Source organism: Streptomonospora salina, assembly GCF_014204715.1.
Classification (GTDB): Bacteria; Actinomycetota; Actinomycetes; order Streptosporangiales; family Streptosporangiaceae; genus Streptomonospora; species Streptomonospora salina.
Map to the genome: position 1 here is coordinate 507,201 of NZ_JACHLY010000001.1, position 57,671 is coordinate 564,871.

51 protein-coding genes (1 of these 51 only partly in view) are annotated in these 57,671 nt (G+C 73.8%); 12 read left to right on the forward strand and 39 right to left on the reverse strand.

Annotated elements, in window-relative coordinates; all coding sequences use genetic code 11:
* Both HNR25_RS02350 and HNR25_RS02355 read right to left on the reverse strand, forming a co-directional pair.
* On the reverse strand, nucleotides 1–603 hold the 5' portion of the coding sequence (locus HNR25_RS02350; protein WP_184633072.1) for a PaaI family thioesterase. 72 nt of this gene lie to the left of the window's left edge; 603 of the gene's 675 nt are visible here — the first part of the coding sequence; the start codon lies at nucleotides 601–603; its stop codon lies off the left edge, out of view.
* A 337-nt stretch (nucleotides 604–940) separates the two neighbouring features.
* Nucleotides 941–1,369, reverse strand: coding sequence for a GNAT family N-acetyltransferase (locus tag HNR25_RS02355; RefSeq protein WP_184633074.1), 429 nt, complete (start codon nucleotides 1,367–1,369; stop codon nucleotides 941–943).
* 65 nt (nucleotides 1,370–1,434) lie between these two features.
* Between HNR25_RS02355 and HNR25_RS02360 the strand changes: the two genes are divergently transcribed.
* From HNR25_RS02360 to HNR25_RS02375, 4 genes are all read left to right on the forward strand, one after another.
* The gene (locus HNR25_RS02360) at nucleotides 1,435–2,274 is read left to right on the forward strand and encodes a helix-turn-helix domain-containing protein (RefSeq protein ID WP_184633076.1); all 840 of its coding nucleotides are present in this window, start codon (nucleotides 1,435–1,437) and stop codon (nucleotides 2,272–2,274) included.
* Between the two features lie 126 nt (nucleotides 2,275–2,400).
* On the forward strand, nucleotides 2,401–3,096 hold the full coding sequence (locus HNR25_RS02365) for an AzlC family ABC transporter permease (protein WP_184638708.1): 696 nt from the start codon (nucleotides 2,401–2,403) through the stop codon (nucleotides 3,094–3,096).
* Entirely contained in the window at nucleotides 3,093–3,404 is a 312-nt protein-coding gene (locus HNR25_RS02370; protein WP_184633078.1) for an AzlD domain-containing protein, read from the forward strand. The genes HNR25_RS02365 and HNR25_RS02370 overlap by 4 nt, the downstream gene beginning before the upstream one ends.
* A gap of 171 nt (nucleotides 3,405–3,575) precedes the next feature.
* Entirely contained in the window at nucleotides 3,576–5,285 is a 1,710-nt protein-coding gene (locus HNR25_RS02375) for a thiamine pyrophosphate-dependent enzyme (protein WP_184638710.1), read from the forward strand.
* A gap of 95 nt (nucleotides 5,286–5,380) precedes the next feature.
* On the opposite strand, the gene HNR25_RS02380 is transcribed toward HNR25_RS02375, so the two are convergent.
* The 4 genes from HNR25_RS02380 to HNR25_RS02395 form a co-directional block, all read right to left on the reverse strand.
* Nucleotides 5,381–6,325 carry an RluA family pseudouridine synthase gene (locus HNR25_RS02380; RefSeq protein ID WP_246463503.1) on the reverse strand — a complete coding sequence of 315 codons (945 nt, stop codon included), beginning with the start codon at nucleotides 6,323–6,325 and terminating at the stop codon, nucleotides 5,381–5,383.
* A complete protein-coding gene (gene lspA / locus HNR25_RS02385) occupies nucleotides 6,322–6,909 on the reverse strand; it encodes a signal peptidase II (protein WP_184633080.1) in 588 nt (195 codons plus the stop codon). Before lspA ends, HNR25_RS02380 begins: the two co-directional genes overlap by 4 nt.
* A gap of 35 nt (nucleotides 6,910–6,944) precedes the next feature.
* Entirely contained in the window at nucleotides 6,945–7,358 is a 414-nt protein-coding gene (locus HNR25_RS02390; protein WP_184633082.1) for a TraR/DksA family transcriptional regulator, read from the reverse strand.
* A gap of 330 nt (nucleotides 7,359–7,688) precedes the next feature.
* Nucleotides 7,689–7,952 (reverse strand): hypothetical protein, encoded by a 264-nt coding sequence (locus tag HNR25_RS02395; RefSeq protein ID WP_184633084.1) that lies wholly within the window; start codon nucleotides 7,950–7,952, stop codon nucleotides 7,689–7,691.
* Nucleotides 7,953–8,454: 502 nt separating this feature from the next.
* Here HNR25_RS02395 and ileS point away from each other — a divergent pair.
* On the forward strand, nucleotides 8,455–11,631 hold the full coding sequence (gene ileS / locus HNR25_RS02400; protein WP_184633085.1) for an isoleucine--tRNA ligase: 3,177 nt from the start codon (nucleotides 8,455–8,457) through the stop codon (nucleotides 11,629–11,631).
* Between the two features lie 174 nt (nucleotides 11,632–11,805).
* Here ileS and HNR25_RS02405 read toward each other — a convergent pair whose 3' ends face one another.
* From HNR25_RS02405 to mraZ, 19 genes are all read right to left on the reverse strand, one after another.
* Complete coding sequence (locus HNR25_RS02405; RefSeq protein ID WP_184633087.1) at nucleotides 11,806–12,936, reverse strand: hypothetical protein; 1,131 nt, start codon at nucleotides 12,934–12,936, stop codon at nucleotides 11,806–11,808.
* A gap of 96 nt (nucleotides 12,937–13,032) precedes the next feature.
* Nucleotides 13,033–14,004 (reverse strand): DivIVA domain-containing protein, encoded by a 972-nt coding sequence (locus HNR25_RS02410; protein ID WP_184633089.1) that lies wholly within the window; start codon nucleotides 14,002–14,004, stop codon nucleotides 13,033–13,035.
* 129 nt (nucleotides 14,005–14,133) lie between these two features.
* Nucleotides 14,134–14,427, reverse strand: a complete 294-nt coding sequence (locus tag HNR25_RS02415) for a YggT family protein (RefSeq protein ID WP_184633091.1) — start codon at nucleotides 14,425–14,427, stop codon at nucleotides 14,134–14,136.
* A gap of 39 nt (nucleotides 14,428–14,466) precedes the next feature.
* On the reverse strand, nucleotides 14,467–14,994 hold the full coding sequence (locus tag HNR25_RS02420) for a cell division protein SepF (protein WP_184633093.1): 528 nt from the start codon (nucleotides 14,992–14,994) through the stop codon (nucleotides 14,467–14,469).
* A gap of 123 nt (nucleotides 14,995–15,117) precedes the next feature.
* Nucleotides 15,118–15,858, reverse strand: a complete 741-nt coding sequence (locus HNR25_RS02425; protein WP_312862306.1) for a YggS family pyridoxal phosphate-dependent enzyme — start codon at nucleotides 15,856–15,858, stop codon at nucleotides 15,118–15,120.
* Nucleotides 15,855–16,580: a peptidoglycan editing factor PgeF gene (gene pgeF / locus HNR25_RS02430; RefSeq protein ID WP_184633097.1), complete on the reverse strand. Its 726-nt coding sequence runs from the start codon at nucleotides 16,578–16,580 to the stop codon at nucleotides 15,855–15,857. Before pgeF ends, HNR25_RS02425 begins: the two co-directional genes overlap by 4 nt.
* Nucleotides 16,581–16,689: 109 nt before the next feature.
* Entirely contained in the window at nucleotides 16,690–18,198 is a 1,509-nt protein-coding gene (gene ftsZ, locus HNR25_RS02435) for a cell division protein FtsZ (RefSeq protein WP_184633099.1), read from the reverse strand.
* A gap of 433 nt (nucleotides 18,199–18,631) precedes the next feature.
* A complete protein-coding gene (locus HNR25_RS02440) occupies nucleotides 18,632–19,384 on the reverse strand; it encodes a cell division protein FtsQ/DivIB (RefSeq protein WP_312862307.1) in 753 nt (250 codons plus the stop codon).
* A gap of 42 nt (nucleotides 19,385–19,426) precedes the next feature.
* Entirely contained in the window at nucleotides 19,427–20,866 is a 1,440-nt protein-coding gene (gene murC, locus HNR25_RS02445; RefSeq protein ID WP_184633101.1) for a UDP-N-acetylmuramate--L-alanine ligase, read from the reverse strand.
* Nucleotides 20,863–22,032 (reverse strand): undecaprenyldiphospho-muramoylpentapeptide beta-N-acetylglucosaminyltransferase, encoded by a 1,170-nt coding sequence (murG, locus tag HNR25_RS02450; RefSeq protein ID WP_184633103.1) that lies wholly within the window; start codon nucleotides 22,030–22,032, stop codon nucleotides 20,863–20,865. Before murG ends, murC begins: the two co-directional genes overlap by 4 nt.
* Complete coding sequence (ftsW, locus tag HNR25_RS02455; protein ID WP_184633105.1) at nucleotides 22,029–23,396, reverse strand: putative lipid II flippase FtsW; 1,368 nt, start codon at nucleotides 23,394–23,396, stop codon at nucleotides 22,029–22,031. Before ftsW ends, murG begins: the two co-directional genes overlap by 4 nt.
* Before the next feature lie 193 nt (nucleotides 23,397–23,589).
* Nucleotides 23,590–25,053: a UDP-N-acetylmuramoyl-L-alanine--D-glutamate ligase gene (gene murD / locus HNR25_RS02460; protein ID WP_184633107.1), complete on the reverse strand. Its 1,464-nt coding sequence runs from the start codon at nucleotides 25,051–25,053 to the stop codon at nucleotides 23,590–23,592.
* Nucleotides 25,038–26,093, reverse strand: coding sequence for a phospho-N-acetylmuramoyl-pentapeptide-transferase (gene mraY, locus HNR25_RS02465; RefSeq protein ID WP_184633109.1), 1,056 nt, complete (start codon nucleotides 26,091–26,093; stop codon nucleotides 25,038–25,040). Before mraY ends, murD begins: the two co-directional genes overlap by 16 nt.
* Entirely contained in the window at nucleotides 26,090–27,547 is a 1,458-nt protein-coding gene (locus HNR25_RS02470; RefSeq protein ID WP_184633111.1) for a UDP-N-acetylmuramoyl-tripeptide--D-alanyl-D-alanine ligase, read from the reverse strand. The genes mraY and HNR25_RS02470 overlap by 4 nt, the downstream gene beginning before the upstream one ends.
* A 367-nt stretch (nucleotides 27,548–27,914) precedes the next feature.
* Nucleotides 27,915–29,486 (reverse strand): UDP-N-acetylmuramoyl-L-alanyl-D-glutamate--2,6-diaminopimelate ligase, encoded by a 1,572-nt coding sequence (locus tag HNR25_RS02475; RefSeq protein ID WP_184633113.1) that lies wholly within the window; start codon nucleotides 29,484–29,486, stop codon nucleotides 27,915–27,917.
* A 91-nt stretch (nucleotides 29,487–29,577) separates the two neighbouring features.
* A complete protein-coding gene (locus HNR25_RS02480) occupies nucleotides 29,578–31,551 on the reverse strand; it encodes a peptidoglycan D,D-transpeptidase FtsI family protein (RefSeq protein ID WP_184633116.1) in 1,974 nt (657 codons plus the stop codon).
* 61 nt (nucleotides 31,552–31,612) lie between these two features.
* Nucleotides 31,613–32,098 carry a cell division protein FtsL gene (gene ftsL, locus HNR25_RS02485; RefSeq protein ID WP_184633118.1) on the reverse strand — a complete coding sequence of 162 codons (486 nt, stop codon included), beginning with the start codon at nucleotides 32,096–32,098 and terminating at the stop codon, nucleotides 31,613–31,615.
* A gap of 67 nt (nucleotides 32,099–32,165) precedes the next feature.
* On the reverse strand, nucleotides 32,166–33,134 hold the full coding sequence (gene rsmH, locus HNR25_RS02490; protein WP_184638717.1) for a 16S rRNA (cytosine(1402)-N(4))-methyltransferase RsmH: 969 nt from the start codon (nucleotides 33,132–33,134) through the stop codon (nucleotides 32,166–32,168).
* A gap of 435 nt (nucleotides 33,135–33,569) precedes the next feature.
* The gene (mraZ, locus tag HNR25_RS02495; protein ID WP_184633120.1) at nucleotides 33,570–34,001 is read right to left on the reverse strand and encodes a division/cell wall cluster transcriptional repressor MraZ; all 432 of its coding nucleotides are present in this window, start codon (nucleotides 33,999–34,001) and stop codon (nucleotides 33,570–33,572) included.
* A gap of 333 nt (nucleotides 34,002–34,334) precedes the next feature.
* Here mraZ and HNR25_RS02500 point away from each other — a divergent pair, with 333 nt between their 5' ends.
* From HNR25_RS02500 to HNR25_RS02510, 3 genes are all read left to right on the forward strand, one after another.
* Nucleotides 34,335–35,327: an AAA family ATPase gene (locus HNR25_RS02500; protein WP_184633122.1), complete on the forward strand. Its 993-nt coding sequence runs from the start codon at nucleotides 34,335–34,337 to the stop codon at nucleotides 35,325–35,327.
* 262 nt (nucleotides 35,328–35,589) lie between these two features.
* Nucleotides 35,590–36,810: a DUF58 domain-containing protein gene (locus HNR25_RS02505; RefSeq protein ID WP_312862309.1), complete on the forward strand. Its 1,221-nt coding sequence runs from the start codon at nucleotides 35,590–35,592 to the stop codon at nucleotides 36,808–36,810.
* 113 nt (nucleotides 36,811–36,923) lie between these two features.
* On the forward strand, nucleotides 36,924–39,275 hold the full coding sequence (locus HNR25_RS02510; protein WP_184633126.1) for a transglutaminase TgpA family protein: 2,352 nt from the start codon (nucleotides 36,924–36,926) through the stop codon (nucleotides 39,273–39,275).
* A gap of 314 nt (nucleotides 39,276–39,589) precedes the next feature.
* On the opposite strand, the gene HNR25_RS02515 is transcribed toward HNR25_RS02510, so the two are convergent.
* The 10 genes from HNR25_RS02515 to HNR25_RS02560 form a co-directional block, all read right to left on the reverse strand.
* On the reverse strand, nucleotides 39,590–39,994 hold the full coding sequence (locus tag HNR25_RS02515; protein ID WP_184633128.1) for an SCO2097 family morphological protein: 405 nt from the start codon (nucleotides 39,992–39,994) through the stop codon (nucleotides 39,590–39,592).
* A 281-nt stretch (nucleotides 39,995–40,275) separates the two neighbouring features.
* Nucleotides 40,276–41,550 carry a DNA polymerase IV gene (gene dinB / locus HNR25_RS02520; protein WP_184633130.1) on the reverse strand — a complete coding sequence of 425 codons (1,275 nt, stop codon included), beginning with the start codon at nucleotides 41,548–41,550 and terminating at the stop codon, nucleotides 40,276–40,278.
* A gap of 58 nt (nucleotides 41,551–41,608) precedes the next feature.
* Entirely contained in the window at nucleotides 41,609–42,412 is an 804-nt protein-coding gene (locus tag HNR25_RS02525) for a methyltransferase (protein WP_184633133.1), read from the reverse strand.
* Nucleotides 42,413–42,467: 55 nt separating this feature from the next.
* A complete protein-coding gene (gene nusB, locus HNR25_RS02530; protein WP_184633135.1) occupies nucleotides 42,468–42,890 on the reverse strand; it encodes a transcription antitermination factor NusB in 423 nt (140 codons plus the stop codon).
* A 46-nt stretch (nucleotides 42,891–42,936) separates the two neighbouring features.
* Nucleotides 42,937–43,500 (reverse strand): elongation factor P, encoded by a 564-nt coding sequence (gene efp, locus HNR25_RS02535; RefSeq protein WP_184633137.1) that lies wholly within the window; start codon nucleotides 43,498–43,500, stop codon nucleotides 42,937–42,939.
* A 142-nt stretch (nucleotides 43,501–43,642) separates the two neighbouring features.
* Nucleotides 43,643–44,722: a 3-dehydroquinate synthase gene (gene aroB / locus HNR25_RS02540; protein WP_184633139.1), complete on the reverse strand. Its 1,080-nt coding sequence runs from the start codon at nucleotides 44,720–44,722 to the stop codon at nucleotides 43,643–43,645.
* On the reverse strand, nucleotides 44,719–45,243 hold the full coding sequence (locus tag HNR25_RS02545) for a shikimate kinase (RefSeq protein WP_184633141.1): 525 nt from the start codon (nucleotides 45,241–45,243) through the stop codon (nucleotides 44,719–44,721). The genes aroB and HNR25_RS02545 overlap by 4 nt, the downstream gene beginning before the upstream one ends.
* A 42-nt stretch (nucleotides 45,244–45,285) precedes the next feature.
* On the reverse strand, nucleotides 45,286–46,464 hold the full coding sequence (aroC, locus tag HNR25_RS02550; protein WP_184633143.1) for a chorismate synthase: 1,179 nt from the start codon (nucleotides 46,462–46,464) through the stop codon (nucleotides 45,286–45,288).
* Nucleotides 46,465–46,520: 56 nt separating this feature from the next.
* Nucleotides 46,521–47,387: an A24 family peptidase gene (locus HNR25_RS02555; protein ID WP_184633145.1), complete on the reverse strand. Its 867-nt coding sequence runs from the start codon at nucleotides 47,385–47,387 to the stop codon at nucleotides 46,521–46,523.
* Nucleotides 47,388–47,469: 82 nt separating this feature from the next.
* Nucleotides 47,470–48,174 (reverse strand): SseB family protein, encoded by a 705-nt coding sequence (locus tag HNR25_RS02560; protein ID WP_184633146.1) that lies wholly within the window; start codon nucleotides 48,172–48,174, stop codon nucleotides 47,470–47,472.
* 242 nt (nucleotides 48,175–48,416) lie between these two features.
* Between HNR25_RS02560 and HNR25_RS02565 the strand changes: the two genes are divergently transcribed.
* From HNR25_RS02565 to HNR25_RS02580, 4 genes are all read left to right on the forward strand, one after another.
* Nucleotides 48,417–48,959: a YceI family protein gene (locus tag HNR25_RS02565; protein ID WP_184633147.1), complete on the forward strand. Its 543-nt coding sequence runs from the start codon at nucleotides 48,417–48,419 to the stop codon at nucleotides 48,957–48,959.
* Between the two features lie 95 nt (nucleotides 48,960–49,054).
* Nucleotides 49,055–49,375 carry a DUF2470 domain-containing protein gene (locus HNR25_RS02570; RefSeq protein ID WP_312862310.1) on the forward strand — a complete coding sequence of 107 codons (321 nt, stop codon included), beginning with the start codon at nucleotides 49,055–49,057 and terminating at the stop codon, nucleotides 49,373–49,375.
* Nucleotides 49,376–49,545: 170 nt separating this feature from the next.
* On the forward strand, nucleotides 49,546–52,245 hold the full coding sequence (locus HNR25_RS02575) for a protein kinase domain-containing protein (protein ID WP_184633148.1): 2,700 nt from the start codon (nucleotides 49,546–49,548) through the stop codon (nucleotides 52,243–52,245).
* Nucleotides 52,246–52,356: 111 nt separating this feature from the next.
* Complete coding sequence (locus HNR25_RS02580) at nucleotides 52,357–53,259, forward strand: aldose 1-epimerase family protein (protein ID WP_184633149.1); 903 nt, start codon at nucleotides 52,357–52,359, stop codon at nucleotides 53,257–53,259.
* 36 nt (nucleotides 53,260–53,295) lie between these two features.
* On the opposite strand, the gene HNR25_RS02585 is transcribed toward HNR25_RS02580, so the two are convergent.
* The 4 genes from HNR25_RS02585 to HNR25_RS02600 form a co-directional block, all read right to left on the reverse strand.
* On the reverse strand, nucleotides 53,296–53,937 hold the full coding sequence (locus HNR25_RS02585) for a nucleotidyltransferase family protein (RefSeq protein ID WP_184633150.1): 642 nt from the start codon (nucleotides 53,935–53,937) through the stop codon (nucleotides 53,296–53,298).
* Between the two features lie 115 nt (nucleotides 53,938–54,052).
* Entirely contained in the window at nucleotides 54,053–55,342 is a 1,290-nt protein-coding gene (locus tag HNR25_RS02590) for an XdhC family protein (RefSeq protein WP_184633151.1), read from the reverse strand.
* Nucleotides 55,335–56,465: a vWA domain-containing protein gene (locus HNR25_RS02595; RefSeq protein ID WP_312862311.1), complete on the reverse strand. Its 1,131-nt coding sequence runs from the start codon at nucleotides 56,463–56,465 to the stop codon at nucleotides 55,335–55,337. Before HNR25_RS02595 ends, HNR25_RS02590 begins: the two co-directional genes overlap by 8 nt.
* A gap of 5 nt (nucleotides 56,466–56,470) precedes the next feature.
* On the reverse strand, nucleotides 56,471–57,412 hold the full coding sequence (locus HNR25_RS02600; RefSeq protein ID WP_184633152.1) for an AAA family ATPase: 942 nt from the start codon (nucleotides 57,410–57,412) through the stop codon (nucleotides 56,471–56,473).
* Nucleotides 57,413–57,671: the final 259 nt, after the last annotated feature.

Sequence of the window (57,671 nt, forward strand, 5' to 3'; positions counted from 1 at the left end):
GTGCCGGATCTCGCCGGACACGAAGACCTTGCGCCGCTCGGTTCCGCTGACACGGGCGGTGATCTCCAGGGGCGCGTCCAGCGGCGTGGGGTTGCGGTAGTTCACGTCCAGGTTGGCCGTGAGGCCGGGCATGCCCGCGGCGCTCGCCGCCGAGCCCAGTGCCTGGTCGAGCAGAGCGGCGACCCAGCCGCCGTGCACCAGCCCCGGCGGTCCCTGGTACGTGCCGTTCAGCACGGCCTCGCCGCGCAGCCCGCCTTCGGGCGCCGCCTCCATCCGCAGCGGGGGCGCCGCGGCGTTGGTCGGTCCGGCGACGATGTTGGTGAGGGTGCCGTATTCGACCCGGCCGTCGGGCCAGGACTGCTGGATCATGGTGCCGACGCCGTGCCGCTCGCCCTTCAGGCGGTCGCTCGCTGCGGCGACGGCCTCGCGGGCCGCGGTGAGTTCTTCGGCGCCGGCTTTGGTGTGGGCGACGGCGTCGACCAGGGAGCGCACCTCCTCGACGAGGGACACCAGCTCCGCGGGGATCTCCTCCTCGGGCACCACCGAGAACCCGAAGTCGCGAGGGTCGGGGAGTTCGGCAACCGGCTTCGCGTCGACCGTCATGGCTTCCTTTGCTGTGCTGGGTGTTCTCTGCCCGGCGGGGCGGCCGCGCCGCCGGGGCGGCCGGCCGGCGGCCCGACCGCGCGCCTGCATGCTCCGCGCCCGCCCTGATCGCCCGCGGCGGCCGGCGCGGCGCCGACCGACCGACCGACAAGGTTACTGGCAAGTAGCTTCATGATCACCGACGACGGCGCACGAAAGCAACGCGACAACCGTCACAGCCGCGACGAATGGAGCATCCACCCGGTCGACGCGCACGGCGGACGATCCCGTTCCGTGAGAACCGCCACCGGGCACGGACCTGACCGCACCGGCGCCCGGCGCCCCGCGGCGGAACCGCTCAGTCCAGCCGCCTGCGCATGTCCCGGTGCCGGATCCCGGCGTCCAGGAACTCCTCGCCCCGGGCGGTGTAGCCGAGGCGCTCGTAGAGACCCAGGGCGCGGGTCTGGGCGTGCAGCTCCATCTCGACCGATCCCAGCTTGCGCGCCCGCTCCTCCACGGCGCCGACCAGGGCGGCGCCCGTCCCCGTTCCGCGGGCCTCGGGCAGCACGGCCAAACGCCCCAGGACGCCCCGACCGCCCTCGACGACGAGCCGGCCGGTACCCGCGGGCACACCGTCGATCCGGGCCAGCAGATGGTCGGCGCCGAGGTCGCGGGAATCCCACTCCTCGGCGACGGGGACCTGCTGCTCGGCGACGAAGACGGCGCCGCGGATCACGAACACGGCGGCGCGGTCTTCACGGCTCTCCGCGAGATCGATCGTGCGCACGGCGGGAAGTCTAGACGATCGGGACCGGCTCCCGCCCCGGCTGCGGCGCCGCCTACCCTGGCGGTATGAGTGAGGAGTCCGGGGAGCGCGCGCGGTTCTGGCGGCATCCGGGAGTACCCGGCGTGGAACTGCTCAAAGCCCATTACGTCCGCCACACCTTCCCCCGCCACACCCACGACACGTACACGTTCGCCCTCATCGAGACGGGCGTGGAAGTCACCTATTACCAGGGCACCGACGTCAGCATCAGCGCGGGCGGACTGATCGTGGTCGAGCCCCACGAGGTCCACACCGGCCACGCGGGCGTGGCCGAGGGCTGGCGCTACCGCGTGCTCTACCCCGAAGTCGACGTGGTCGCCGCCGCGGCACGCGACCTCGGGATGGACACCGTCCCGCCCTTCACCTCCGAGGAGATCCGCGACCCCGCATCAGCACGCCTCGCGCGCGCAGCCCACCGGGCCACCGAGCAGGGCGACCGGCTCAGCGCCTCGACCCTGACCCGCCAGGCGCTGCACCGGCTGCTCGCCCGGCACACCCGCACCCGTCCGGCCCGGCCGCAGCCGTCGGGGTCGGCCCGGGCCGTGGAGCGGGCCCGCGAACTGCTGCACACCCGGCTGGCCGATCCGCCCGGGCTGGAGGAACTGGCCGCGGCCGTGGACACGCCGCCCTATGCGCTGCTGCGCGCCTTCCGCTCGATCCACGGGCTGCCGCCGCACGCCTACGTCAACGACGTCCGCGTGCACCGTGCCCGCCGAATGCTGGGCGCGGGCACCCCTCCGGCCGATGTGGCCGCCGGTCTGGGCTTCGCCGACCAGCCGCACCTGACCCGGCACTTCAAGCGCAGCACCGGGGTTCCGCCCGGCGCCTTCCAGCGGGGTGTGCTCGGCGCGCCGGACGCGGCGTAAGCGCGGCTCGGCCGCGCCGGCCCGCAACCGGCGGCCCCGCCGCGCAATTTCGTTCAAGACCGCGCCGGGCCGGTGCCCCTAGCGTCGCCGGACGTGAACACCTCGACTGCACCCCTGCCGCCCCCGGTGCGCGACGGACTGGGGCTGGGTATCGCCGTGGGCCTGTCCGGCACCGCCTTCGGAGCCGCCGCCGTCACCGCCGGGCTGTCGGTTCCACAGGCGTGCGTGCTCAGCCTGCTCGCCTTCACCGGCGCATCGCAGTTCGCACTGGTGGGCGTGATCGCCGGCGGCGGAGGACTGGCCGCCGGGGCCGCCGGCGCCCTGCTGCTGGGCTCCCGCAACACCCTCTACGGCCTGCGGATGGCCGACCTGCTTCCCTGGCGCGGGCCCCGGCGGCTGCTGGCCGCGCACGGCATCATCGACGAGACCGCCGCCGGCGCGCTCGCCCAGCCCAGCGCTGCCTGGGCGCGCACGTCCTTCGTCACGGTCTTCGCCACGCTCTATCTGACCTGGAACCTGACCACGCTCGTCGGCGCGCTGGCGACCGAGCGGATCGGCGACACCGACGCCTTCGGGCTGGACGCGATGGGCGCGGCCGTGTTCCTGGCGCTGATCGCCCCGCGGCTGCGCGACAACCCCCGGGAGCGCCTGGTCGCGGCGCTGGCCGCGGCGATCGCGCTCGCCGCACTGCCGTTCGCGCCGCCCGGCGTCCCGGTGCTGCTGGCCGCCGCCGCGGCGCTGGCGGTGCCCGGCGGCGGCCCGGACGGTGCTTCCGGCAACGGCGGGGATGCCGGCGCCGCGGGCGGGGAGGTGCGCACGTGACGCTCTGGCTCGTGATCATCGGGACCTGCGCGGGCTGCTACCTGCTGAAGCTGGCCGGGCTCTCGGCGCCGCGGCGCCTGCTGGACCATCCGCTCGTGCGTCGCTTCGCGACGACGGTGCCCGTGGCGCTGCTGGCCGCACTGATCGCGGTGCAGACCGCCGGCGGCGGTCAGGAACCGGTCTTCGATCCGGCGCGCGCCGGCGGGGTCGCCGCCGCGGCGGTCGCGCTCCTGCTGCGCGCCCCGTTCCTGGTGGTCCTGATCGCGGCTGCGGCCACGGCCGCGGGCCTGCGCCTGCTGGGACTGTGACCGCCCCTGCGCCCGCGGGCGGATCCCCGCAGGCGCGGCACGCGCTCGCCGCCCGCCGAGGTGACGGAACCGCCTCGAACGGGCAGGAGCACGTGGTGACCGATCCGCGAGCCGGAGGACGCGTTGACCGACGAGACCGGGCCCCGATCAGCAACCGAAGCCGCCGACGAGATCACGCGCCCGGACGCCCCGGGCCGGGCTCGGCAACGGCACCGGCGCACCGCCGCGGAGGAGGTCGCCGACGTGCTGGCCGCCGCCGGGGTCCGCCGCTGCTACACCGTTCCCGGGGAGAGCTTCCTGGAGCTGGCCGACTCCGTCGAGCAGCACGAGGACCTGCGGCTGGTATCGACACGCCATGAGAACGGCGCCGCGTTCATGGCCGAAGCCGAAGCCAAGATCACCGGTGTGCCCGCCGTCGCGGCGGCCACCCGCGGGCCGGGGGCCGCGAACCTGGCCGTAGGCGTGCACACCGCACGCCAGGACTCCACCCCCATGGTCGTGTTCCTCGGCCAGGTCACCAGCGACTTCCTCGGCCGTGAAGCTTTCCAGGAGGTCGACCTCACCGCTTTCTACTCCCCCATCACCAAGTGGGCCACCACCGTCACCCGCGCCGATCGGCTCGCCGAGATCACGGCGCAGGCCCTGCGCGTCGCCACCACCGGCCGTCCCGGACCGGTGGCCGTGGCGGTGCCGGGCGATCTGTTCGGGCGGCGCGTCCCGCCGGCCGCGAAACTGCCCGGGGCCCAACCGCCGCGCCCCCCGCTGGGCGAGGACGAGCGCGACCGGCTCGCCGAGTGGCTGGCCGCCGCACGGCGCCCGGTGATCATCGCGGGCGGGGGCACCCGCGATGCGCGCGAAGAACTGGTCGCCTGCGCCGAGCGCTACAACGTCGGCGTCTACACCTCCTGGCGGCGCCAGGACGTGTTCCCCAACGACCATCCCCTCTACCTCGGACACCTGGGACTGGGCTGCCCGGCGCCGGTGCTGCGCACCGTGGAGGACGCCGACGCGGTCCTGGTCGTCGGATCGCGGCTGAGCGAGATCACCAGCCAGTCCTACCGCCTGCCCGCCGCCGCGGGTCCGGGGCCGGACTCGCCGATCGCCCAGATCGACATCGACCCCGGCCAGATCGGCGCGGTCACCGGGGTGTGGCTGGGGGCGGCGGCCGACGCGCGCCTGGCGCTGGACGCTCTGGCCTCGCTGCCGGTGGCCGCCCCCGACCGCGACTACCGCGAGGCGCACCGCGTGTGGGAGCGCACCGCCGCCGCCCCCGCCGACGCCGCCGCGCACCCCGGCGGCCTGATGCATCCGTGGGCGGTGGTGGAAGGGATGCGCCGGGCGCTGCCCGACGACGCCGTCATCACCAACGACGCAGGGAACTTCGCCGCGTTCCTGCACCGCGGCTGGTTCTACCGGCACCCCCGGACCCAGCTCGCCCCCACCAGCGGGGCCATGGGCTATGCGGTTCCGGCGGCGGTGGCGGCCAAGCTCGCCGCGCCGCACCGCACCGTCGTGGCCGCGGTGGGCGACGGCGGCCTCCTGATGACCGGTCAGGAGCTGGAGACCGCCGTGCGGTTGGGGCTGCCGCTGACCGTGGTCGTCTTCCAGAACGGCCTCTACGGCACCATCGCGATGCACCAGGCGCGGGAGCTGGGGCGCAGGGCGGGAACCGACATCAGCGGTCCGCTGGACCTGGCCTCCTACGCGCGCGGTCTGGGTGCGATGGGCGCCACCGCGACGAGCCCGGTGGAGCTGGCCGACGCGCTGGACACGGCGCTTTCGGCAGAGCTGCCCATGCTCATCGACGTTCGCACCGACCCCGAGATCATCAGCCCGGAAGCCACCATGACGGGCCTGCTCGGCTCCCCCGACCTCCGTTGATCTTGTAGCTACCGTCACTAGAAAACGGTTTCACGCACCGTAGCTACAAGATCGGCGCGGGAGGGGGCGCGCCGGAGAGGGCGCGCGGGGGCGGGTCACTCGTCGCGCAGGTGCTCCAGCGCCGCGGCGAGGTCGTCGGGATAGGTGCTCTCGAACTCCACCCGGTGGCCGCCGGTGGGGTGCTCGAATCCCAGCCGCACGGCGTGCAGCCACTGGCGCTGCACGCCCAGGCGCTCGGCCAGCGCGGGGTCGGCGCCGTAAAGGCGGTCGCCCACACAGGGGTGGCGCAGCGCCGCCATGTGCACGCGGATCTGGTGGGTGCGGCCGGTCTCCAGCTTGATCTCCAACAGGCTGGCGGCGCGGAACGCTTCGACGGTGTCGTAGTGGGTCACCGAGGGCCGGCCGCCGGCCACGACCCCCCACCGGCCGTCTCCGGCGGGGTGGCGGTCGATGGGAGCGTCGACCGTGCCGCGCAACGGGTCGGGGTGGCCCTGCACGAGCGAGTTGTAGACCTTGTCCACCACCCGCTCCTTGAAGGCGCGCTTGAGCACGCTGTAGGCGGTTTCGCTCTTGGCCAGCACCATCAGCCCGGAGGTGTTGGCGTCGAGCCGGTGTACGATGCCCTGCCGCTCGGCGGCGCCGCTGGAGGCCAGTTCGACGCCGGAGGCCAGCAGGCCCTGCAGCACCGTGGGTCCGGTCCAGCCCACCGTCGGGTGGGCGACGACACCCACGGGCTTGTCCACGACCACGATGTCGGCGTCCTCGTAGACGACGCCCATGCCCGGCACCGGCTCGGCGCTCGCCGACGGCGGCTCCGGCGGCGGGGGCAGGGTGACCTCCAGCCAGGTGCCGGCCTCCAACCGGTCGGACTTGCCGACGTCCCGGCCGTCGACGGCGACGCCGCCCTCGGCGATGATCTCGGCGGCGCGGGTACGCGACAGCCCGAACATGCGGGCGATGGCGGCGTCGATGCGCTCGCCCTCGATACCGTCGGGTACGGGCATGCTGCGGTGGTCGCCGGTCCCGGTCCGGGCGCTCATGGCTTCTGCCCCCCGTCGTCGCTCCGCGGCCCCGACTCCTCCGCCTCCGCCGGCGGGTCCTCGGACGTGCCGGTCGGGGGGTCCGACTCGCGGCTGCCGTCGATGTTGATACCGCGGAAGGCCAGGATCACCGCGAGGACGCCGCCCACGACGATGCAGGAGTCGGCGATGTTGAACACCGGCCAGTTGGGGACCCGGATCCAGTCGACGACGGCGCCGTGCAGCGGCGCCGGCGGGCGGAAGGCCCGGTCGACCAGGTTGCCCAGGGCGCCGCCCATGATCAGCCCGAGGACGACGGCCCAGGCGCCGCTGGCCAGCTTGCGCGCCATGAACACGATGTAGGCCACCACGGCCACGGCGATGAGGAAGAACAGCCAGGGCACGCCCCGCCCCATGGAGAAGGCCGCCCCCGTGTTGAACACGAGGGTGAACCTCAGCAGGTCGCCCACCACCGGTAGGGACTCGCCGGGAGCGAAGGCGGCCAGGGCCGCCTCTTTGGTCGCGTAGTCGGCGGCCAGGGCCGCTGCCGCGACCGCCGCCAGCAGAACGAACCGCCGCGGCCGACGCGCGGCGGGTCCGTTCACCGTCCGATCTTGGGCCCCGGAGGGCTCGACGTCACTCAGCGACGCTCCTCGCGCTGTTTGCACTGAACACACAATGTCGCACGGGGAAACGCCTGCAGCCGTGCCTTTCCGATGGCCTTGCCGCAGGACTCGCAGATCCCGTAGGTCCCCGCGTCCATCCGCTGGATGGCCCGCTCGCTCTGCGCGAGCAGCTCACGGCTATTGTAGTTCAGCGCCAGGTCGTGCTCGCGCTGGTAGGCCTTGGCACCGGTATCGGTGGGATCGTCGCCGGCGCCCTCGACCGAGTCCGACAGCCGCTCGGCCAGTTCGGACTCGGCCGCCGCGATACCGTCGCGCAGCTCGGCGACCTCCGACTCCAGTCCGCTGCGGACCTCGGCCAGCTCGGCCTCGGTCCACGGGTCCTCCCCCGGCCGTACGGGGAGCTCGGCCGCGTTCACCGTGCTCGCCATCGCCCCGTCCTTCCTCCCGCGGGCCTCTTCACCGGACGTCCCGGTCGTGGTCGTCGACGCCATCAGGAACTTCACCCCCTCGGGCCACACGCCTCGGCGGCGGCCGTGAACCCCGTTCTGACGTGCGGTTTCGCCACCCCCGGCGGCTCTCCCACACAAGATTCCGGGTAGCTTAAACGCCCGTCGGGAGCGAATCAACCATCGACAGCCCAGCAGGGAACAGACCGGGTCGTGTGCCCATCTGTCCCCCTTGTGTTCCCGATCGGCGGCCGGGTACGCGTTCCGGAGGCGGCGCGCCGGCCGGCCCCGGCCGCGCCCCCGATACGCGCGCTACTGCGCCGTAGCGAACCCGCCGTAGTCCTGGGCGAGCATCGCCAGATGCGGCTCGTCGAACGTCGCCGGTCCGCCGTGCGGACCGGTGTCCACCTCGATCACCCAGTCGACGTCCTCGGCGTCGTCTTCACCGGCCAGCATGTCGCGGTGCACGACGCAGGGCTCATAGCCCTGGTCCTGCAGCTGCTCGGCCAGTTCCTCGGCGTCCTCCTTCTCGGAGAGCGTGACGAACACGCTGCCCTCCTTGCCGGTCGCGGCCACGGACCGCCTCCTTTCGTCGATCGCCACACGGTGCCTTCGCGCGGCCCTGCGCCCGCCGGCGGCGGTCCGCCTGCGGGCGCACGGCCCGGCACGCAAGTATGCACCGAGCACCGGGCGGCGGCCCCGCCGAGGTCGGGGCCGCGCAGCCGCGCGTCGCGCCGCGGCGCACACCGCGGCGGGCGGATCGCCCTACTCCGCCCCCGGTGTGGGCTATCCTCGGATGCACGGCACGGCGCGGATGGGGACGAGTACCTGCGGACACGGCCCAGAGCGACCCGGGGACGGTGCGAGCCCGGGGGCAGGACCGTCGGGAAGATCACCCCGGAGCCGCCGGAAGAACGGCACGGTGCGCGCTGCGTACCGGCTCAGTAGAACCGGCAGCCGCGGAAAGCGAGAGGGGACGGGGCGGCAGGACCGCCCCGCCCAAGGAGGGTGGTACCGCGGGGCCCGCAGCCTCGTCCCTCCATCAGGTCAATCCGATGCCCTGGTGAGAGGTAGACCGATGCCCGATCACAGCGCCGCCCGTTCCTTCCCCGCGCTGCCGTCCCAGATCGACCTGCCCGCTACCGAGCACGCGGTGCTCGGCCGCTGGTCGCAGCAGAAGATCTTCGAACGCTCCCTGGAGCAGTCGCGGGGCAATCCCGACTGGGTGTTCTACGAGGGCCCGCCCACCGCCAACGGCCAGCCCGGTGTCCACCACGTCGAGGCGCGGGTGTTCAAGGACGTCTTCCCCCGTTTCAAGACCATGCGCGGCTACCATGTGGACCGCAAGGCCGGGTGGGACTGCCACGGCCTGCCCGTGGAGGTCGCGGTGGAGAAGGAGCTGGGCCTCAGCGGCAAGAAGGACATCGAAGAGTTCGGTGTCGCCGAGTTCAACGCCCACTGCCGCGAGTCCGTGCTGCGCAACGTGGGTGCGTTCACCGCCATGACGGAACGCATGGGCTACTGGGTGAACATGGACGAGGCCTACCGCACCATGGACCCCGAGTACGTGGAATCGGTGTGGTGGGCGCTCAAGACCATCTGGAACCAGGGCCTGCTGGTGCGCGACTACCGCATCAGCCCGTACTGCCCGCGGTGCGGCACCACGCTGTCCGACCACGAGCTCGCGCAGGGCTACGAGACGGTGACCGACCCTTCGGTCTACGTGCGCTTCCCCGTCACCTCCGGCCCGCTGGCCGACCCGCAACGCCCGACCTCCCTTCTGGTGTGGACCACGACCCCCTGGACGCTGGTCTCCAACACCGCGGTGGCGGTGCACCCCGACGTCGCCTACGTCGTGGCCACCGACGGCTCCGAGCGGCTCCTGGTCGCCGAGCCGCTGGTCACCGCGGCCCTGGGCGAGGGATGGACGCTGACGGGCGAGCGCTTCGAGGGCTCGGAGATGGAGCGCTGGACCTACCAGCGCCCCTTCGAGCTGGTCGGCTTCGACGAGCCCGCGCACTTCATCCTGCTGGCCGACTACGTGACCGTCGACGACGGTACCGGCCTGGTCCACCAGTCGCCGGCGTTCGGCGCCGACGACATGGCGGTGTGCCGCGCCTACGGACTGCCCGTGGTCAACCCGGTGCGCGCGGACGGCACCTTCGACGAAGATCTGGACCTGGTCGGCGGAACCTTCTTCAAGGCCGCCGACGCCACCCTGGTCGACGATCTGCGGACGCGGGGGCTGCTGCTGCGCGACCAGCCCTACGAGCACAGCTACCCGCACTGCTGGCGCTGCCACACGCCGCTGCTCTACTATGCGCTGCCGTCCTGGTACATCAAGACGACTGCGATCAAGGACCGGCTGCTGGAGCAGAACGCGCGCACCAACTGGTTCCCCGAGAACGTCAAGGAGGGGCGCTACGGCGAGTGGCTGCGCAACAACATCGACTGGGCGCTCTCGCGCAGCCGCTACTGGGGCACGCCGCTTCCCGTGTGGGTCTGCCCCGAAGAGCACCACACGGTCGTGGGCTCGCTGGAGGAGCTGGGCGGGCTGGCCGGCCGGGACCTCAGCGCGCTGGACCCGCACCGGCCCTACGTCGACGACGTGGCTTTCGACTGCCCGCAGTGCGGGGGCCGCGCCGAGCGCGTGCCCGAGGTCATCGACGTGTGGTTCGATTCCGGCGCGATGCCGTTCGCCCAATGGGGCGCGCCGCACCGCAACAACGACGCGTTCGAAGCCGGCTTCCCCGGCCAGTACATCTGCGAGGCCATCGACCAGACCCGCGGATGGTTCTACTCGATGATGGCGGTCAGCACGCTGGTCTTCGGCCGCTCCTCCTACGAGAACGTCGTCTGCCTGGGCCACATCCTGGCCGAGGACGGCCGGAAGATGAGCAAGAACCTGGGCAACGTCCTCGAACCCGTGGACGTCATGGAGCGCCACGGCGCCGACGCGCTGCGGTGGTTCATGGCCGCCAGTGGGTCGCCGTGGATGCCGCGCCGCGTGGGCCACGACGCGCTTGAGGAGATCGTCCGCAAGGTCCTGCTGACCTACTACAACACCGCGTCGTTCTTCACCCTGTATGCGGGTGCGGGCAACGCCTGGAGCCACGACAGGCTCGCCGAGGCGCCCGCGCCCGGCGACCGGCCGCTGCTGGACCGGTGGCTGCTCTCCGAGCTCAACCGGGTCGTCGCGGGGGTGGGCGACGCCCTCGACCGGTTCGACACCGCCGGAGCGGGGCGGCTGATCACGACCTTCGTCGACGACCTGTCGAACTGGTACGTGCGCCGTTCGCGCCGCCGGTTCTGGGCGGGGGCGGACACGCCCGAAGGCGCTTCGGCGTTCGCCACGCTGTTCACGGCGCTGGAGTCGCTTACGCTGGTCATGGCGCCGGTGGTGCCGTTCATCACCGACCACGTGTGGGCGGCGCTGCGCCGCCCCGAGGCACCGGAGTCGGTGCATCTGGCGCAGTGGCCCGAGGCGCGCGAGGACCTCGTCGACCCGCGGCTGTCGGAGCAGATGGCACTGGTCCGGAGGCTGGTGGAGTTGGGCCGTGCCGCCCGGGTGGACTCGGGCGTGCGTACCCGCCAGCCGCTGTCGCGGGTACTGGTCGGCGCCGCCGGTTTCGCCGAGCTGCCCGAGCAGCTGCGGGGCCAGATCGCCGAGGAGCTCAACGTGCAGCAGCTCGACCCGCTGTCCGCGGTCGGCGGCGACCTGGTGGAGCACACGGTCAAACCCAACTTCCGCGCGCTGGGCAAGCGGTTCGCCAAGCGCACCCCGGTGGTGGCCGAGGCGATCGGCGCCGCCGACGCCCGCACGCTGGTGGAACAGGTGCGCTCGACCGGCTGGGCCCACATCGAGGTCGAGGGCGAGCCGGTGGAGATCAGCTCCGAGGAGATCCTGGTCAGCGAGCAGCCCCGGGAAGGCTGGACGGTGGCGGCGGAGAACGGCGAGACGGTCGCCCTGGATCTGGAGATCACGCCGGAGCTGCAGCGGGCCGGGCTGGCCCGCGAACTGGTCCGCCTCATCCAGGACGCCCGAAAGTCCGGGGGCCTGGAGATCTCCGACCGGATCGACCTGTGGTGGTCGGCCGACGACCCGGTCACCGCCCAGGCTCTCCAGGAGCACGCGACCATGATCGCGGGCGAGGTGCTGGCGGTCAGCGTCACCGAGGGCGCCCCGCAGAGCGGCGGCCACAGCGTCGCCTCCGATGAACTCGGCGTGACGGTGCACCTGCGCACGGCCGCCTGACGGCGTGCGCGGCCCCGGTGCCGACCGTCCCGTCGGCACCGGGGCCGTGTGCGCGTCGTGCGTATGCCCGCCGCCTGCGTCGGCCCAGCGGTGGGAGAGTCCCCGCCCGTGGGACGCGGCGCTCCCGCCGATGTCCCGGCGGGTTCCCGACCGGGTCGGCCCGGCGGAACGCCGCTAGCGGTCGTTTCCGGGGTCGGCTCCGTCCGCGGTGGCCTGCGCCCCGGTCTGGGTCGTCGTCGGATCCGCGTCGTCGGGCCGGTCCGCCGATTCGGCCGCGGACTCGTCCGGATCCCCGGCGTCCTGACCGGTGCCCGGGGTTTCCTCCGGTTCGGCGGCCGTGGCGGCACGCAGGTCGATCGGCTCGGTCGGAGGGGACTCCTCCGCCGCGGGCGGTGCCGGGGCGGTGTTCCACTCCCCGACGGGCTCCGTCTCCGACGGCGCTTCCGGACCGTCGGGTTCTGCCCCTGCCGGCTCCTCAGCGGCACCGTCGGTGTCGGTGCCCGCGTCCTCGCGGCCCGCATCGCGGTTCAGGCCGGTGACGAAAGCGCTGAAGGAGCGGTCCCGGCCGGTTTCGTCGACGGGGACGTCCTGGTCGGCTCCGGGTGCCGACCGGGCCGGCGGCGTTTCGTCGGGGGGCTCGGTCTCGGCTGCACGGGCGGGTTCCGCCGTCTCCGCCTCCGCGGTCTCTTCGGCTTCGGCCGCCGCAGCCGGTTCCTCGGCGGGCGGGACCGGACCGGAACCGCCGGGGGCCGGGGCGGGCGCCGGCACGGTGTCGTCGAAATCCCGCGCTGCCCACTCCTGCGGGGGTTCGCCGCCGGCCGGCGTATCGGGTACGACGGAGGCGACCGCGTCATCGGCGGCGCCCTGGGCGGCGGCGCCCTCGTCGGGCCGACCGGGCAGGGTGCGGGGGTGCGGTCCGGCGGGCTGCCGGGTTCGGGGAGCCGCCGCGCTCTGCGCGGGTATGCTCCCGGGTTCCCGGGGTTCGGTCCCTTCGGTGGCAGTGCTCTCCTGCGCTGCGGCGCTTCCCGGAATTCCCGCCGATGCTCCCGGAGTCTGGGCGGGGACGGACGCCTTCCCCAAACCGTCCGTCCGTACCCGCGACCGTTCGGGGCCGTCGGCCGCCGCCTCACTCACAGGGCCCAGCCCCAGGTGCTCGCGCGATCGCACCGCCTCGGCGACGAGCAGCACCGCACCGATGCCGCCCAGTACGAGGGCGATGTAGACCAGTGTGGTCTCCGCCAGCACCACGCCGAAGGCGAGGACCGCCAGAGCCGCCACCAGGACGGCGAGACTGAGGATGAACACGGAATAGGAGAGCTTTCACTCAAGGGTTGTGTTGTGCGCTACCGCGCTGCGGCACAGTCCATCGCCGCGATCGTCAGCGCGCCTGGACTCAGCGGGTCAGCGGCGCTCGGGCGGGGCCTCGCCGGGGTGGTAGCCGCCGGGCTGGGCCGGCTCGGGCTGGGCGAAGGGGTTGCCGCCCGAAGGTGCGCCGTTGGCCGGGCCGCCGGGAGGCATTCCCGGGTTGCCGCCGGTGGGCGTCATGGTCTGGAAGCCGCCGGTCGTGTTGGGGTTCTGCTGCTGCCCGGAGTTGTGCTCGTTGGCGCCCTCGGCGAGCTCGCGCAACTGGCGCTCGAAGTAGTCCTTGAGGCGGCTGCGGTACTCGCGCTCGAAGTCCTTGAGCTCGGCGACCTTGTGCTCCAGCTCCTCGCGCTGCTGCACCAGGGATCCCATCACCTGGCGGTGGCGCTCCTGGGCGTCGCGGTCGAGGTTCTCGGAGCGGGCGCGGGCCTCGTTGACGATCTGCTCCGCCTGGCGGCGGGCCTTGCCGAGGATGTCGTCGGCCTCGTGGCGGGCGCGGCCGAGGGTCTCGTCGGCCTCGCGGCGCGCGTCGGAGATCGCCTGGTCGGCGGTCTGCTGAGCCAGCGCCAGCACGCGGGCCGCGGTGTCCATGTTCTCTTCGGACCCGGACAGGCCCATGTTGGCCGCCATCGCCGGTATCTGCTGCTCCAGCGGCTGCTGTTGCTGGGGCTGCTGGGGCTGCTGCGCCTGAGGCTGGGGCTGCTGGGGCTGCTGGGGCTGAGGCTGCTCCTGGCGCGCCGGCTCGGGCTGCTGCTGCGGGGCCTCGGGGGGAAGCTGCTGCTGTTGCTGTTCCTGGGGCTGCTGCTGGAAGTCCTGCATGCCGGCGTTGGGCACCTTGCCGCGCAGGCACTCGGCGAGCTTGCCCCGCAGCTCCTCGTTCTCCTGGATCAAGCGGTCGAGCTCGGTCTCGACCTCATCGAGGAACGCGTCTACCTCTTCCTCGTCGTATCCCGGCCGGAGCCGGGTGGTACTGAACTGCTTGTTCCGCACATCCGCGGGTGTCAGCGGCATGTTCGTCTCCTTGGCGCGCTTGGACCGTGTCCGTAGGGACGCTACCTGATCGTGACCTTACGGCAATCCAGATCATGACCAAGGCCACATATCGAAAGCAGGGCTTATCTTTCCGACATCTGCGGCCTTTCAGGTGAACGGGATCACCCTTACGACCTGGAGGAGGATCACCACGATGAGGAAGAGGACGGTGAAGCTCAGATCCAGCGCCAGCCCTCCCAGGCGGATCGGCGGGATGAACCGGCGCAGGAACCTCAGGGGCGGGTCGGTGATCGTGTAGACGGTCTCCGCGAGCACCAGCACGAACCCGGTCGGCTTCCACGACCGCGCGAACGCCTGTACGAGTTCGAAGACGAGCCGCCCGATCAACACCAGCATGAACAGGTTCAGCAGGATGATGATGACGGACTGGACGATACTCACGGCCGTTCCCGGACCCCATCTCTGGACGTCAGTGATGATCTAACTCTGGTTGAAGAACCCTCGCTCAGCGATGCGTGCTTTGTCTTCAGCAGTCACCTCAACATTAGCCGGGGACAACAAGAACACCTTGGTGGTCACGCGATCGATACTGCCATGGAGTCCGAAGATCAGCCCCGCCGCGAAGTCGACCAGACGCTTGGCGTCGCTGTCGACCATCTCGGTGAGGTTCATGATCACCGGCACACCTTCTCGGAAGTACTCTCCGATGGTACGCGCCTCGTTGTAGGTCCGGGGATGCAGCGTGGTGATGCGCGCGAGATCCGCGGTAGCCGGCGCGTTGTGCGTCGGAGTGCGCCTGTCCGCAGGAGACATGGTGTAGTCATCCGCATCCGTCAGCGAGTCGATGCGCGGGTCGGCACTCTGGTGATCGGGATCCCGATCGCGCCGGCCCTCGATTCCTTCGTCGAAGTCGTCGAAGTCGTCGTATTCGTCCGCATAGCGGGGATCGTAGCGGTCGTCCTCCACGAGGCCGAGGTAGACCGCCATCTTGCGCATCGCGCCGGCCATCTCTTGTCCTCCGTCGTCCCTGTGGTGCGGCACCGCAGATGACTCAGTCCATGTCGGGCCCGGATCGAGCCCCCGTCGTGCGGGCGAACTCGACAGATGGGCGCCAAAGTCCATGTGGGGACATTACCCCACGTTCGTTCCGCGATCGTCGAGCAACGCCGTACCCACCCGCAGGTGTGTCGCACCGTGTCCGACCGCCGCTTCCAGGTCCCCGCTCATCCCGGCCGAAACGATCCTCGCCCGAGGGTAACGATCCCGGACCCCGGCGGCGACCGCTTCGAGCCGGGCGAACGCTTCGGCGGGATCGCCCTCGCGAGGCGCCACCGCCATGACCCCGTCCAGGGACAGCCCCTCCTCGGCGGCCACGGCGTCGGCGACGGCCGGGACGTCGCGCGGGTCGGCGCCGCCGCGCGGGCCGAGCGCCCCGGGCCGGGCCTCGGGGTCGAGGTCGACCTGGACCAGGCAGCCCACCCTGCGGCCTTCGCCGCGGGCGCGTTTGCCGAGGGACGACACGAGCCGGGTGCGGTCCAGGGAGTGGACGACGTCGGCGTAGCGGGCCACAGAACCGGCCTTCCTGGTCTGCAGCTGGCCGACGAAATGCCACCGCAGTCCCAGGTCGGCGCATTCGGCCGCCTTGGGCGCGGCTTCCTGGTCGCGGTTCTCACCCACGTCGGTGATTCCCGACTCGGCGAGGATGCGGACGTCGGAGGCGGGGAACGTCTTGGTCACCGCGACGACCGTCACCTCCTCGGGGCCGCGTCCGGCCGTGGAACAGGCGGCGTCGATCCGCTTGCGCAAGGCTGCGAGGTTGGCGGCGATCCGCTCGCGGCGCCCCTGCCCGGCGCCGTAGTGCTCGGCCGTCACGGCGTCCTCCATACGAATCCCGCGAACCGGCCGGTGGGGGCGCCGCCGCGGTGCGAGAACAGTTCGGGGCTCTCCAATGTGCAGCGGTCGTCGGAGGAGACATGGCCGACATCGGCCGCGCGTAGCTGTGCGGTCACAGCCGCACGCAGGTCCACTCCGGCGGTGCCCGCCCGGGTGCGGACAGCGGCCTCGGGGGCGCTGCGCGCGACGTCGGCCTGCACGTCGGGGCCGACCTCGTAGCACGATCCGCAGACGGCCGGGCCCAGCACCGCGCTGATGCGGGCGGGATCGGCGCCCAGCCGCGCCATCTCGGCGACCATCGCCGGCGCCACCCCTTGGCGGGTCCCCGACCGGCCGGAGTGGGCCGCGCCGACGATCCCCGCCTGCGCGTCGGCGGCCAGCACCAACAGGCAGTCGGCGGCCAGCGCCGCCAGCACCAGGTCGTCGCGGCCGGTCACGACGGCGTCGACGCTTCCGGCGCTTCCGGGCTCGTCGGCCACCGCGACCCGCGCGCTGTGCACCTGGTCCATCCACACCACGCGCCGGGCGGGGAATCCGAGCCGGTCGGCGGCGACACGGCGGTTCTCCGCTACCGCACCCGGGTCGTCGTCGACCCCGTGGCCGAGGTTGAGGGTGTCGAACGGCGGAGCGGAGACCCCGCCGTCGTAGCGCTGGGTGAATCCGGCGTGCGCTCCGGGCCCCAGCTCGATCACGGCACTCATGGTGTGCGCTGTTCCTCCGCATCCGCTGCACTGGTCGAGGGACGCGAAAAAGCGTACCGGCGGCGGGACGTTCCGCCGCCGGTACGCTCGACCGCCGCGATCGGCGGTTCTACTTCAGGAAGTCGGGGACGTCGAGGTCGTCGGGGTCGTCGAAGACGACGCGGCGCCGCGGCGTGGACACATCGCCCGAGGGCGAAGGCGCGCCGTCCGTTCCGGTGCCGCGCACCTCGCCGTAGTCGTCGTCGACGGCGCGGACGCGGGAGCGGGCGTCCTGGTCGTCCTCGGCCGCGGCGGGTTCCGGGGCGGGTTCGGGCGCGCGCCGTTCGGCCTCGTCCCGCGGCGGATCAGCGCGCACCGGCTCGGGCTCGGGCGGGCGCTCGTGCCGGGGCGAACGCTCGGGCGCGGGCGCGCCGGCCTCGCTCCGCTGCGGCGGGTCCTCGCGGACCGGTTCCCGGGCCGCTTCGCGAGCCTGCTCGCGCACGGGTTCGCGGACCGGCTCGGAGCCCCGGGCCGAGGACGCGGGTTCGGCCGCTGCCTGCGGACGGGCCTCCTCGGCGGACGGGCGCACCGCCGGACGCTGCTCGGCGGCCGGAGCCGCGGGCTTCTCGCGGGCCGACTGCGGCTGCGGCGCGGGCACCGCCGCCTTCTCCGGCGGAGCGGCGGTCTCGTTGTGCGGTTCGTCGAACCCGGCCGCTATAACCGTCACGCGGACTTCGTCGCCGAGCGCGTCGTCGATGACCGCGCCGAAGATGATGTTGGCCTCGGGCGCGGCGGAGTTGGCCACCAGTTGCGCGGCCTCGTTGATCTCGAACAGCCCGAGGTCGGACCCGCCCTGGATGGACAGCAGCACGCCGTGGGCGCCGTCGATACTGGCCTCCAGCAGCGGCGACGATATCGCCATCTCCGCTGCCGCGACGGCGCGATCATCGCCTCTGGCCGAGCCGATTCCCATCAGCGCCGATCCGGCGCCCTGCATCACCGATTTGACGTCGGCGAAGTCGAGGTTGATCAGGCCGGGCGTGGTTATCAGATCGGTGATGCCCTGCACACCCGAGAGCAGCACCTGGTCGGCCTGCTTGAACGCGTCCAGCACGCTGACCTGGCGGTCGGAGATGGACAGCAGCCGGTCGTTGGGGATCACGATGAGGGTGTCGACCTCGTCGCGCAGCATCGCGATCCCGGTTTCGGCCTGGGTGGCGCGGCGCTTGCCCTCGAAGCCGAACGGCCGGGTGACCACACCGATGGTCAGCGCGCCCAGCGAGCGCGCGATGTTGGCGACCACCGGAGCCCCGCCCGTTCCGGTGCCGCCGCCCTCGCCGGCGGTGACGAAGACCATGTCGGCCCCCTTGAGGACCTCCTCGATCTCCTCGCGATGATCCTCGGCGGCCTTGCCCCCGACGTCGGGATTGGCGCCCGCGCCGAGCCCGCGGGTGAGTTCGCGTCCGACGTCGAGCTTGACGTCGGCATCGCTCATAAGCAGCGCCTGAGCGTCGGTGTTGATAGCGATGAACTCGACGCCCTTGAGTCCCTCTTCGATCATCCGGTTGACGGCGTTGACGCCGCCGCCGCCGATTCCGACGACCTTGATGACCGCGAGGTAATTCTGCGGTGCTGCCACGACGAGGGGCCTTTCCGCTCGCTCCGCCGATCGCGCCGTTCCGCCTCAGCGGAATCTGCCGTCCTGCGGCGGCGAACGAACCGATCGGCTGTCCGGTTCTACAGTCTTTCCACTGGGCCCCGCTGACCGGCGCGGGGCCGATCGGGTTCCCAGCCAGGGCTTCGGGCTCGCAGCCGGGCGTTCCCCTCCTGTCGGGTGCTTCCCGCCGTAATCGCCCTAACGTTGCAGGTCCATACTTATGTAAACCAACGGTATTGCTTCCCGACAGTAAGCCGCTGCCTGGCTACAGGCAACTAACCACGGGTTCAGCCTAACGGCGTGTCGCGCGGCGGAGCGATGTCCGAACCGGCGCGTCGCGCCCGAGGACCGCGCCGCCGGGACCGCGGGCCGCACCTCCGGGGCCGGGCGCCGCGGCTGCCGGACGTCCGGCGCCTCACTCGACAACGGCCATGCCCGGCGCGCTGACGTCGTAGTGCCGGTCGCCTGCGGGCGGGTGCTCGCTGAGTAGGACGGTCAGCACCGTGCTCTTGCGCTCGGATCGCTCGGGCGTGCCCCACGCGACGGTGGAGCCGCTGTCCAGCGTCAGTTCGAGTCCGTCGCCGTCGCCGTCGCCGGCCTCGACGGAATCGATACGCCCGCCGACGGCGGCCGGGATCCGGCCGAGCACCGTGGCGGCGGCGGCGACGGCGGAGCTGCCCTCGGGCTCGCCGGGAACACTGATCAGCGGGTAGTTGTCGGGCCGCTGGTCGGTATCGGCGATGCGCACGCCGTCGCCGTCGATCAGCCGGAAACCGTCGCCGGCGCGCATGGCCATCACCGGGGTACGCTCGACGACCTCCACCCGCAGGGTCGCCGGCCAGCTGCGGCCGACCTCGGCCGACTCCACCAGCCGCAGCTCCTCGGCGCGCCCGCCGGCGGCGTCGGTGTCGACGCGGGCCAGCGGGGTGCCGGTGGCGACGTCGACGGCGGCCGCCACACCGTCGGGTTCCAGCCGGGAGGTACCGGTCACCTCGACCTGGCGCACCACCAGAAGCCGCGAACCCAGCAGCACCCAGACCACCACCGTCAGCACCGCCACGATGAGCAGCACCACGAAGGCGGCCTTCCAGGGGTCGGAGCGGCGGGTTCCGGAGCGCTGCGCAGGTCCGCCGCCGCGGGCGGCGCTCTGCCCGATGGTCGCGGTCACGCTGCTCTCGCCGCCTTCCGCCCGGTACGCGCGCGTGCGCGCCTAGTCGCCGACCCGCTCCAGCGCCGACAGCGCTTCGACGATCCGCGGCCCCAGCTCGGTGACGTCGCCCGCGCCCATGGTCAGCACGATGTCGCCCGGCTCGGCGACGCTCGCCGCACGCGCGACCGCCTCGGCCCGGTCGGGTTCGTAGCCGACCCGGTCGTGGGTGATCCCGCGGGTGATCAGTTCGGAGCTGACACCGGGTTCGGGATCCTCCCGGGCGGCGTAGACCGACAGGACCACGACCTCGTCGGCCGGGGACAGCGCCTCGGCGAACTCGTCGGCGAAGATCCGGGTGCGACTGTACAGGTGGGGTTGGAACACCGCCACGACCCGGCCGGGCGATGCGTCCGCGCCACCGCGGGTGTCCAGAGCGGCGCGGGCCGCGCGCAGGTCGGCGGCGATCTCGGTGGGGTGATGGGCGTAGCTGTCGTAGACCGCGACGCCGCCGGCTTCGCCCTTGAGTTCGAAACGCCGCGCGGCGCCGGTGAATCCGGCCAGCCCGGCCACGGCGACCTCGGGGTCGTAGCCCAGCACGTCGGCGACGGCCACGGCCGCCGCGGCGTTGAGCACGTTGTGCCGGCCGGGCACGGCCAGCTCGGCGCGCACCGGCGGCGCGCCGGGCGCGGCGATGGTGAAGGAGGTGCGGAAGCCTTCGGCCGCGATCTCGGTGACACGGTAGTCGGCGTCGGCCGCCTCGCCGTAGGTGACCACGCGCTTGCCCAGGCCGCGAGCGGTCTCGGCGACGCGCCGGGCGCCGGCGTCGTCGACGCCGGCGACGAGGGTGCCGCCGACCCGCTCGGCGAAATCCGCGAATTCGGCGTGGATCTCGTCGATCCCGCCGTAGTTGTCGAGGTGGTCGGCCTCGACGTTGGTGACCACGGCGATCTCGGGAGAGAGCATCAGGAACGATCCGTCGCTCTCGTCGGCCTCGGCGACGATGACCTCGCCGGCGCCGGCGTCGGAGCCCTGCCCGGTGGTGACGAGCGCGCCGCCGATGACATAGCCGGGTTCGGCGCCGGCGTGCTGCAGCACCACCGTGAGCATGGAGGTGGTGGTGGTCTTGCCGTGGGTGCCGGCGACGGCGGTCCCGCGGCGCCCCAGCAGCAGCGCGCCCAGGGCGGCGGCGCGCGGGATCACCCGCAGGCCGCGTTCGCGGGCCTCGGCCAGCTCGGGGTTGTCCTCGCGTACGGCCGAGGTCACCACGACCGTGTCGGCGGCGCCGACGTAGGCGGCGTCGTGGCCGACGTGGGTGGTGGCGCCCAAGGCGGTGAGCTCGTGCAGCAGCGGGCCGTCCGCGGCGTCGCTGCCGGTGACCTCTGCGCCCAGCTGCAGCAGGATGCGCGCGATGCCGGACATGCCGACACCGCCGATGCCGATGAAGTGGACCCGGCCCAGCTCGTCCACGGGCACGGGGTCGGCAGGCGGAACCAGGCTCACCGGGCGTCCTTCCCGTCGTCGACGAAGGGCTCGTCGGCTTCCAGTTCGGAGTCGTCGACCTCCGGCGGCTCGGGGGCGCCCCGCTCGCCGCGGGCGATGGCCAGGACCTCGCGGGCGAGCTCGGAGTCGGCGTCGCGGCGGCCCATCCGGGATGCGGCCTCCGACATCGCCACCACGCGGTCGGTGTCGGTCAGCAGCGGGATGAGGGTGTCGGTGATCCAGCCGGGAGTCAGGTCGGCGTTCTCCACGAGCAGTCCCCCGCCGGCGTCGACGATGGGCTCGGCGTTGAGGCGCTGCTCGCCGTTGCCGATGGGCAGCGGAACGAACACGCCGGGCAGGCCCACGGCGGTCAGCTCCGCGCAGGTCAGCGCGCCCGACCGGCACATGGCGACGTCGGCGGCGGCGTAGGCGAGGTCCATACGGTCGACGTAGGGCACGACCACGTACGGCACGCCGTCGCGGGTGCGGTCCTCGGGGCCGTCGGCGTTGTTGGGACCCACGACGTGCAGCACCTGCACGCCGGCGGCGGTGAACCGCTCGGCGGCGCCGAAGGCGGCGTCGTTGACGGCCCGGGCGCCCTGGGATCCGCCGAAGATCAGCAGCGTGGGCAGTTCGGGACGCAGCCCGAAGTGCGCACGGGCCTTGTCGCCCAGGGCGAGCCGGTCGAGTTTGGAGATCTGTTCGCGCAGCGGGATACCGATGTAGCGGCCGTTGCGGATGTCGCTGTGCGGGTGTCCGGTGTAGACGTGGCCGGTCAGGCGGGCGCCGAGCCGGTTGGCCAGGCCGGGCAGAGGGTTGGCCTCGTGGATGACCGCGGGAATGCGGCGCCGGCGGGCGGCCAGGTATCCGGGAGTGGCGACGTAGCCGCCGAAGCCGACGATCACGTCGGCTTCGAGTTCGGCGAGGTGGCTGCCGGCGGCGCTGATGGCGTTGGCGAGCTTTCCGGGCACGGACAGCAGCCGGGGGGTGAGCCGGCGCGGGAGGGGGACGGCCGGGATGGTGCCGAGCTCGTATCCCCGCATCGGGACGAGGCGGTTCTCGAGTCCTCGTTCGGTGCCCAGACACATGATCCGAGTCTGCGGGTCGATGCGCATGAGCGCATCGGCCAGGGAGAGCGCGGGCTCGATATGCCCGGCCGTTCCGCCTCCGGCGAGAGCTACCCTCATCGTCGCCGATTCCTCCTCGCTTGCACCTGAGTCGGGCGCGATCGGTTCGTGGCCTGGCCCGCAGCAGCGGGGCGCTTGGCCCCGGCGCCCAATGCCGCCAAGTCCAGGCCCAGCCAGCTTAGGGCCCTTTGCGCCCGGCTGGGACCGCGCGCCGCCAAGGCCGTCCGGGCGTCGGGCTCGGACTTGGCCAGGGCGAGCAGGATGCCCAGCGCGACCATGGTGGGGATGAGCGCGGATCCCCCGGCCGAGACCAGGGGAAGCGGAATGCCTGTGACGGGCATTACGCCGATGACCGTACCGATGTTGACCATCGCCTGGATCGTGATCCAGGCGGTGATCGCGGCCGCGGCCAGCCGTGCGAAGGGGTCGCTGACGCGTGCTGCCACGCGGAGCCCAGCGTAGCCCAGAACGCCGAACAGGCCGACGACGACGAGGCTTCCGATCAGGCCCAGCTCCTCGCCGATGATGGCGAAGATGAAGTCGCTTTCGGGATGGGGCAGGTCCCCCCACTTCTCGTGGCTGCCCCCGATGCCCACGCCGACCACGCCGCCGGTTCCCAGAGCGTAGAGGCCGTGCAGGAGTTGGAACCCGGAGTCGGTGGGATCGTTCTGGGGGTCGAGGAAAGAGGTGACCCGGGCCAGGCGGAAGGGTTCGACGGCGATCATGATGGAGGCCAGCGATACGACCATGGCGATCATCGCGGCGAGCAGCCGGGCGGGGGCGCCCACCACCCAGAGCAGGGACAGGAAGATCGCCAGCAGCACGAACGAGGTGCCCAGGTCGGTACCGATGAGAACGAGGACGACGAGGGCGCCGCAGCCGGGCAGCAGGGGGATCAGCAGCTGGCGCCAGTCGGTCAGCTGCTTGAGTTCCTCCTTGCGCGCGAGAACGCTCGCGCCCCACACCCCGAACGCGAGTTTGGCGGGTTCGGAGGCCTGGATGGTCATGCTGCCGATCTCCAGCCAGCGCACCGCGCCGCTGCCGTAGGCGTCGCCGCGGAAGGCGGTGAGCACCAGCAGCGCCACCGACACCAGCATCGCCGGGTAGCCGATGAGCCGGAAGGCGCTGACCGGCAGGTGCGAGGCCAGCACCAGCAGCGGCAGCCCGAAGGCGGCCGCCAGGACCTGCTTCTGGAACAGGGAGAAGGCCGATCCGGTCTCGGTGTAGGAGTCGACCATGGAGGACGACAGCACCATGGTCAGGCCGAGCGTGGTCAGCAGCACGGTGCTGCCGGCCAACAGGTAGTAGGAGGTCAGCGGTCGGTTGAGGATGGCGGGGAGCTCGCGCGCCCATGAGCGCGCACCGCCGCCCGCCCGGCTGCGCGCGGCCCGGTCGGCCGAACGCACCGATGTCGACACCGCCATTCGCGACCTCCGACCCGCCGCAGTTCTTCCAGCGTCGACCAAGTGTGGTGGTTCGGCGGCGCGAACGGTCGGACATAACGCGCGTGTTGGACTGTTCGTGACGCAGACGGTTTCCGGGAGCGACCGGGTACCGCTGCCCCGGCGCCGCGCGTCCCGTCCCGGCGGGACGCGCCGCACCGGTACGGCCGGGGACTCAGCCGCGTGCGGCCACGGCCGCGGCGAAGCGGCGGCCGCGGTCCTTGTAGTCGGTGAACATGTCCATCGAGGCCGCCGCCGGCGCCAGCAGCACGGTGTCGCCGGGCCCGGCCAGTCCGGCGGCCGCCGCGACCGCCTCGGGCATGGCGTCGTCCCCGGTCGCGCCGATCTCGACCACGTCGGCGCCGGGGGCGTGGCGGTCCAGGGCCTCGCGCAGCGCGCCGCGGTCGCGGCCCATCAGCACGGCGGCACGCAACCGCGGCGCCGCCTCGCGCACCAGGTCCTCGACCTCGGCGCCCTTCAGCAGTCCGCCGGCCACCCACACCACCGACGCGAACGCCGAGAGCGCGGCCGCGGCCGCGTGCGGGTTGGTGGCCTTGGAGTCGTCGACGTAGTCCACGCCGGCCACCGCCCCCAGCCGCGCCATGCGGTGCGGCTCGGGCGCGAATGCGGCCAGTCCGGCGCGCACCGACGCGGGTGCCGCGCCCACGGAGCGGGCCAGCGCGGCCGCGGCCAGCGCGTTGGCGACGTTGTGCGGCGCCGCCGGAACCGCGTCGCCCGGCCCGGCCAGCTCCTCGGCTCCGCCATGGGGATCGGCCGCGAACGCGCGGTCGACCAGCACGTCCTCGACCACGCCGATCTGTCCGGCGCGGGGAGCGGCCAGGGTGAATCCGTGCAGCGGAGTGTCGGGGTCGCCGTCGGCCTCGGCGAGGTGCACCGACCACGGGTCGTCGGCGTTGGCCACGCGCAGCGTGCCGGGCGCGTAGACGCGGCCCTTGGCCCGGGCATAGGGCTCCAGGCCGCCGTGCCAGTCGAGGTGGTCGGCGGCCACGTTGAGCACGGTCGCGGCGTGCGGGGCGACGGTGCAGGACCAGTGCAGCTGGAAGCTGGAGAGCTCCACGGCGAGGAGATCTGGCGCGGATCCGGACCCGCCCAGCGCGGCCTCGACGACCGGTGTTCCGACGTTGCCCGCAGCCACGGCGTCGCGGCCGTCGGCGCGCAGCATGGCCTCCAGCATGCGCACCGTGGTCGTCTTGCCGTTGGTTCCGGTGACGGCCAGCCACCGCTGGCCGGCGGGGCGCAGCCGCCAGGCCAGCTCCACGTCGCCGACGACCTCGATCCCGGCGTCGGCGGCCTGGAGCAGCAGGGGCGCGTCGGGACGCCACCCGGGCGAGGTGACCACCAGGTCGGTGCCCTCGGGCAGGGTGTGTTCGCCCAGCAGCACGTGGGCGCCTTCGGCGCGCAGGTCGCGCGCGGTCGCCAGGGTCGCGTCGTCGTCGCGGGCGTCGACGACGCTCACCCGGGCACCGCGGGCCATCAGGACCCGGGCCACCGGGGGCCCGGAGACACCGAGTCCCGCCACGCACACGGGGCGGTCCTGAAGGGCCGCGCCGAACGCGGGGTCCGCGGGGGCGGGGGGCGGCGCGGGTCCGCCGTCGGCCGGGGTCAACTGGGCATCCATTCCAAGTAGAAGAGGCCGATGCCCACGCCCACCATCAGCCCCTGGATGATCCAGAAGCGGATGACGATCGTGGTCTCGGCCCAGCCTTTGAGTTCGAAGTGGTGCTGGATCGGCGCCATCCGGAACATGCGTTTCCCGGTCAGTCTGAAGGAGCTGATCTGCACCATCACCGACATGGTGATCAGCACGAACAGGCCGCCGATGACCAGCAGCAGCAGCTGGGTGCGGGTGGTGATGGCCAGGCCCACGATGAGCCCGCCCAGGGCCAGCGAGCCGGTGTCGCCCATGAAGATCTTGGCGGGCGGGGCGTTGTACCACAGGAAGCCGATGCACCCGCCGAGGCAGGCCGCGGCCACCACCGCCAGGTCCAGCGGGTCGCGGACGGGATAGCAACTGGGTGCCAGGTAGGCCACGCAGCTCTGGCGCAGCTGCCAGTTGCCGATGATGACGTAGGCGACCAGCGACAGGATCATCGCGCCGGTGGCCAGGCCGTCCAGGCCGTCGGTGAGGTTGACGGCGTTGGAGAAGCCCACGACGAGGAACAGCGCCCAGGCGACGAAGACGATCAGCAGCAGGGGCGGCCCGAAGTCGCGCAGGAACGACAGCTGCGGCGAGGCGGGGGTGTACCCGTAGCCGTTGGGGAACTGGGTCACGCCGACGGCGAACCCGGCTCCGACGACGGTCTGGCCCAGCATCTTGGCGCTGCTGCGCAGGCCCAGGCTGCGCCGCTTGTAGATCTTGATGAAGTCGTCGAGGAACCCGACGGCGCCCATTCCCACGAACAGGAACATCACCAGCAGCCCGGAGACGGTGGGCCGCGTCATCAGCGCCAGGTGGGCTCCGAAGTAGCCGATGATGGCGCCGACGATGATGACGATGCCGCCCATGGTGGGCGTGCCCTGCTTGGTCTTGTGGCCCTCGGGCCCGTCGTCGCGGACCTCTTGGCCGAACTTGAACCGGAACAGGATCCGGATCACCAGGGGCATGATGAGCAGGGCGACGAGCAGGGACAGACCCGCCGCGACAAGAATGCCGGTCACTTGGCGTCCTCCCCGGACATCTCCCGGGCCGGCTCGCCGGCGGGCGGCGCGCCCTCCGTCAGCTCCTCGGCGACCTTCTCCAGCCCTGCCACGCGCGATCCCTTCACCATGACGACGTCTGCCCCGCGCAACCGTCCGCGCAGGGCCGCGGTCGCCTCGCCGGCGTCGCGGACCCGCACCACTTCCCCGTCCCAACCGGGCTCGGCGCCGGCCCCCTCGGCCATCGGCGCGGCTTCCTCGCCGACGACCACAAGCGTGCGCACGCCGCTGCGGGCGGCCAGCGCTCCGGCGCGGCGGTGCTCCTCGGTCGAATCCTCCCCGAGCTCGGCCATGACGCCCAGAACCGCATGGGTGACGCGCCCGTCGCGGCCGCCGAACGCCTCCAGAGTGCGCAGCGCGGCGGCGACGGACTCGGGGTTGGCGTTGTAGGCGTCGTTGACGACCGTGGTACCGCCGGGGGCCTCGGTGACCTCCATCCGCCACCGGCTGCGCGGGCCGGCCTCGGCCAGTGCGGCGGCGATGTCCGCGAGCCCCATGCCCGCCTCGGCTGCGACGGCGGCCACCGCCAGGGCGTTGTGCACCTGGTGGGCGCCGACCAGCGCGAGCCGGACCGGGGCGCGGTCCTCGCCGATGCGCAGGGTGAAGCCGGCTCGTCCGGCGGCGTCGAGCCCGACGTCCTCGGCGCGCACGTGGGCGCCGGGAGCCAGGCCGTAGGAGACCACGCGGGCGGCGGTGCGCTCGGCCATGGCGATGACGGCGTCGTCGTCGGCGTTGAGGACCGCGACGCCGCCGTCGGCGGCCGAGGGCAGCGCCTCGACCAGTTCGCCCTTGGCGCGGGCGATGGCCTCGCGGCTGCCGAACTCGCCGACGTGGGCGCTGCCGACGTTGAGCACCACGCCGATGCGCGGCGGGGCGATGTCGCACAGGTGGGCGATGTGGCCGATCCCGCGGGCTGCCACCTCCAGCACGACGAACCGGGTGCCGGAGTCGGCGCGCAGCACGGTCAGCGGATGGCCGATCTCGTTGTTGTAGGAGCCCGACGGCGCGACGGTGGGGCCCAGACGGTCCAGGACCTGAGCCATCAGGTCCTTGGTCGTGGTCTTGCCGGAGGATCCGGTGATCCCGACGGTGTCCGCGCCGGTCAGCTCGCCGGTAACGGCCCGGGCGAGGCGGCCCAGAGCTGCGATCACCTCCTCGTCGCCTCCGTCGGTGAGCAACTGCGGCGCCGCGACCGGCCGGGATCCCAGGACCGCCGCGGCACCCGCGGCGACAGCGGACCGGGCGTAGTCGTGCCCGTCGACCTGTTCGCCGCCGAGGGCGACGAACAGCGATCCGGGTTCGCAACGCCGGGAGTCGATGACGACAGGTCCGAACACGACGTCGGTCGGACGTGCCGGTCCGCTTATTCGGGATTGGGTGATCTCAGCGATCCGATCGAGCGTCAGCGCGATCAAATCCACTCCTCATGTCTGGCCCGGCCCATTGCGCCACGGGGCGCCTCGACCAGGGCGACGGCGCGGTTGTCAGGGGATGGCGCGCTCCGCCGCCCCCGAGGCGGCGAGGATACGCCGCGGGCCGGGCTGCGATTGCCGGACCTACCTTAGAACATTTGATTGCCCGCGTTGTGCGCAGACCGGAATGGCCGCGCCCGCCGCGGGCCCGCGGCCGTGCGGGTCCGCGGCGCTGCGGCTGCGGCTCCCGTGGTGCGGTATGCCGCGCGCTCCCCGGCCCCGCCGACCGCGGCGGGCGGTACCGCGGTCCGGTGACCTGCGTGTGTCCGCGTATACATGACTCGTCCGTCCGTGGTGGCGCCCTCCTGCCTCAGTGGGCGCTGCGCCGCCGCAGCGCGGACAGCAGCACGTCGCGATCGTCGAAAGGCAGGACCTCACCGGCGACATACTGGCCGGTTTCGTGGCCCTTGCCGGCCACCACCACGACGTCTCCCGGGCCGGCGCGGCGCACCGCGAGGTCGACGGCTTCGGCGCGGTCGGGTTCGACGGTGATGCGGGCGCGCCGGTCCCGCGGCACCGCGGCGACGCCTTCGAGCATGGCGCCGACGATCGCGACCGGGTCCTCGGTGCGCGGATTGTCGTCGGTGACGACCACGGCGTCGGCGAGACGGGCTGCGGCCTCGCCCATCAGCGGGCGCTTGGCCCGGTCGCGGTCGCCGCCGCACCCCAGAACCATGGTCACCCGGCCTTCGGCGACGCCGCGCAGCGCGGTCAGCACCGCCTCGATCGCCCCGGGTTTGTGCGAGTAGTCGACGACGGCGGTGAAGTCCTGGCCGGCGTCGACGCGCTCCATGCGTCCGGGCACGCCCCCGGATGCCGCCACCCCTTCGATGGCGGTGTGCAGCGGGATGCCGGCTTCGACCAGCCCCACGATCGCTGCGAGGGCGTTGGAGACGTTGAAGGCGCCGGGCAGCGCCACCGACGCGTCGGCACGCATACCGCCCGGCCCGGCGACGCGGAAGGTGCTGCCCCGGGCGCCCAGTTCGGTGTCCTCGGCGCGCCAATCGGCTTCGGGATCTCCGTCGGCGGAGAACGTGGTCACCGGCACGTCGCCGCGTGCGCGGACCTGGTCGATGAGCACCCGGCCGAAGCGGTCGTCGCTGTTGACCACCGCGATGCGGCAGTGCTCGGGGGTGAACAGCTGCGCTTTGGCGTCGAAGTACGCGCGCAGGTCGCTGTGGAAGTCCAGGTGGTCCTGGGAGAGGTTGGTGAACACGGCGACGTCGTAGTGGGCGCCGGCGACCCGGCCCAGGGCCAGGGCGTGGCTGGAGACCTCCATGGCGCCGGCGCCGACGCCTTCGTCGCGCATACGGGCGAAGAGGCCGTGCAGGTCGGTGGCCTCGGGTGTGGTCAGCGACGCGGCGACGCGCGCGCCGCCGACCCGCGTCTCCACGGTTCCGATGAGGCCGGTGGCCGATCCGGCGGCGCGCAGCCCCGAGTCGACGAGGTAGGTCACCGTGGTCTTGCCGCTGGTGCCGGTGGTGCCGATCAGCAGCAGATCGTCGCCGGGGCTGCCGTAGACCCATGCGGCGATGCGTCCGAGTTCGGCCCGGGGGTCGGCGACGGTGACCACGGGCAACCGGGTGGCGGCGGCGCGGTCGTAGCCCGTGGGGTCGGTCAGGACGGCCGCCGCGCCCGAGGCCGCGGCCTGGGCGGAGAAGTCGGCGCCGTGGGCGCGGCTGCCGGGCAGCGCGGCGTACAGGTCGCCGGGGCGCACGGCCCGCGAGTCGTGGGTGATTCCGCTGATCGCGGTCGCGCCGGGGTCGGCCGCCGGCTGCGCACCGCCGTCGCCGGCGGTCTCGACGGACGTGACGAACGCGTCGGGGCCCAGCATCCGGGCGAGTTCGGACAGCGGGCGGGGCTGGGTCTGTTCAGGTCGCATTACCGGTGGCACGCCGCGAGGTTATCGGCTCTGAGCGCCGACGGGTAAATCCGCGCCGGTCGCGAGGCACGACGCCGCATCGGGACGGGGTTCATCCGTCGCCGAAGAGGCGGATGTTGGGCGGCTCGGTCCCTGTGGGCGGGACCTTCTCCGACTTCAGCGCGAACGACATGATGTCGGTGAACACGGGTGCGGCGGCCTCTCCTCCGTAGTACTCGTCCTGGGGGTCGTGCAGCACCACCTGCACCACCAGCTCGGGGTCGTCGGCGGGCGCGAAACCGACGAACATCGCGGTGTGTCCGTCGGTGTAGGTGCCGGTCTCGGGGTCGACCCGGTTGGCCGTGCCGGTCTTGCCGGCGACGCGGTAGTTGGGGATCCGGGCCGACTCGGCGGTGCCGTGCTCGCCGGTGACGGCCTCCAGCATCCGGGTGAGCTCCGCGGCGGTGTCGGCGCTGACGACCCGCTCGCGCGAGGGCTCCTCCGACGCCTGGAACCCGCCGTCCTCCCCGACGGTCCCGGCGAGGAGGGTGGGCTCGACCCGGACGCCGCCGTTGGCGACGGTGGCGTAGACGCTGGCCATCTGGGCGGCGTTGACCGAGAGCCCCTGCCCGAAGGAGATGGAGGGCAGCTGGGTGCCCCACCACTCGTCGGGGGCGGCGAGGATGCCGGCGTTCTCGCCCGGCAGGTCGAGCCCGGTGGGCGCGCCGAAACCGAACTCGCGCAGGTAGCCGTGGAGCCGGTCGGCGCCCAGCTGCTGGCCGACCTTGATGGTGCCGACGTTGCTGGACTGGGCGAGGATGCCGTTCAGGGTCAGCTTCTGGGTCTCGTGGAAGTGGTCGTCCTTGAACCTGCGGTCGTGGATCTGCACCGAATAGGGGACCGTATAGACGCGCTCGGGCGTGGTCAGGCCGTCCTCCAAGGCACCGGCCAGGGTGATGACCTTGTTGGTGCTTCCGGGCTCGAACGCGTCGGCCACAGCGCCGTTGGCGCGGTCCTCGGCGGAATAGTCGCCGTAGTCGGACTGGTCGTAGGTGGGGTAGTCGGCCATGGCCAGTACCTCGCCGTCGGGGCGCATGACGATCGCGCTGCCGCCGGCGGCGTCGAGCTCCTCGGCGCGCTCGGCCAGCGCCTGGCCGGCGTGCCACTGGATGTCGCGGTCCAGGGTCAGGCGGACGTCCTTGCCGGGCACCGGCTCTTGGGCCAGGCCCTCGGCCATGGGGATCTGCACGCCCGGAGCGCCCATTTCGACCTGCTGCTTGCCGGGCTCGCCGGCCAGGGTTCCGTCCATGACGCCTTCGAGCCCTTCGAGGCCGTGGCCGTCGGTCCCGGTGAAGCCGACGAGGTCGGCGGCACCGGTCTCGTCGGGGTAGACGCGCTTGTAGTCGTCCAGCGCGCCGACGCCGCTGAGTCCGAGCTCCTCCAGGGCTTCCCAGTCGTCGGGAGCGACCTTCTCGGCGACGACCTCGTAACGGCCGGGTTCGGCGTCGACCTTGCGTGCGACCCCGGCGCGGTCCAGATCGAAGCGCGCGGTGAGCTCGTCGATGACGCGCTCGCGTTCGTCGTCGCGTACGGCCACGGGGTCGACGAAGACGGTGCGCGCCTCGACGGAGAGGGCGAGGGGGTCGCCGGAGGCGTCGGTGATGTCGCCGCGCGTGGTGGGGATGTCGACGGTTTCCAGGCGCAGGTTCTCGGCCTTGGCTGCGTACTCGGGGGCGTCGATGACCTGGATCTGGACCAGGCGGCCCGCGAAGACCAGCAGGATCACGCCCATGAGGATGCCGGCGGCGTGGATCCGGCGCCGGGGGTTCCCCCGTTTGACGGGGCGGCGCGGCGGGTTCGGCCGTCCTCTCCCGCCGCCGGCGCGTCCTCCCCCGCCGGAGCCCGGGCGCCGGGGCGGCGGGCCCGAGCGCGGACGCCGGGGCGGCGGGGTCTCGCGGGTCGGGCGGCGGCCCTCGCCGCCGCGCGGCCGGGCCTGGCGGTCGCGCGGAGCGGGTCCGCGGCCGGAGCGCGAGGAGGTTCCGGGGCGGCGCGGGTCGCGGGAGCGGCCGTCGCGGGACGCACTCATCTGCGCCCTCCGCGGCCCGCTTCCGCCGGGCGGCGGCGCGCGGGCCGGCTGCGGCGCGCCCTCATCGCGACCCCGCGTCGGGCTGGGGGCCGGTGCCGGGCAGGCCGGAGGGGGATCCGCCGCCGTCGCCGGTGACGCGCCGCTCGTCCAGATCGAGGAACAGCGGGGCCTCGCCGGGCTCCATGCCCATCTCCCCGGCTTCGTCGGCGATGCGCTCGGAGGATTCCAGGCGGACGACGTCCTCGCGCAGCGCTTCCTCCTGGTGGGACAGTTTCTCGTTGCCCTGCTGAAGCTCGGAGATGGTGAAGGAGTCGGCCACCAGCACGGTGCGCAGCGCCAGCAGGCTGATCAGCGCGCCGCCGAGCAGGCCCAGCACCAGCAGGACGAAGGGCATGCGCGGGGCGCGCGCTGCGGGCCGCGGCGCGGATGCCGTTCCCCGGCGGCGCGCGGGCGCGGGCGCGGTGCGCGGCGGCGCGGCCTTGCGCGCCGGAGGTGCTTTGGTGGCCGCGCGTGTGCGCCGGGCGCTCTCCTCGGTGGCGCTGCTCATCGTGGTCCTCCCCGCTGTGTCTCCCACTGGGTGCGCGGCCGGCCGGCGGGTGCCGTCCGGCGCGCGTTCATGGCCGGCGGATTCGTTCGGCGGCCCGCAGCCGCGCCGAGGCCGCCCGCGGATTCGCGTCGTTCTCGTCGTCTGCGGGGGATTCGGCGCCCCGGGTCAGCAACCGCAGCTGCGGGCTGTGCTCGGGGAGCGGGACCGGGAGGCCGGGTGGCGTGGTGTCGGTGGCCAGTCCTTGGAGGGTGCGCTTGGTGATGCGGTCCTCCAGCGAGTGGTAGGACAGCACGGCGATCCGCCCGCCGACGGCGATGCGCTCCAGTGCGGCCGGCAGCGCGCGGGCGAGGATGTCGAGCTCGGCGTTGACTTCGATGCGCAGCGCCTGGAAGGTGCGCTTGGCGGGGTTGCCGCCGGTGCGCCGTGTGGCGGCGGGGATCGCGTCGCGGACGAGGTCGGCGAGTGCGCGTGTGGAGTCGAGCGGTTCGGCCGCGCGGCGGCGCGCGACGGCTTTGGCGATGCGGCCGGCGAAGCGCTCCTCGCCGTACTCGCGCAGGATGCGGGTCAACTCGGCGACGGAGTAGGTGTTGACGACGTCGGCGGCGGTGCTGCCCCGGGTGCGGTCCATGCGCATGTCCAAGGGGGCGTCCTGGGAGTAGGCGAAGCCGCGCTGGGATTCGTCGAGCTGGGGCGAGGAGACACCGAGGTCGAGCAGGACGGCCTGGACCTCGGTGCGGCCGAGGACGTCGAGGACGTCGCCGATGTCGTCGTATTCGGCGTGGACGAGGTCGACGCGGTCGCCGAACGGAGCGAGGCGGCTGCGGCTGCGTTCCAGCGCGGTGGTGTCGCGGTCCACGCCGACGAGATGCAGGCGGGGGTGCGCCCCCAGCAGGGCGGCGGCGTGCCCGCCCAGGCCGAGGGTGCCGTCGACGACCACGGATCCGGGCTCGTGCAGCGCCGGTGACAGCAGGCCGACGATGCGGTCGAGCATGACCGGCGTATGGCCGGGTCCGGACTCGTCGCCGATGTCCGCCATGAGCACAGTGCCCCCTCTTCACTGACCGCCCGGGACCGCCGCGTGCGGCCGGCCGGCCGCGGTCTCCCCCTGGGTGCCGCGAACGACCGGGGCCTCCCCTGTGCGGGTGCCGCCGCGCTCCCCTGCGGCGCACCTGCGTGCGGGGGCGACCCGTTCACGTTCGGTGCCGTCGTCTCCTGGCTGCCCGGCCGTTTCGCCGATCCCAGCCGTGCTTGCCGTGCCGTGTATGCGGCCTGTGCCGTGTCCGCAGCCCGGACCGGCCTCCAGGCGCGGGTCCCGCTTACCGCGCTGGGGCGGCCGCCACCTGGCGCCGGGGAAGATGCGTCAGCTGGCTGCGGGCCGCGCCTGAAGACCGACGTCCGGACAAGGCTTGGTCGGCGTGGCTCACGGACCGGTACTGCCGGGTGTCGAAGCCGGCGCCGCGGTCGCGCGAAGTCACAGCACCCCCGGCAACACCTCCTCCGACAGATCCGCGAACGCCTGCTCCTGTTCGGCTTCGTAGCGGGCCCACGCCTGGGAGTCCCAGATCTCCAGGCGTGTGTTGGCCCCGATGACGACGCAGTCGCGCTCCAGGCCGGCATAGGCGCGCAAGCCGGCCGGAACCGTGATGCGTCCCTGTTTGTCGGGGACCTCGTCGGAGGCGCTGGCGAAGAACACCCGGCTGTAGTCGCGGACCGCCTTGGCGGTGACCGGCGCCGAGCGGAGGGCCTCGGTGATCCGCTGGAACTCCTCCACCGGAAATACGTAGAGGCAGTGCTCCTGTCCCTTCGTGATCACCAGTCCCCCCGACAGTTCGTCGCGGTACTTCGCCGGAAGGAACAGGCGTCCCTTCTCGTCGAGGCGCGGCTCGTGGGTCCCGAGAAACAAGGCCCACCTCCCAAGCCCCCAAGCAGAGCAGTCTCCTGCTCCACGCTGCACCACTGTACTCCACTCTTCCCCACGGTCAACAGTTTCAATCGCCGCTGCGCCACACATAAGCGAGAGAAGACGCAGGTCAGGGATGGTGGAGCGCGGTGGAGCGGCGACCGGCGCCCCCGCCGCGGCTCCACCGCGCACCCCCGGCGCCACCGCCCGCCGCGGCGGGCGTGTGGTACAGGGCGCACCGGATGCGCGCTCCCGGTTTCCGGGTTTTGGTTTGCTTTCGCCGACTTTGGCTCTAGCCTCGGTTCCATCGGCTCCGGCTCCTGGGAGAGGGGACACGTGTCACTGGGCACGCGGCAGAACACACAGGGGGACGGGCTCCCCGAGGGCGACGGCGGCGTCATCACCGCGGCGGAGCGGATCCGCGAAGCCGTCGAGTCCGTGATCGAAGGCAAGCCCGACGTCGTGCGGATCGCGCTGACGGTCCTGCTGGCCGAAGGTCACTTACTCATCGAGGACATCCCGGGCGTGGGCAAGACGATGCTCGCCAAGGCCCTGGGGCGTGCGATCGACTGCTCGGTCCAGCGGGTGCAGTTCACTCCCGACCTGCTGCCGGCCGACATCACCGGCGTCAGCGTCTACCACCAGGACCGCCGCGCGTTCGAGTTCAACCCCGGACCGGTCTTCGCCAACATCGTCCTGGGCGACGAGATCAACCGCGCCTCGCCCAAGACCCAGTCGGCGCTCCTGGAGTGCATGGAGGAGATGCAGGTCAGCGTCGACGGCGAGACCCGTCCGCTGGAGCGGCCGTTCATGGTGGTGGCCACGCAGAACCCCGCCGACATGGAAGGCACCTACCCCCTCCCCGAGGCGCAGCGCGACCGGTTCATGGCCCGCATCGCGGTGGGCTATCCCACGCCGCAGGCCGAACTGGACATGATCGACGCCCACAGCGCGGAGTCCCCCCTGGACACGCTGCGGTCGGCGGCCACGGCGGCCGACGTGCACGGCATGGTCGACCGCGTCAAAACCATCCACGTCGCCCCGGGCGTGCGGCGCTACGCCGTCGACCTGGTCACCGCCACGCGCACGTCCTCGGCGCTGCGGCTGGGCGCCTCGCCGCGGGCGACCATCCACCTGGTGCGGGCCGCGCGCGCCTATGCCGCACTGGAAGGGCGCCACTACGTGGTCCCCGACGATCTGCAGGCGCTGGCGGTACCGGTGCTGGCGCACCGGCTGCTGCCCAGCCCCGAGGCCCGTATGGAGCGGCGCGCCCCCGAGCAGATCGTCTCGGAGATCGTGGCCCGGCTGCCCATCCCCAATCCCCGCTGAGTCCCCGCACGGCGGGCCCGCCGGCGGCGGGCCGGCCCGCGCGCGAGACCGAGGAAGGAGTTCCCCTGCTGCGCAAACACCGCATCACCACGCAGCGGGAGCCCGGGGCGGGTCTCCCGGCGACGGCCCCCGGACAGGCGGCTTCGCCATGACGCCCGCCGGCACCCCGGAGCCGGCGGGCGCGGCTCCGCGGCGCCGCTCCGCGGAGCGGCGGAGGTCCGCCCACCGCGGCCCGAACGCCGGGGGGCGGCGCGAGGGTCCGGTGCCGTCCTTCACCGTCCGCGGCTGGGGCCTGCTCAGCGGCGGGGCGGCGCTGATCGCCAGCGGCCTGGTCATCGGCGAACACGACCTGGTGGGGTTCGGGGTCCTGGTCGCCGCGCTGCCGCTGCTGTCCGCCCTGGCGCTGTGGGGATCCCCCGGACGGGTCGTGCACAGCCGGGCCCTGCAGCCGCCGCGCACGTCGGCGGGCACCGACGCCCGCGTGCTGCTCCGCGTCGCCAACGCCTCCACCGCGCTGCCGGTAGGCGGCCTGCGGGTGCAGGACCGGCTGCCCGTCCACCTGGGCGAGGCACCCGGTTTCAATGTGGGGTTCCTGGGTGCGCGCGCCGTGCGCGACCTGACCTACCGGGTGCGGCCCCAGGTGCGCGGCTCCTACCCCGTGGGGCCGCTGGTGGTGTCCGTCACCGATCCCTTGAACTGCCTGCAGCGCAGGCGTTCGCTCGGCGGGCCGGCGACGCTGCTGGCCACACCGCCGGTAGTCGCGCTGGCGCCCGTTCCGGTGCCGGGCGGCACCGCCGAGGACGGCGACAGCTCGGCGCGGACGCCGGCCGGAGGAACCGACAACGACCCGGTGCCGCGCGGCTACCGCCACGGCGACGACATGCGGCGGGTGCACTGGCGCAGCACGGCCCGCCACGGCGAACTGATGGTGCGCCGTGAAGAGCACCGGCTCAGCGACCGCAGCGCCGTGCTGGCCGACCTCCGCACACGCGCCCACGCCGGCGCCGGACCGGACTCTTCCCAGGAGGCCGCGGTCAGCGCGGCCGCCTCGGTAGCCCTGCACCTGATCGGGCGCGGCCACGAGATGCGGGTGCGCACCGACAGCGACGACGTGCCGGCCGCCAGCGGCCCCGACGTCCTCGACGCCCTCGCGGTGGCCCCCGCCTCGGGGACGGTGAGCCTGGCCGGCGCCGCCGAACTGGTCGGCGACTCCCACGTCAGCGGACAGGGCCTGCTCGTGGCGGTGCTGGGAGCACTCACCGCCGGCGACCTCGACGCGCTCGCCCGGCTGCCGGGCGGCCGCCACTCCTGCGTGGCGCTGCTGTGCCGCCGTGCCGCCTGGCCCGACTCCGACTCCGTGCGCCGCACGTCGGCGTCCTTGGGCGAGGCGGGGTGGCTGGTCGCGGAGATCGGCTCGGTGTCGGACCTGCCCCACGCCTGGAACTCGGCCGTGCTCGCTCGTGCCGGTGCGGGCGACCGGTGAGGGGAACCCGCCCGATGCTGCCCGCCTCCCCGCCCCCGTCCACCGCGTCCTTCGGTTAGGAGGAACGGCGCACCCCGACGCCCGACGAGCGGCTCCGGGGCCGCCGGTACACGATGTTCGCAAAGGCCGCCCTCACTCTGGCGACCGCAGTGGCGCTGCTGCTCGCTCTGCCCGCGCTGGGGCCGCTGATCGCCGGCGGCTCCTGGTGGGGCCCCTCCGCCGCCGTGGTCGCCGCCTGCGCCGCGGCCGGGCTGGGGCTGCGCGCTGCGCGCCTGCCCGCGGCCACGGTCCCGGTCCTGCAGGCCGCCGTGGCGCTGTGCGTGCTGACCGGCGCGTTCGTCCCGCACACGGCGCCGCTGGGGTTCGTTCCCACCCCTGATGCACTCCGCGACCTGGCCGCGGTGTTCACCGAGGGGCGCGCCCAGATCGGCACCGAGACCACACCCGTACCGGCCACGCCCGCTCTGGCGCTGGTGGTCGCCACGGCACTGGGCATGCTGGAGATCGTCGCCGACTTCCTGGTCGTGACCGCCCGGGCGGCCGCGATGACGGCACTGCCCTTGGCGGGACTGCTGCTGGTCCCGCTGCTGGTGGACGACCGGGGCCTGGCACCCGTCGCTTTCGCCGGGGCCGCGGCCGGCTACGTGGTACTGCTGGCGGTGGACGGCTGGGTGCGCGGCGCCGACTGGGGCGTTCCCGTGCGCAGCGCACACGACACCGCCGCACCGGTGCTGGGCGGCTTCCAGCACGTCGGCACCGCCGGGGGCGTGGCCGCGGCGGCGGTGGCGCTGGCGCTGGTGGTCCCGCTGGCGGTGCCGGGGCTGTCCTCCAGCTCCCTGTACGCCCTGGCCGACGGCAGCCGCCTCGGCGGGGAGACCGTCACCACCACCCATCCGCTGGTCAGCTTGCGCAGGGACCTCTCGTCGACCTCCGACCGGCCGGTGCTGACCTACCGGACCGATGCCGACACCCCCGACTACCTTCGGATGTACTCCCTGGACGCTTTCGACGGCCAGAACTGGACCATGTCGCGGCTGCGTGCCGAAGGCGACGGGGACCTCGACGACGAAATGCTGCCCTCCCCGCCGGGCCGGACCACGATCGACAGCGAACGCACCACCACCGAGGTCACGCTCGCCGACCGCTTCGAGACCGACTTCCTTCCGATGCCCTATCCCCCGCGCGAACTCTCCGCCTCCGGAGAGTGGTACGCCGACGCCGACACGCTGATGGTCTTCACCACGGGTTCCCCGACGCGCGGCGGCGACTACGAGGTCACCAGCCTGGACAACGAACCCGACCCCGAAGCGCTGGCCGCCGACGCTCCCCCCGGATCCGACCTGGACGAGCGCTACCTGGACGTTCCCGGAAGCGTCGGCGAGCGCACCGCGGACCTGGCGGCGTCGATCACCTCCGGCGCCGACACCGCCTACGACCAGGCGGTGGCGCTGCAGGAGTGGTTCACCGAGCGCGACCGGTTCACCTACGACCTGACGCCGCCCTCCGTCCCGGACGGCGAGGATCCGCTGTCCTACTTCCTGTTCGACAACCGGGTCGGCTACTGCGAGCAGTTCGCCGGGGCGATGGCACTGCTGGCCCGACAGGCGGGCATCCCCGCGCGGGTGGCCATCGGCTACACGTCGGGCACCGCCACCGGCGACGGGACCTGGGAGGTCACCGAGTCCGACGCCCACGCCTGGCCCGAGCTGTACTTCGAGGACGCCGGGTGGCTGCGGTTCGAGCCGACCCCCTCCTCTCCCGGCGGCCAGGGCACGGCCACGGTGCCCGACTACGCCGACGGCGCTCCGTCGGCTCCGCAGGACGGATCCGCCCCGGGGCGGCAGGAGCCCCAGGACGACGGCGGCGCCGGCGCATCGGCCGAACCCGAGGCCCCCGGGGCCTCCGCCGCGTCGGAGAGTCCCGCCGCGGAGGAGGACGAAGGCCGGGGCGGCCTGGCCGGCGGGGTCGGCGACGGCCGCGGCCCGGGCTGGTGGGCGGCGCTGGTTCTGACCGCCGTACTCGCGTGCGCCCTGCTGCCCGCGCTCGCCCGGTTCCTCCTCCGGCGCACACGGTGGGTGCGCGCGGGGTCGGCGACCCAGCGCGCCCGCGCCGCATGGCGGGAGCTGCGCGACGACAGCCGCGACCTGGGGCTGGCGTGGAGCGCGGCCGAGTCGCCGCGAGCGGTCGCCCAGCGGCTGAGCGAGGATCCCGGTCTGCCGGAGCAGGCCCGTGCCGCGCTGTGGCGCCTGGCGATGGGCGAGGAGACCGCGCGCTACTCTCCCGAGTTCGCTCAGGAGGGGTCGCCGTCCGACGACGGCCGTCGGGTGCGTGCGGCGCTGCGGGCGGCCTGCGGCCGCGCGGCCGCGCTGCGGGCGGTCGTGCTTCCCCGGTCGCTGCTGCCCGCGCCGCAGGCGCCGGTGCCCGATCCGCCCCGCGCCGCGTCTTCCGGGGCGGCCGCGGGATAGGCCGCCGGCGTCGAGGACGACGCGGAGGCCGCCCCGGTCCGGAGTTCCCGAGGGGGCCTTCCGTGCCGCCGGGGTGGCGGGGTCGCGTGTGAGGCTGCGGCGTGCGCTCGGCGGCCCTGGAAACGCACGCGACGTGAAACGTCTCCGGTGGGCGGTGGCAGGCGACGGGCGGGCTTGCTCGCTGGGCGAGCTGCGCCCCATCGCCCCAGCCTCCGGGGGGCCGCCTCCACGGCAACGCGCCCGCCGGAGTCCTCTCCGACGGGCGCGTACACGCTCGGGTGCGGCCGGACGCCGGCCGCGGGCGCGGGGGCGGTCTAGCGGTCGTCGCCCTCCTGGCGGCGCCGCCACCGCTCCTCGAAGCGGTTCATCATCCCCGGGCGCTGCTGGCGCCGGCGCTGCTTGGGTTCGGCTCCCTTGGTCTGCGACTGGGCCGCAGCCTCGCCTCCGACGGCGACGCGCCTCCAGGCGTTGAGCCCCCACAGCAGGCACGCCAGCATGACGATGAAGCCGATGACACCGACGATGACCTGCTGGAGGATCATCCCGCCCATGAGGAGCGAGATCCCGACGACGAACCCGACCGACGCCTGGACGATCGACCGCTTGTAATGCACGGCGGGATTCGTCTGGCGCACCGTATTGGCGAACTTCGGATCCTCGGCGTAGAGCGCCTGCTCGATCTGGTCGAGCATACGCTGCTCGTGTTCAGAGAGCGGCACGGCGCCTCCCAATGACAGTCCCCGCGTAGGGTGAGGTGTGCTGACCAACAGGCCGTTGTTCAGTGGTATGCCCAGAATAAGGTGCCTTAGCGCCTACTGAAAAGAAAAGATGAGCGTGTAGCTGACCCACAGAGGCCACTTTACCCGCACCGTCGAACCGCAACACCGCTGCGCTCGCCCTCCTACTGTCCCCTGCTCTGCGCGGCACGCCCCGGCCGACGCGGGCCGGCCGCGGACCTGCCACCCCCTACAACGGATCCGATCGCCCGAAAGTTGCAGTACTATACGTCATCCTCGTCACGCTTGGCCAAAGCGGCCGGTCGGATGGCCCCGCTGCCGAAGCGCCGCGTGACGGCGTCCATAGCCTGTTCGGCTTCGCGCCAACCGGTTTCGGGTTCGTCCAGGCTGAGTTGGCGGTGGGACCCGGCGGCCGGCGCCAGCCCTTCCATGCGCACCCCCACCAGCCGCAGCCTCGTCCGCTCCAGGCCCGCGGCGTCGTACAGCTCCCGCGCGGCGGCGTTGACCTCGTGCGCGACGTCGGTGGGCTCGTTCAGGGTGCGCGAGCGGGTGATGGTGGTGAAATCGGCCCGGCGCAGCTTCACCACCACGGTCCGCCCCACCTGGCCGGCGGCGCGCATCCTGCGGGCGACCTTCTCGGCCAGCCGCAGCAGCTCCCGGTGGATCACCGCCGGGTCGTCGACGTCGCAAGGGAAGGTCTCCTCCGACCCGATGCTCTTGTCGGGCGTGGAGGGCACCACCGCGCTGTCGTCGCGGCCCTGGGCCAGGGCGGCCAGGCGGTCGCCCAGCGCCGTCCCGAACTCGCCGCGCAGCGTGGCCGCCGAAACGCGCGCCACGTCGCCGACCGTGCGCAGGCCCAGGCGGGTCAGGGTCTGCTCGGTCTTGTCGCCCACTCCCGACAGCGCGCCCACCGGCAGCGGGTGCAGGAACGCGGTGACCCGCTCGGGCGGCACGGCCAGCAGGCCGTCGGGCTTGCACCGGGTCGAGGCGAGCTTGGCCACCAGCTTGCTCGGCGCAGCGCCCACCGAGCAGGTCAGGCTCTGCTCCTCGCGCACCCGCCGCCGGATCAGCTCGGCGATGCGCGCCGGGTCGCCCAGGCGGCGGCGCGCACCGGCGACGTCCACGTAGGCCTCGTCCAGCGAGACGGGCTCGACGTCGGGCGAGACCGACAGCAGGATGTCCATGACGGCTTCGGAGACCCGCTTGTAGTGGGCGCCGTCGGGCGGGAAGACGGCGGCGCCGGGGCACAGCCGCAGCGCGCGCACCATCGGCATGGCTGAGTGCACCCCGTAGGAGCGGGCGATGTAGTCGGCCGAGGAGACCACGCCCCGCGGCCCGGTCCCGCCGACGATGATGGGCGTGCCTCGGGTCTCGGGGCGCTCCAGCCGCTCGACGCCGGCGAAGAACGCGTCCATGTCGATGTGCAGGACCGTGCACTCGGCGGCGGCCGCGCAGTCGCCGTCCGGCAGCGGTTCGACGCCGCCGGACCCGACGATCCCCCGCAGGGCCCGCCCGCGCTCAAGCTGGCGTCGGCTCATGCCGCCAGTGTGCCGCCGTCGGCACCGGCAGCGCCACCCCGGTCCCGGCCTGCGGCCCTCACAGCGGCCTGCGGGCCAGCAGGTGGATCTGGGTGGCGATGCCCGCCAGCGCCGGGTGCACCGAGGCGGCCTTCTCCAGCTCCAGCAGCTGCTCGCCGACGTGGGCCTCGCCGTCGAGCACCCGGCCGGGCAGCAGGTCGGCGAATACCCGCACCCCGCGGATGTCGTCGCCGCCCAGCCCGGCCCGCTCGGCGAGGTCGGTGAGCTGGCCGGCGGTGAAACGGCGCGGCATGGGGTCACCCGGGCCCCAGCGGCCTTCGGGGGCGTCGATCAGGCGGCGGGCGTCGGCGAGGTGGCCGGACAGCGCCCGGTGCATCACGCCTGCCACGGCGTTGGCCGCCAGTACGCTGACCGCGCCGCCGGGCCGGGTGAGCGCGGCGACGTCGGCCAGGGCCGCGGCCGGATCGTCGACGTACTCCAGCACGTTGTGCATCAGCACCAGGTGGGCGTGGGCGGCCGGCAGCAGGTGGGCCAGGTCCGTGGTCTCGCCCTGCAGCGCCCGCACTCGCACTCCGGCTTCGGCGGCCCGGCGCTCCAGCGCGGCCAGCGAGTCGGGACTGGGGTCGACCACGGTGACGCGGTGGCCCAGCTGCGCCAGCGGGACGGCGGCACCGCCGGTGCCGCCGCCGGCGTCGACGATGTCCAGGATCTCGTTCTCGCCGTCGGCGGGCCCCTGCTCGGCCAGGGCCGAGCGCAGAACCTCCCAGACCACGTCGGTGCGGGCGGCGCTGGCCGCCCGGTGCGGGCCGGACCCCGCGCCGGGGTCGCCCGGCGCGGTGCCGCCGTGGGGCTTGTCGCTCACACCGGCTCCCCTTCTGCTTGCTGGTGTCGAGGCCTGCCGACGGCACGCCGTCCGGTCAGGGCGCGAGCTGGGCCTTGTTCTCCATCAGCCGCGAAAGCAGGCCGTTGATGAAGGACGGCGATTCGTCGGTGGACAGTTGCCGGGCCACCGCGACCGCCTCGGAGATCGCCACGCCGTCGGGGATGTCGCCGTCCCACAGCAGTTCGTAGGCGCCCATCCGCAGGATGTTGCGGTCGACCACGGGCATGCGCTCCAGGGACCAGTCGATCGCGTAGTCCTCCAGCAGGGTGTCGAGGCGCTCGCGGTGCTCGTCGACGGCGTGGGCCAGCCCGATCGTGAAGTCGTTGATGGGCGGCTCGGTCTGGGCCCGCCGCCGTTCCAGGACCGCCTCGACGGTCGCGCCGCGCACCTCGGCCTCGTACAGGATCTCAACCGCGCGCCGGCGCGCCTTGCGCCGCGCTCCCCCGCCGCTGCTCATCGCTTCTCCGCCCGGTCGCCCCGATCGCCGCTCGCAGTGAGCGCCATCAGTTGACGCGGCCGAGGTAGTCGCCGGTGCGGGTGTCGACCTTGACGCGCTCGCCGGTGGTGATGAACAGCGGGACCTGGATGACCGCGTCGGTCTCGATGGTGGCGGGCTTGGTGCCGCCGGTGGAGCGGTCGCCCTGCACGCCGGGGTCGGTCTGGGTGACCTCGACCTCGACGGCGGCCGGAAGCTCGACGTAGAGCGGCGCGCCCTCGTTCATCGCGACGGTGACCATCGCGCTTTCGAGGAGGTAGTCGGCGTTCTTGCCCACCACCTTGGCCTCGACCGGGATCTGATCGTAGGTGTCGGTGTCCATGAAGATGTAGGACTCGCCGTCGGTGTAGAGGTACTGCATCTCCCGGCGGTCCACGTTGGCGACCTCGACCTTGGCGCCGGCGTTGAAGGTCTTGTCGACGACCTTGCCGGAGGTGACGTTCTTCAGCTTGGTGCGGACGAACGCTCCGCCCTTGCCGGGCTTGACGTGCTGGAACTCCACGACGTTCCAGAGTTCTCCGCCGTCGAGCTTCAGGGTCGTGCCGTTCTTGAGGTCGTTCGTCGAGGCCACTTGAGTCGTCTCTCCAGGGGTCGGGCTCGGTCGGTGGCGGGCGGGCGCCCCGCAGGGCCGCCGCGCAAGCGCGTGCTGCCGCCGTCGTCACCGCAGTCTAGTGGGTTTCACCCGGTGCGGGGTTCACCTCGGTCCGGGGCGTTCAGGTGCTGATCGCCGCGTAGGCGGAGTCCAGCAGCTCCGGCGCGGGTCCCGGAAGCACAGCGGGCCGCCCGGGGCCGTCGAGCACGATGAAGCGCAGCACGGACCCGCGCGCCTTCTTGTCGACGCGCATGGTGCTGCGCAGGTCGGGCCAGGCCGCCCCGGAGTAGCCGGTGGGCAGGCCCACCGACGCCAGCACCGTGCGGTGGCGCTCGACCAGGTGCGCGTCGATGCGCCCGTCCAGGCGGGCCAGTTCGGCGGCGTAGACCATGCCCACGGCCACAGCGTAGCCGTGCCGGAACGTGTAGTCCTCGGCGCGCTCGATGGCGTGGCCGAGCGTGTGCCCGTAGTTGAGGATCTCGCGGCGCCCGCTCTCGCGCAGGTCGGACGAGACGACTTCGGCCTTGACCGCGACGGCGCGCTCGATCAGCTCGCGGGTGTGCGCGCCGCCGGGGCGCGCAGCGCCGTCGGGGTCGTCCTCGACGAGCTCCAGAATGGCCGGGTCGGCGATGAACCCGGCCTTGACGACCTCGGCGAGGCCGCCGATGTAGTCGGCCGGGGGCAGGCTCTCCAGGGTGTCCAGGTCGCACAGGACTCCGGCGGGCGGGTGGAAGGAACCCACGAGGTTCTTGCCCTCGGCGGTGTTGATGCCGGTCTTGCCGCCCACGGCGGCGTCGACCATACCCAGCAGGGTGGTGGGCACCAGCACGCTGCGGACCCCGCGCAGCCAGGTGGCGGCGACGAACCCGGCCAGGTCGGTGACGGCTCCGCCGCCCACGCCCACCACGGCGTCGGTGCGGGTAAACCCGGCTCGGCCGAGCCTGCCCCACAGTCCGGCGGCGACCTCGGCGGTCTTGGCGGCCTCGCCGTCGGGCACGGCCATGGGGTGGACGGTGTAGCCGGCCGGCCCCAGGGCGCTCAGGACCGCCTGTGCCGGGGCCTCCAACCCTTCGGGGTGGATGACCGCGACCTGCGCGGCACGCGCGCCCACCAGCTCGGGCAGCTCGGCGGAGACGCCGCGGCCCACGACGACGTCGTAGGGGTCGGCGGCGCCGCCCACGCCGATGCGGGTCGCGCTCACCGGGTGCCGCCCCGGTGCTCGGGCAGGGCCGCGACGACCGCGTCGACGATCTCCTCGGGGTGGTAGCCGCTGGTGGGCACGGTCGACTTCGCCAGGCCTTCGTAGAACGGAAGCCGCTCCTCCAAGAGCTTGCGCAGCCGGGTGCGGGGGTTGCCGACCAGCAGCGGGCGCGGGGTGTCCAGGCCGACGCGCTTGGCTGCGTCGCCGAAGTCCACCTGCAGGTAGACCACGTGGTGGCGGGCCAGTTCGGCGCGGGTGTCGGAGTCGAGGACCGATCCCCCGCCCAGCGCGACGACGCCGTGCCACGACGCCAGCGCCTCGGCGACGGTCTCGCGCTCCAGCGCGCGGAAGGCGGGCTCGCCGTCCTCGACGAAGATGTCGCCGACGGCTTTGCCGGACCGCGCCGCGATCTCGGTGTCGGTGTCCAGCAGCTGCACCTCCAGCCGCTCCGCCAGCGCCCGGCCGACCGTGGTCTTGCCCGCACCGGGCGGGCCGATCAGGACCGCGATCGGTGTGCTCATACGATGCCTCCTCGGGGGTGGGCGGCCGGCGCCCCGCCGGGCCTAGCGGTCCTCCAGCGTATCGAGGTAGGCCCGGGCGTTGCGGGCGGTCTCGGCCAGGGAGTCGCCGCCGAACTTCTCCACGGCGGCCTCGGCCAGCACCAGCGCGACCATGGCCTCGGCCACCACGCCCGCGGCCGGAACCGCGGTGACGTCGCTGCGCTGGTGGTGGGCCTGGGCCGGCTCGCCGGTGGAGACGTCGACGGTGTCGAGTGCGCGCGGGACGGTGGCGATGGGCTTCATGGCCGCACGCACGCGCAGCGGCGCGCCGGTGGTCATGCCGCCCTCGACGCCGCCGGCGCGGTTGCTGCGGCGGCGCACGCCCTCGGCCCCGGGCTCGATCTCGTCGTGGGCGGCCGAGCCGCGCCGAGCGGCGGTGCGGAATCCGTCGCCGACCTCGACTCCCTTGATGGCCTGCACTCCCATCAGCGCGCCGGCCAGTCGGGAGTCCAAGCGGCGGTCCCAGTGGACGTGGCTGCCCAGGCCCGGCGGCAGGCCGTAGGCCAGGACCTCGACGACGCCGCCCAGGGTGTCGCCGGCCTTGCGGGTCTCGTCGACCTCGGCGACCATGCGCTCGCTGGTCTCCGGGTCGAAGCAGCGCAGCGGATCGGCGTCGATGCGCTCCAGGTCGCCCGGCTCGGGTCGGGGCGTTTCGGGGGCGTCGATCTCGCCCATGGACACGACGTGGCTGAGCAGCTCCACACCCAGCGCCTGGCGGCAGAATGCGCGGGCGACCTCGCCGACGGCCACGCGCGCCGCTGTCTCGCGGGCGCTGGCGCGCTCCAGCACGGGGCGGGCCTCGTCGTGGCCGTACTTCTGCATGCCCACCAGGTCGGCGTGTCCGGGCCGCGGGCGGGTGAGCGGGGCGTTGCGCGCCATGCCCTCCAGTTCCTCGGGGGGAACGGGGTCGGCGGACATGACCCGCTCCCACTTGGGCCACTCGGAGTTGGCGACCTCGACGGCCACCGGGCCGCCCTGGGTCAGGCCGTGCCGGATCCCCCCGACCAGGGTGACCTGGTCCTGTTCGAACTTCATCCGGGCGCCCCGGCCGTACCCGGCGCGGCGGCGGCGCAACGCGGCGGCGATGTCGTCCGAGGTCACGGCGACGCCGGCCGGAAGGCCTTCCAGTATCGCGACGAGTGCGGGTCCGTGGGACTCCCCCGCGGTCAGCCAGCGCAACATGCCTCCGATCATTGCACGTGCGGGGCCGCAACGGCACATCGGCGCCGTCGCGGGCGTCAGGCCGCCAGGACCGCCGCGATCACCGGGTCTCCCGCGAGCAGCGCGGCCAGTGCGCCGCCGAGCATGAACGGGCCGAAGGGGATCCGGGTGCGGCGGGTGGCGCGGCGCAGCGCTATCAGGACCAGCCCGAGGACGGAGGCGGCGACGAAGGCGGCGAGAGTGCCCGCCACCACCGTCGCGGCCCCGCCCCAGCCGAGGTGGAGCCCGACCAGCCCGGCGATTTTGACGTCGCCCCAGCCCATGCCGGCCGGATAGACGAGCCACAGCAGCCAGTACAGCGCGGCCAGCCCCGCCATGCCGCCCAGCGGCCCGGCCGCGGCGAGGAGGCCGGCGCCGGCGAGGGCGGGCGCGCCCGGTACCCCGGGGGCGGCGGCGCGCTCGAGGACGGCGGCCCCGGCGACCAGGGGCACCGCGACGAGGTAGGACGGCCCGACGACGGCGTCGGGCAGCCGGTGCACGCGGATGTCGATCACCGCCAGCGGCACGCCGACGGCCGCGAAGAACAGCAGCGCGGCCAGCCACAGCGGGTTGTCCGCGGCACCCGGGGCCCCGGAGGCGGCGCCGCAGGCGGCGAACAGCAGCGCGGTGGCCGCCGCGGCGGCGACCGACGCGGGAACCGTCCGCGCGCAGGAGGGGCAGCGGCCGCTGCGGGCGAAACCGCGCACCCGCACCGCCGGCAGCCACGCCAGGAACGCCACGGCGGCTCCGCAGTGCGGGCAGGCGGGCGGGGGCGGCGGGCTGTCGTCGACGGATGCGGGATCGTGGCGGACGAAGAGGGGTACCAGCCGGCTGGTACCGGCGCCGACCGCCGCTCCCGCGGCGCCCAGCGCCAGTATCAGCGCGGCGTCGGCGATACCGGGCATGGGCGGAACCTAGCCGATCCCGGGGCGCGGCGCCCACTCCCCTCGGCAGCCTGGGGACGGGCCCCGGGGCGGGCCGGTGCGGTCACTCCGGGCGTGCGGCGCGGACGACGGCGCTCAACTCCGCTCCGCCGGGCAGCATCGGGGCGAGTTCGGCGGACAGGCGGTCGGCGACGCGGCGCAGCGACTCGTCGTCGCGGCGCTCCAGCTCCAACCGGATGCCGATCTCGGCGCGTTCGGATTCGTGGATACGCACCCGCCCGATGCCGAACTCGGTGTGGGTGACCCGGTAGATCAGCGCGAGGATCTGCGGATCGTCCTTGGGGGCGGGCACGGTGCCCTGCTCGGCCAGTGTGGTCAGGAAGCGCCCCTGCACCGCGTAGGTGACCGGGCCGGCGACGTCGACGACCACGGCGTCGGCGCCCTCCTCCATCGCGGTGCGGCAGGCGTCGACGGCCGTGACCGGCACCGGCCGGGCGTCCTCGCGCCAAGCGCGGGCCGCGTCCACGGAGGTGAACGCGAGTACGCCGCGGCGGCCGTCCTGGCCGGTCATCAGCGGCATCGCGATGTCACTGGTCTTTTCGCCGGTGCGTCCGGCGTCGTCCTGGCCGGTCTCGCCGGCCACGGCCACGACGGGCACCAGCAGACGGGACTCCCCCAGTGCGGCGAGGACCTGCCGATCCCCGGCCTCGCCGCGGGAGTAGGCCTCCAGCCGGGAGGCCACGGCCGTGTCGGCCGATCCGTCGTCGTCGCGGAAGCGCTGGGCGCCGGAGATGGTGGGGCGGGTCACGCGCTCGAAGCTCCTGCTCTTCGGGGCGGATCCGCCCCAGTCGGGATGTCTCGGACCAGCTTAACCAACCGGGTGCCCCGTCGAGGGGGCGAACGCGGATCCGCCGGGCGCGCCTGTGCCGGCGGCCCCGCGGAAGCGCGGCTCCTCAGGGTCCGAAACGGCCGTTCCGCACCCCTGCTCACCGTGCGTGTACGACTACACTGTGCGGCGAGTGTCACCATCGCCGCAAGCAGGGGGAGACCATGTCCGACCAGCAGCTTCAGCCGGGAACCTGGCGAATCGACACCGCGCACTCGATCGTCGCGTTCTCGGTGCGCCACATGATGGTCAGCCGGGTGCGCGGGCGCTTCGAGCGTTTCGACGCCGAGCTGACCGTGCCCGAGGATCCGATGCAGTCGTCGGTGCGCGCCACCCTCGACGCCGACTCCATCAACACCGACAACGAGCAGCGCGACAACCACATGCGCTCCGCCGACTTCTTCGAGACCGCCTCCCATCCGCAGTGGATCTTCGAATCCACCGGCATCCGGACCTCCGGCGAGGACCTCCTGCTGGCGGGCGACCTCACGGTGAAGGGCACGACGCGACCGGTCGAGCTGCGCCTGGAGTTCAACGGCGTCACGCGCGACCCCTACGGGCTGCTCCGCGCCGGCTTCCACGCCGAAACCGAGATCAGCCGCAGCGACTTCGGTGTCGACATCGAGATGCCCATGGACGGCGGCGGCGTCGTGGTGAGCGACCGGATCAAGGTCGACGTCGACGCCGAGTTCACCCTCCAGGAGTGAACGCCGACGGCCCGGATATCGTGGCGGGGCCGCCGGCCGCCGGCCGGCGGCCCCGCGCGACGGACGCGCGGCCGCACAGCACCCGGAGGAGGGCCGTGCCCGAGCCACCGTTCACCGCCGAGGCGGTCTCGGCGATCACCGCCCACATGAACGACGACCACGCCTACGAGACCCTGGTGATATGCCGCGCCCTGGGCGGGGTACCCGACGCCTCCGCGGCGCGGATGACCGGTGTCGACAGCGGGGGCGGCGACTACGCGGCGCTCGTCGGCGGCGCGGAGACGGCGGTACGCATCCCCTGGTCGCACGACCTCACCGAACGCTCCCAGGTGCGCCGCGAGGTGGTGCGCATGTACCGCGAGGCCTGCGACCGCCTGGGGCTGCCACCCGACGGCGCGGACGCCGGCGACCGCTGAGATCCGAAACCACATTCCCCGGATTCCCCGGCCACCGCCGGGAGACCCGTTCCTCGGCCGCACCGGACGGTTCGCGCTCGCCTAGTCTGGAAGCATCAGGCCCGGCGCGGCGGCGTCTCCGCAGTCGTGTCCGCGGCACCAGCGAGATCCCCGAGAGCGCCGCTACCACGATGGCCGATCCCGAGTCCGCAGACCCCGACTCGCCCACCCGGAGCATCGGGTCCGACGACGCGACCACCCGGCTCGGCGCCGACCGCGCCCGCACCCGGTGGATCACCCGCGTCCTGCACCCCGGCCCCGGCCCGCGCCGGGACGATCCCGGCCCCGGCCCGGCCGCCGCGCGCACCCGCGCGCTGACGCGCCGCGCCGGTGCCGGCGCCCCGGCTCCCTCCGGCCCGCCGGCACCGTCCCGGTGGCGGCGCACGGCGACCCTGCTGCTGGGCTGGTTCCCGCGGCTGCTGGCGCGCGTGGTGGTCGGACCCGCCGGCGACATCGACTACGCGGTGCCGACCGAACTGCGCCGCAGCTACACCGTGCTGAAGCGCATCGGCGCCGGCGGCGAAGCCGTCGTCTACCTCGCCGAGCCCGCCGGCGCCGGACGCGCGCGCCACCGCCGGCGCCCGGCGGAGTCCGCAGATCCCGGGCCGCACGAGGACCGGGACCGCGTAGCGCTGAAGGTCTACCGTCCCGGCCACGACATCAACCGCGAGCTGCTCGACCGGCTGCGCGCCCGCGACCGCGGCGATCCCCACACCCCGGCCGTCCACGGCTACGGCCGCGCCCGCAGCTCCTGGGACGAGGAGGTGGCCTGGGAAGCCCAGGAGTACTTCCCCGCGGGCTCGCTGCGGTCGGTCATCGACCGGGCGCCGGTCGACGACACCACGGCGCGCGCCGTGGTGTCCGCACTCACCGACTGCCTGCACCACTGGCAGGAGCACCTGCAGCACAACCACACCGACGTCAAGCCCGAGAACCTGCTGATCCGCTCCGCCGACCCTCCGGTGTTCGCGCTGACCGACTTCGGCGGCGCGGTGCGGGCGACGATGAGCCGGGTCTACGGCGGCCTGGCCGTCACCGAGGCGTACGCGGCCCCCGAGGTGGTCGAGGGCCGCCGGGAGGCGCCGGCGGCGTGGTGGTCGCTGGGCGTCATGGTGCACGAGCTGCTCACCGGGCGCCGCCCCGAGGGCGGCGAGAGCTGGCTGACCGCGCGCAGGAGCGAGGTCGACGTTTCCGCCGTCGCCGACGAATCGTGGCGGCTGCTGGTGCGCGGGCTGCTCACCCCCGCCCCGTCGGCGCGCTGGGGCCATGCCGAGGTCCGCCAGTGGCTGTCCGGCGAGCGCCCGAGCCTGGTGCGGCCCCGCGCGCACGCGCCCATCCGCTTCGCCGACGCCTCCCACGACGACCCGCCCAGCCTCGCCTTCGACCTGCTGGACCGGTGGGACCGGGGCGAGGTGTGGCTGCGCACGCACTGGCCGACGGTGCGCACCTGGCTGGACCGCGAGGTCGGCGACTACACGTTCGACCGCTCCTACCTCACCGACCTCGACGCCCGCCCCGAACGCGTGCACCTGGCCATCAGCGCGCTGGCGGCGCGGTTCGTGCCGGGCATGCCGCCGCGCTTCCGCGGACTGGAGGTCGGCGCCGACGGCGTGCTCGCGCTGGCCCGCGGCGGATCCAGCAGGCACGCCGTGCTCCGCGAGGCCCTGGAGCTGGGTGCGCTGGACCTCGCTGCACGGCACTGGTGCGCTCACCCCGGATGCCGCGCCGAGGGCTCCGGCCGCTGCGCACCCCTGGAGCACGTCCAGCACGAGGTGCCGCTGATCATGCGCCGGGTCGAGGCCACCGTGCAGGGGCTGGCGTCGGGCCCGGCGGTGGCCGCCGGCGCCGCCGACCTCCCGCGGTTCGCCTGGGACTCCGCGTGGGCCCTGGCCGCCGAGCTGGTCCTGGACCCCGAGGCGGCCGGGCGCGAGCGCCGACGGCTGCGCGCGCAGTCGTGGCATCCGCGCCGCCGCAGTCCGGCCCCGCACGTGGACTGGTGGCGCCACCAGCGCGACGTGGGGCTGCGCCGCCGGGCCGGACAGGTCGACGAGCTCGCGGCGCTGGTGGCCGCCTCGCTGCTGCTGCCGGTGGCGGCGCGGCTCGGCGCCGCCGAGCGCGACCGGGAGCGGGCGGAGGGCCGTGCGCGGCGGCGCGACCGCCGAGCGGCGTTCACCGGCGCCGCGGGCGAGCGCTGGCGGCGGGTGCGTGCGCGCGCCCAGGACCCCCGCACTCCGCCCGGGGAGTCCGACACGGGGGCGCCGTGGGGCGCGGCGCCGCCCTACGGCCCGGGCGGAGCGCCCTACGGCCGCCCGCCGACCGAGGCGGAGCAGCGCAAGGCGCGCCGCCGCGAGGCCCGGGAGCGCAAGAGCGTCGAACGGAGCATGCGCCAACTGGAACGGGCGGAGGGGGCCGGCCGCTGCCGCAGGTTCGCCTACCCGGCCGCGGCGGCGGGACTCCTCGACGGGCTGGGGCGGCTGCTGCGCGCCGACGGCTTCTATCCGGACCGGTCCGGTCCGTTCGCCGAGGCTTACACCGGTTTCGTGGACGTCGCCGGCAGCGCCGCGGTTTCGGCGGTGGCGGGCGCCGCGGACGCGGCGGTGGGACTGCTGCCGGCGCAGTCGGAGGACCGGTGGTGGCTGCCCGTGGTGCTGGCGGTGCTGCTGGTGGTGCTGGGGCGGACGGCGTCCGGCCGCCGCCGCGCACGCACGCGGCTGACGGCGTACCGGCTCGCGGCGGCGGCCTCGGCGCTGATGCTGCTGGTGGTGCTCTCCACCGGCCTGCTGATGGTGGCCGCGGGCGTGCTGATCCCGTTGTACAACCTCGCCGGTTGACGCGGCGGGACGCCGCCCGGGACGCGTGAGCGGTGGGCCGCTCCCGACGGATCTTCGGCGGCCACTATCATCGCCCGGGACCCGTAGCGGAACGGAAAGGGCGGCATTCTGGTGGGCGATGCGATCGAGTTGGCGGCAGGAGACTACCGGGCGGACATCGGCCGCCGAGGCGCGGCGATGTGCCGGCTCTCCTTCGGTGGCGAGGAGCTGATCTGGCGGTGCCCGCCGGACGAGCCGCCTCCGGCCTCCCACGGTCTTCTGCTGGCCCCTTGGCCCAACCGGATCCGCGACGGCCGGTACACCTTCAAAGGCGTCGAGCACCAACTGGAGGTCACCGAGCCCCGACGCGGTACGGCGCTGCACGGACTGGCCTACAGCAGGCCGTGGCTCCCGGTGGAGATCGCGTCCGACCGGGCCCGGCTGACCTGTCTGCTGGACGGCGCCGCGGGCTATCCCTACAGCCTGGAGCTGGCGGCCGACTACGAACTGGACGCCGCCGGCGGGCTGTCGGTGACCGTCGCGGCCCGCAACACCGGCGACTCCCCCGCGCCGTACGGCATGGGGTCCCACCCGTTCCTGTCCGTGGACACCATGGAGGACGCGGTGCTGGAGCTGCCCGCCTCCCGCCGGCTGCCCGTGGACGAGCGGCTGCTGCCCGCGGGCGCCCCGGAGCCCGTGGAGGGCACCGAGCACGACTTCCGCACGCCCCGGCCCATCGGGGCCGCGGCCTTCGACACCGCGTTCACGGACCTGAAGCGCGACGCCGACGGCCTGGCCTGGACGGTGCTCACGTCGGGCGGCACGTCGACGGGCGTGTGGGCCGACTCCTCCTGCGGCTGGCTGCAGGTGTTCAGCGCCGAGGGCCTGCCCGGCGGGCTGAACCGCCGCGGGCTCGCGGTGGAACCGATGACCTGCCCGCCGGACGCGTTCAATTCCGGCACCGACGTGACCGTCCTGGAGCCGGGCGAGGAGACGCGGTCGCGCTTCGGCGTCATGCGCCTGTCCCGGCCCTGATCCGCCGCTCGCGGGCGGGGCGGGCCGCTCCGCCCGTCAGGTCGGGCGGGGCGGAGCGGTCCCCCGCCCGGCCAGGCACGACTCGAGCCGTTCCAGGTCCTCGGGGGTGTCGATGTCGTCGGGGCTGGCCACGTCGTCGCAGGGGACGTTGGTGACCAGGTGGGAGTAGGCGCGCAGGAACGGGCGCGCTCCCACGTCGCCCTCGGCGAGGGCGTGGACGCTGGGCCAGTGCTCACGGCCCAGCAGTACCGGGTTGCGCAGGTTTCCGGCGTAGGTGGCCACGGCCGCACGCGCACCGTCGTCATGGGCCGCGATCAGCCGCCGCACGGCGGCGGCCGTCACCAGCGGCTGGTCGACCAGCCCGATGACGACGGCGTCGACGTCCTCGGGCAGGGCGTCCAGGCCCACCCGCAGCGACGAACCCAGCCCGCTCTGCCACCCGGGGTTGTGTACGGCGGCCGCATGCTCGGCGTCGGCCCGCGCCGCCCCCGTGATCACGTATACGGGGGCGCAGCCGCCGTCGTGCAGCGTGCGCGCGCCCCGGTCGACGAGCCGTTCCCCGGCGACTTCCACCAGCGCCTTGGGGCGGCCCAAGCGGCGCCCCTCCCCCGCGGCCAGCAGCAGTCCGGCGATCGGCGCCGTGCGCGCGCCGTCCTCGCCCCGCTCGCGTGTCGTCATGCGGCGATGATGCCACGCCGGGCGCGGGCGGCGTCCGGCGTTCGCGGGCCCTTCCCCGCGCCCCGGACCCGGGCGCCCGCCGCTGCGGGGAATCCGGGCGGGTCGGCGACCGGGGTTACACGCCGAGATGACCGGTTCCGGCCGCCCCGTTCACCGGCGGGTCGGGCGTGTCGCGGGGGCCGGACCCGGTCACTGCACCGTCCGCCGGAGGCCGGTCGGCCGGGCCGCCGGCGGAGGGACGGCCCGTCACCGCGCGCGCCTCCGGAACCGGGGACGGCCCGCCCGCCCCCGCGGCGGCGATCGGCTCGGTGTGGATGCGCCCGGAGGTGGTGGACAGCGGGCGCCCGCTACCGCCCCACCGGGTCTGGATGAGTTCGGCGGCGATGGACACCGCGGTCTCCTCGGGGGTGCGCGCTCCCAGGTCGAGCCCGATGGGCGAGTGCACCCGCGCGAGCTGATCCTCCCCGACCCCCGCCTCGCGCAGCCGGGCCAAGCGGTCCTCGTGCGTGCGCCGGCTTCCCATCGCCCCGATGTAGCCGGCCGGGGTCCGCAGTGCGGCCTCCAGTACGGGCACGTCGAACTTGGGGTCGTGCGTCAGCACGCACACGGCCGTGCGCTCATCGATGCGGGCTTCGATCTCGCCGAGGTAGACGTGGGGCCACTTCACGACCACCTCGTCGGCGCGCGGGAAGCGCTTGGCGGTGGCGAAGACCGGTCGGGCGTCGCACACGGTGACCCGGTATCCCAGGGAGGCGCCGATGTCGGCGACCGCGGCCGCGAAGTCGATGGCTCCGAACACGAGCATGCGCGGAGCCGGGGCGAACGACTGGACGAACACATCCAGCTCGTCGCCGCGCCGCTGGCCGTCGGCGCCGTACCTCAGGACGCCGGTGCTGCCCTGGGCCAGCATGCCGCGGGCGTCGTCGTCGACCGCGGCCTCCAGGCGGCGCCCGCCCAGATCGCCCTCGGCGCCGCCGGGCCGGATCACCCGCCGGGCGCCCAGCCGGCCGGGCCCTCCGGCGACGGTGGCCACGGCGACCGGGCGGTGCGCCTCGATGTCGGCGACGACCGCGCCCAGGTGCGGGTGGCGCGCCGGGTCGACGGGCTCGACCAGCACGTGCAGGGTTCCGCCGCAGGTCAGGCCGGCGGCGAAGGCGTCGTCGTCGCTGACGCCGTAGGTGGCGCGCTCGGGCTCGCCGGTGGCGATCACCTGCTGGGCGAGCTCGTAGACGGCGCCTTCGACGCAGCCCCCGGAGACGCTGCCGGCCACCTCGCCGGAGGGGCCGACGGCCATCGCCGCGCCGGATTCGCGGGGCGCGCTGCTGTAGGTGTCGATGACGGTGGCCAGGGCGAACGTGTCGCCGGAGGCGTACATGTCGGCGACGGCGGCGCGGATATCACGCACGGTGCCCTCCTCCCTCGTGCCGACCGCCGATCACGGCGGTGGCGAGCTGCTCCAGCGCGTCCAGGCTGTGACCGGACACGAACGCGTCGATGTGCGGCCAGGCGGCCCGCATCCCCGCGGTGAGCGGCGCGTAACCGGGCTGGGCCTTGTGCGGGTTGACCCACACCACGCGGTGGGCGAGCCGGGAGAGCCGGGCCATCTGGGTACCCAGCTGGGAGGCGTCGCCGCGCTCCCAGCCGTCGGAGGCGATGATCGCCAGGGCGCCGCGGGCGGCGCCGCGGCGGCCGTACAGGTCCAGGAACTCCTTGAGTTCGCCGCCCAACCGGGTGCCGCCGCTCCAGTCGGGGATGGCCTCGGCCACGGCCGCGAGTGCGGCGCCGGGGTCGCGCACCCGCATCTGCGGGGTGAGGCGGGTGAGGCGGGTGCCCACGCTGAAGGCTTCGGTGTGGAGGGGGTGGCCCCGGACGACGACGTGGGCCAGGCGCAGCAGCGCGTCGGCGTAGGGCGACATGGAGCCGCTGATGTCGACGAGCAGCACGACACGGCGCGCCCGGGTGGAGCGGTGGCGCCGCGGCAGCCGCACGGGCTCGCCGCCGGTGCGCAGCGCGGCCCGCAGCGTGCGGCGGTAGTCCAGCCGCCCGTGCGCGGCGGGTTCGAGGCGGCGCGTGCGGCGCCGGGGGCGGTCGGCACTGATGCGCGAGACCAGGCGGGCCACTTCGGCGCGTTCCTCACGGGTGAGCGAAGCGATGTCGGCCGAGCGCAGCACCTCGGTTCCGCCGGCGGCGAGCAGCCCGGCGGTGTCGGCGTCGTCTCCGTCGGCCGCCTCCGGCGGGTTCCACATGGCCGGGACGGTGGCGGACAGGGGGCTGGTGGTACGGGCCGGCGCGGGACGCGTGCCGAAGTAGTGGACGAAGCAGGCGTCGTAGCGGGTGAGGTCGGCTCCGCCGGAGCACAGGGTGAGCCGGCCGGCCCAGTAGACGGGGCCGGGCCGGGTGACGTCGAGGGTGTCGACGGCGCGCAGGAACGCGGTCGCGCGGCCGGTGTCGGCGCCGACGCCGGCCGCGCGCAGCGTGCGGACGAACCCCATCAGGGTTTCGGTGGTGTCGCGGCCGGCCGGCTCCACGGTGTTCACCCCGCCGGCGCCCGGTCGTGGCCGTCGAGCAGGGTTCGCAGCCGGGCCCGGACGGCGTCGTGGTCCTCGCGGTGCTTGATCAGCGCGCCGAGGCTGCGGGCCGCGGAGTCGGGATCGAGCTGGCGGGCGCCCAGGGCTATCAGGGCCGCGGTCCAGTCGATGGTCTCGGCCACACCGGGCGGTTTGACCAGGTCCAGTCCGTCGTCGGCGGGGTCGCGCAGCCGCTGGCCGGCGGCGGCGACCTGGTGGACGAGCCGGTCGGCTGCGTCGGGCAGCCGACGGCGGATGATGGCGACCTCGCGGTCGAAGCCGGGGTTGGGCATCCAGTGGTAAAGGCAGCGGCGCTTGAGCGCGTCGTGGACCTCGCGGGTGCGGTTGGAGGTCAGCACGGTCACCGGAGGGGTGTCGGTACGCACGGTACCCAGCTCGGGGATGGAGATGGCGAAGTCGGAGAGGAACTCCAGCAGGAACGCTTCGAACTCGTCGTCGGCGCGGTCGATCTCGTCGACGAGCAGCACGCAGGGGCCGGCGGCGCCGGCTTCCAGGGCGCGCAGCAGGGGCCGCGCCAGCAGGAAGCGGCGGTCGTACAGGCCCGATTCGAGCCGTTCGGCGTCGGTTCCGGCGCCGGCGGCCTGGGCGGCGCGCAGGTGCAGCAGCTGGCGCGGGTAGTCCCAGTCGTACAGGGCTTGGGCGGCGTCGATGCCTTCGTAGCACTGCAGCCGGATCAGGGGCGCTCCGAGTGCGGCGGCCAGAGCCTTGGCCAGTTCGGTCTTGCCGACGCCGGCGTCGCCTTCGAGGAACAGCGGACGCGCCATGCGCGCGGCCAGGAAGCAGGCGGTGGCCGCGCCGTCGTCGGCCAGGTAGTCGTGCTCGTCCAGCCGGCGGGCGAACTCGTCGGGGCCGGTGATCGACTCGGCGGCGGGCGGTGCGTCGGCCATCGTCCGGGCCTCCCCTCCTCTTACGGCCCAGGTTAGACGCTCGGAGGCTACGGCGGCACGATCGGCGCGGACAAGAACCGGCGAGACGCGGCGCGCCGCGTCGTGGGGGTGCGCACACGGGCGGTATGCGCGTGTCGGCCCGCCGGCGGGGCCGGTTCCAGGGCGATGCGGCCCAGCAGCGCGCCGTAGGCGGCGGGGTTCGGGGCCCGCCCCGACAGAGCACCGTTCCGGGCGCACTGCTCACCCGTTTCACGCGCGG

Excerpts from the sequence above, each read along its gene's own strand:
- ileS (WP_184633085.1), top strand. The coding sequence starts at position 8,455 with ATGCCCGATCACAGCGCCGCCCGTTCCTTCCCCGCGCTGCCGTCCCAG.
- ftsW (WP_184633105.1), bottom strand. The coding sequence starts at position 23,396 with ATGGCGGTGTCGACATCGGTGCGTTCGGCCGACCGGGCCGCGCGCAGC.
- ftsL (WP_184633118.1), bottom strand. The coding sequence starts at position 32,098 with ATGAGCAGCGCCACCGAGGAGAGCGCCCGGCGCACACGCGCGGCCACC.
- HNR25_RS02575 (WP_184633148.1), top strand. The coding sequence starts at position 49,546 with ATGGCCGATCCCGAGTCCGCAGACCCCGACTCGCCCACCCGGAGCATC.
- HNR25_RS02510 (WP_184633126.1), top strand. The coding sequence starts at position 36,924 with ATGTTCGCAAAGGCCGCCCTCACTCTGGCGACCGCAGTGGCGCTGCTG.
- murG (WP_184633103.1), bottom strand. The coding sequence starts at position 22,032 with ATGAGGGTAGCTCTCGCCGGAGGCGGAACGGCCGGGCATATCGAGCCC.
- rsmH (WP_184638717.1), bottom strand. The coding sequence starts at position 33,134 with ATGGCGGACATCGGCGACGAGTCCGGACCCGGCCATACGCCGGTCATG.
- HNR25_RS02475 (WP_184633113.1), bottom strand. The coding sequence starts at position 29,486 with ATGCGACCTGAACAGACCCAGCCCCGCCCGCTGTCCGAACTCGCCCGG.
- HNR25_RS02555 (WP_184633145.1), bottom strand. The coding sequence starts at position 47,387 with ATGCCCGGTATCGCCGACGCCGCGCTGATACTGGCGCTGGGCGCCGCG.
- HNR25_RS02380 (WP_246463503.1), bottom strand. The coding sequence starts at position 6,325 with ATGAGCGCCCGGACCGGGACCGGCGACCACCGCAGCATGCCCGTACCC.
- HNR25_RS02420 (WP_184633093.1), bottom strand. The coding sequence starts at position 14,994 with ATGGCCGGCGCGATGCGCAAGATGGCGGTCTACCTCGGCCTCGTGGAG.
- HNR25_RS02545 (WP_184633141.1), bottom strand. The coding sequence starts at position 45,243 with ATGAGCACACCGATCGCGGTCCTGATCGGCCCGCCCGGTGCGGGCAAG.
- HNR25_RS02360 (WP_184633076.1), top strand. The coding sequence starts at position 1,435 with ATGAGTGAGGAGTCCGGGGAGCGCGCGCGGTTCTGGCGGCATCCGGGA.
- aroC (WP_184633143.1), bottom strand. The coding sequence starts at position 46,464 with ATGTTGCGCTGGCTGACCGCGGGGGAGTCCCACGGACCCGCACTCGTC.
- HNR25_RS02600 (WP_184633152.1), bottom strand. The coding sequence starts at position 57,412 with ATGGCCGACGCACCGCCCGCCGCCGAGTCGATCACCGGCCCCGACGAG.
- dinB (WP_184633130.1), bottom strand. The coding sequence starts at position 41,550 with ATGAGCCGACGCCAGCTTGAGCGCGGGCGGGCCCTGCGGGGGATCGTC.
- HNR25_RS02410 (WP_184633089.1), bottom strand. The coding sequence starts at position 14,004 with ATGCCGCTGACACCCGCGGATGTGCGGAACAAGCAGTTCAGTACCACC.
- pgeF (WP_184633097.1), bottom strand. The coding sequence starts at position 16,580 with ATGAGTGCCGTGATCGAGCTGGGGCCCGGAGCGCACGCCGGATTCACC.
- HNR25_RS02390 (WP_184633082.1), bottom strand. The coding sequence starts at position 7,358 with ATGGCGAGCACGGTGAACGCGGCCGAGCTCCCCGTACGGCCGGGGGAG.
- nusB (WP_184633135.1), bottom strand. The coding sequence starts at position 42,890 with ATGAGCAGCGGCGGGGGAGCGCGGCGCAAGGCGCGCCGGCGCGCGGTT.
- HNR25_RS02565 (WP_184633147.1), top strand. The coding sequence starts at position 48,417 with ATGTCCGACCAGCAGCTTCAGCCGGGAACCTGGCGAATCGACACCGCG.
- HNR25_RS02585 (WP_184633150.1), bottom strand. The coding sequence starts at position 53,937 with ATGACGACACGCGAGCGGGGCGAGGACGGCGCGCGCACGGCGCCGATC.
- murD (WP_184633107.1), bottom strand. The coding sequence starts at position 25,053 with ATGGATGCCCAGTTGACCCCGGCCGACGGCGGACCCGCGCCGCCCCCC.
- HNR25_RS02480 (WP_184633116.1), bottom strand. The coding sequence starts at position 31,551 with ATGAGTGCGTCCCGCGACGGCCGCTCCCGCGACCCGCGCCGCCCCGGA.